This is a genomic window from Anoxybacillus sp. ST70 (assembly GCF_019553625.1).
In the GTDB taxonomy this organism is placed as follows: Bacteria; Bacillota; Bacilli; order Bacillales; family Anoxybacillaceae; genus Anoxybacillus; species Anoxybacillus gonensis.
Window position 1 is genome coordinate 1 of record NZ_JAHZOF010000008.1, and the last position, 57,671, is coordinate 57,671.

Below are 57,671 nucleotides of genomic sequence, written 5' to 3' on the forward strand. Positions count from 1 at the left end.
CCGTCCGCCGCTAACGATCCAAAAGCAAGCTTTTGAATCGTCCGCTCGACTTGCATGTATTAGGCACGCCGCCAGCGTTCGTCCTGAGCCAGGATCAAACTCTCCATAGAAAAGTTATCCTTAGCTTCTGTACGCTTTTCGCTTCGTTCAGTTTTCAAGGAACATCTTGTCGTTTTTGAAGCGACTTTTTCATGTTATCATATCATGTTTTTCGATGTCAACATTTTTTATTTTTAACCGTCGCTACACCTCAGCAGCGACGATTAAAAATATATCACGAACATTTTTAAACGTCAACACCTTTTCTTTATTTTTTTTCGACCATGTAATGTCTATGAAACACACCTTGTCCTTTTGTTACAATTTTTTCAACAGAAAGTATATGTTTTTCAACTAGAAATTCAAGCAAAATAGTTAAATCAACGCCGTATACTGCCAACTCTTGTTCATTGAGCAAATCCGCCATAGACCATGACGTTTCTTTTTTCTCAAGCACGTGTATAAGATGACTTGCTCCTTGTTTCAACTTCGAGTGGATAAAAAAATCACTTGCTAAAAATAACAATTGCAATCGTTTATCAAGCGGTTCTTCACTTCCAACTAACTCAGCATATAGTTTATGAACTTGTGGCTCAATATGTTTTACTTGGTTCCATACAGTTACTTCAGGATAAAAACCATTTTCGATAATAGATAGACGAGCTAAATGATGAAGTGCATGTAATACGTGATTGTACGCATCAAGCCATTGATCTTTTTCAAAAAAACTTCGTCCTTCTATGTATCGACGTACTAACTTAGCAAATTCTATTCCCATCTTTACTTTTCTTTCTTCTATCGGAAACTGCAATAAACGTTGCCGCCATTGTTCGATATATTCATTCCGATCAAATAACACTTTCCCATTTAACAACCAATTCATCACTTTTCGATTTGAACCGAGCAGCACCCATTCTTTCACTTGACGTTCATCTACAATGTGCAAAGATGCACTCTTTTCTTCGAACGCATAATGTTTGATAAAAATCGGTTCTTCCCCTTCTCGAACGATAACAAATAAAACGACATCAAACAAATCCGTCTCCGGAGAGTAATCCGACCCTTTTTCAATCATTAAAATTCCAAGCGTTTGCGGATGACTAGCTCGCTCTTGGTAAATCGGACGCAACACATCTTCCATAAACCGATTCCTCCACTTTTCAACATTGTTTGACCGTATTCGACAATTTCAAAAAAACTCCTGCTTATCATTTAAAACTTATGTTATAGTTATGCGTAGGAGGAGATAAATGTGGGTGTGAAATATTCAAGCAAGATCAACAAAATTCGTACGTTTGCGTTAAGTTTAATTTTTATCGGATTTTTCGTGATGTATGCAGGTATATTTTTCCGCACATCACCTATTGTTATGACGTTATTTATGATTTTAGGATTGTTGTTTATTATCGCAAGTACAGTCGTCTATTTTTGGATCGGAATGTTGTCAACAAAAACGGTACAAGTCGTCTGTCCTTCATGCAATAAAGTAACAAAAATGCTAGGACGAGTCGATGTATGTATGTACTGCAACGAACCGCTTACACTCGATCCAACCCTTGAAGGAAAAGAATTTGATGAAAAATATAATCGAAAAACAAGAAACAAAAAAAGCTGATAGCCACGTCGCTACCAGCTTTTTTAATGATGCCCTTTTTGACAGTCCGGACACGTTCCATAAATCTCCATCCGATGATGACTAACTTTAAATCCTGTCACATGCGCCGCTAAATCTTCGACTTCATCTAAGCCTGGGTAATGAAAATCAACAATTTTTCCACACGTTTCGCAAATCACATGATAATGATGTGTCGTAACAAAATCAAAACGACTTGACGCATCACCGTACGTTAGTTCTTTGACAAGACCGACTTCTTTAAACACACGCAAATTGTTATACACAGTTGCGACACTCATATTTGGAAATTTTCCTTCCAAAGCTTTATAAATTTCATCCGCTGTTGGATGGGACATGGACTGAATCAAATATTCGAGTATCGCATGACGTTGCGGTGTAATACGGACGCCGGTTTCTTTTAACGTGTGAAGCGCTTCTTTTAATTGGTGTGCGTGCGTCACCGTCATGCACCTCACTTTCATTTATAAAAATTATAATTATTACTTTATAATTTTTATAAATAGTGTACAAAAAAATGAAACCGTTTGTCAATTGTATTTTTAGGTAAGAAAAAAAGGCGACTCTTGAAGAATCGCCGCATACATATTTGAGGAGGTGTGTGCTCTACTATATCGTACGCAACGATCCTTTTATTTGTTTGAGCCAATCGCCTCTTTTAAAGCGTTCAACACTTCTTCGACATGCCCATTTACTTTTACTTTTCTCCACTCTTTCACGATTTGACCGTTTGGATCGATTAAAAACGTCGAACGCTCAATCCCCATATACTCTTTCCCAAAATTTTTCTTTAACTTCCATACGTCATACGCCTTCGCTGCGTCTTGTTTTTCATCAGCAAGCAGCAAAAACGGCAAGCGATGTTTTTCAATAAATTTTTTATGCCGAACAATCGAATCAGGGCTAATACCGATTACAACCGCCCCGAGTTCCTCAAATACTTCATGATGATCGCGAAAATCACAAGCTTCTGTCGTACATCCTGGCGTCATATCTTTTGGATAAAAATACAATACGACATACTTCCCACGAAATTGCGACAATGTCACGTTTTCCCCATTGCTTGCTGGCAATGTAAAGTCAGGCGCTTCCATATTTCCCCTCCTACCTTCTTTCTACATCCATTACTGTTCGAACAACAAAAGCGGCAGGTAGCGCATAGCCGAGCAACGCTTCGACCATCGCAATCCACCGGCCGATTCCAATCGGCACAATATCCCCATAGCCGACCGAAAGCAATGTGACTGCACTAAAATATAGGCTTGTTTCGACATATTGCAAAAAGTTAGAGGTCTCTATATTCTTCCCATTTTCCATCATAACAACATGTCCATTTATATGCAAAATCGTATATACAAGCGCAAAGCCAATCATCGTCGTTGAATACACAAATAAAATGGCAATAAAGTTTTTTATCGAAATGACAGAACGCTTCGTCTGCCAAAATGAGAAAAAGCTCATACATATGATAAAAACAATAACCCCAATCCATACATACGTCACAACATCCCCTCCTGTCCTCATATATACGAGAGGATGTTTAAATTAATTCCCCGCACCGCGATAACGTTTGACGCCCGCATTCCATAACAGCACCGACAACGTAAAACAAACAATCCCCATCACCGGCGTCAAAAACGAGTACGTATACCATTCCGTTTTACGTAAAAAATACGCTGACGGATATACACCAACAAACGCAAACGGCAAAATCCATGTTAAAACGTAGCGAATAACACGATTGTAAATATCGACAGGGTATCTTCCGTAATTCCCGATGTTGTACATCATCGGCATAATCGAACTGCGTGCGTCAGACCAAAAACTAATGCTTGCTAACGAAATAAAAATACCTGCATAAACGAACGTTCCCCCTAAAACGAACAACACAAATAAAATGACATCATACCAATGAAACGATAAATGTAATCTTGATGCGGCATAACCCATAACAACTAAACCAGTAATTCCTCCAAGAAGCGACTCTAATTCCATTCGTTCAAGCACAATTTGGAACAAACTATGCACAGGGCGGGTTAATACACGGTCCATTTCCCCGCGCACAATATATCTTTCGTTAAAATCCCAAATATTAAAAAACGCAGCAAACAAAGCAAACGGTACTAAAAAGAAGCCATAAATAAAAATAATTTCATCGCGCGTCCATCCATTTAATAATTGCGTATGTCCAAATACAACGAGGATAAAAATTAAATTCACACCTTGAAACATTAAATCAGACAAAAACTCAACAAACAAATCGGTACGATATTGCAACTTTGTTTTTACATATTGACTCATATATTGAAAAAAAATCGATACATAAAACATATGTTCACCCCCCTTGAATGATGAGTTTTCGTTTGGCTGCTTTCCATAATACATAAATTGGCATGATTAATACGACACACCAAACCGCTTGAAACAACATCCCTTTCATCGCAGCATCTCCTGTAAAGCTTTCCGTAAAAATCATACTCGGAATGTAGCTGATCGCTTGAAAAGGCAAATAGTGCATCACATGTTGTGCCCATTCGGGATAAAAGCTAATGGGTAAAATAAGCCCTGAAAATAAATCAATAACAAATCGTTTGGCGCGAAGTAACCCTTCTCCATTTAACGTAAAAAACGTGACCATCCCAGCTATTAAATTGAGCTGAGAGTTAATAATAAAACTAAGCATTGTCGACAAAGCAAAATATCCCCACGTATGAACATTCGTTGTAAATTGGAGTGAAAAAACAAATGTGACAATGACCATGCCGGGAAGCGAAAAGAAAATGAGTCGGAAAATCCCTTCTCCAAGCCCTTGCATCGTTTTCATAATCAAATAGTTGTACGGGCGAATAAGTTCAATCGCCACTTTTCCTTCACGAATTTCCATCGCAATTTCACGATCAATGTTATTAAAATAAAACGCTCTTGCCATCCAAGCAATCGCGACATACGTCGTCATTTGTTCCACTGTCATTCCTTGAATAGATGACTGCCCTCCATAAATGGCAGACCATAAAAAATAATACGCGCCAATATTAATGCTATAAATAAAAATGCCGCTATAATAATTCGTGCGATAAGCTAACATCATTAAAAAACGCATACGAATCATCTCAATGTATTTACCCATGGTGAATCCCTTCTTCGTAAATGTTGCGAATAATTTCTTCCGTCGATACTTCGCGAATATGAATATCTTTTAATTCATAGGAGGAAACGACTTTTCCAATGACATGCGCCATATCTGCGGCACGAACATGCGCCACCCAACTATATCGGTCCTCTCCTTGTTCCCATGCCGTATCAACGAGCAGCATAAGCTCTTCTTTTGAGACGATATCGCGAAATTGAAAATGAATTTGCTTTCCTTCTCCCCAATTTTGCTTCAAATGTTGCAATGATCCGTCGTAAATGATTTTTCCTTCGTCAAGCATAATGACGCGTTCACAAAGCGCTTCAATATCTGTCATATCGTGCGTCGTTAATAAAATCGTCGTATTGTATTTTTCATTAATTTCTTTTAAAAATTGACGAATTTTTAACTTGACAAGCACATCTAAACCGATCGTCGGCTCATCTAAAAATAAAAGTGGCGGATTATGAATGAGCGCAGCTGCTAATTCACAGCGCATTCGCTGACCGAGCGATAACTTGCGCACAGGCTTATCAAGCAACGGACCAATATCTAACGTTTCAATCACGTGATCCATATGTTCGTTATAATCTTGGTCGGAGACACGATATACTTTTTTTAACAATCGAAATGACTCTTGCACGGCGATATCCCACCATAATTGTGATCGCTGTCCAAACACAACGCCGATCGTCTGCACGAAACGTTCCCGCTCTTTATGCGGATTCATCCCATTTACAACAACTCGTCCAGATGTCGGCGTTAAAATTCCTGTTAACATTTTTATTGTCGTTGATTTACCTGCCCCATTTTCTCCGATGTAGCCAACCATTTCCCCTTGTTTAACAGTAAACGAAATATCGTCGACAGCCCGAATCATTTTATAGTTTCTCGTAAATAAATCACGAAACGCCCCAGCTAACCCAGAACGGCTAGAGTACGACTTAAATTCTTTTCGTAGTTTTTCTACTTCAATCGCATACATGTTTCTCACCTCTCATGAAATCACTATTTAATAGTGTAACGAAAATGTTTAAACTCAACAAATGGTGTGCTCAAATAAATGTGATAAAATAAACACCATGAAAGAAATTTTACATAAAAGGAGGAGGCTTCGCGTGAATTTTACGAAGTCTGAACAATTATATCAAGAAGCGCTTGAACATATCGTCGGTGGTGTCAACAGCCCTTCTCGTTCATATAAAGCTGTCGGAGGCGGTGCACCCGTCGTAATGGAAAGAGCGCAAGGGGCATACTTTTGGGATGTAGACGGCAATAAATATATCGATTATTTAGCGGCGTACGGCCCTATTATTACCGGACATGCTCATCCACACATTACAAAAGCCATTCAACATGCGGCTGAAAATGGTGTTTTATACGGGACGCCAACACCGTATGAAATTACGTTCGCGAAAATGTTAAAAGAAGCGATCCCTTCCCTAGAAAAAGTACGTTTCGTCAATTCAGGAACAGAAGCTGTCATGACGACGATTCGTGTCGCACGCGCTTACACCGGTCGTGATAAAATTGTAAAATTTGCAGGTTGCTATCACGGGCATTCCGATCTCGTTCTTGTTGCGGCTGGTTCTGGCCCATCTACATTAGGTACACCTGACTCAGCAGGCGTACCAAAAAGCATCGCTCAAGAAGTCATTACTGTTCCTTTTAATGACGTAGAGGCTTTTAAACAAGCGATGGATCGTTGGGGAAGCGAAGTAGCTGCCGTTCTCGTTGAACCAATTGTCGGTAACTTCGGGATCGTTGAACCGAAACCAGGCTTTTTGCAAGCGATCAACGACATCGCTCACGCAGCTGGAGCCCTTGTCATTTATGATGAAGTCATCACTGCTTTCCGTTTTATGTATGGCGGTGCTCAAAACTTGCTTGGAATCGAACCAGACTTAACAGCACTTGGAAAAATTATCGGTGGTGGTTTACCAATCGGTGCATACGGCGGTAGAAAAGACATTATGGAACAAGTGGCTCCACTTGGTCCTGCTTACCAAGCAGGAACGATGGCGGGAAATCCTGCATCCATTTTAGCAGGTATTGCTTGTTTAGAAGTATTACAACAAGAAGGCGTATACGAACATCTCGACCACCTCGGTGCGATGTTAGAGGCTGGCATTTTAACACATGCGAAAACATACGATATTCCTATTACAATTAACCGCCTAAAAGGAGCGCTCACTGTATACTTCACGACAGAAAAAGTAGAAAACTATGAACAAGCGGAACGGACAGATGGGCAGATGTTCGCAAAGTTTTTCAAACTTATGCTTCATCAAGGCATTAATCTCGCCCCTTCGAAGTATGAAGCATGGTTTATTACATTAGCTCATACAGAAGAAGATATTGAATACACAATCGAAGCGGTAGGACGCGCATTTAAATCCTTAAAAAACGAATAAATATACAATTATAACGAGGTAGGAAATCCATTCCTCCCTCGTTTTTTATGCTCAAAGACAATGTAAACGCTTACATTTTTCGTGAACGTTTTGTTACATGAACTGAATATTATATCCAAAAATATGAATAAATAATTGATTTTCTTCTGCAAACATGCTAATATAGACTATAAAATTCAGAAAATTTTATTTCTTAAAAAAGTTTTGTGTGGGAGGTGGCGAAGGCGAGAAGCGAGCAACAAGCCGCTTACAAGCCGCATGCTATGAAACAACGGTGGAATCCAACTTCATTTCAACATTTTTATGAGCACGAACACGATGCGTGTGGAATTGTCGCTGCGGTTGAAAAACGACGCATTCCGACAAAGGAAAACATTACAACATGTATTAACGCCCTCGTCACAATGAATCATCGCGCCGGATTCATCAATGGTGAAGGAGATGGCGTCGGTATTCATATTGACATTCCGAAAGCGCTTTGGAAAGAAAAATTTGCTGCTGCCCATCTTGATCCTCAATTCGTCGACCGCGACGATTTTATTGTTGGCCATATATTTATTACGCGAACAACGAATGTCGAAGAGAAAAAAGCACGTATGCGTCAATTGTTTGATCAATTTCATCTCAATCTTATTTTTGAATCTGATCGCGTGACCTCTTCTTCAGCGCTCGGTCCAATCGCTTTACGCGAAGAACCTGTATTTTGGCAAGTAGCCCTTTTACCAAACAAAAATGAAACGTTATCTAAAATGTTATTTGAATTAACGATTGAAATAGAAAAAGATGAACATATTCATGTCGCCTCTCTTAGTAACCATCATGCCATTTACAAAGTGATGGGAGCTGGAGATATTTTACCAAAATATTATCACGACTTAGCGAGTCCACTTGTCGCATCTACGATGACGCTTGGCCATAATCGCTATTCAACAAATACACTATCCAACTTTTTCCGTGTACAACCGTTTAGCGTCTTAGGTCATAACGGTGAAATTAACACGATTGCTAAACTACGTGAAGAGGCAACAATGATCGGTGTTCCATTGACAAACGGCGGAAGCGATTCGCAAGACTTGAGCCGAACGATGGAAACACTGATTTATCGTGATGGCTATACGTTATTTGAAGCGATGGACTTTTTATTTCCGCCAATTGTAAATGAAATAAAAAACTATCCAGCACATTTACAAGATTTATATACTTACATTCGCGAAGCTTGGGGACATTTCGCCCAAGGCCCTGCAGGCATCATTTCTCGCCATGCAGACGAAGCAGTATTTAGCGTCGATGCGCTCGGATTGCGACCACTTTGGAAAATTGAAACAGAACACCGTTACGTATTTGCATCTGAGCCAGGCATTATTCCTGTATGCGAATATACGGGAGAACCAAAACCACTCGCGCCGGGAGAAAAAATCGGCTTAAAATGGCAAGCGGATGGAACAATTCGTATGTATGAATACGCAGATTATCAACAAGAAGTATACAATCGCATTCGAAATCGTTTAAACATCGAAAATATGCGCCAACGTCTCCAAACGCCAACGTTCAAAACGTATGTGCTTATGGCCCAACCAACAAAAGTGCATAACGGACAATATGCAGCATTCGGTTGGGATCGTGAACATATTCAATTGCTCGAACAAATGGCAGAAAAAGGCGCAGAGCCTATTCGCTCGCTCGGTCACGATGCTCCGCTTGCAGCAATCGATCCTGAACGAAAAAATATTGCTGATTTTATAAAAGAAAGTGTAGCTGTTGTGACAAACCCTGCCATTGACCGCGACCGTGAAACAGAACATTTTTCTACACGCGTTGTCGTCGGAAAACGACCAAGTATCGTCTCAAACGAGGAACGTCCTTACACAGTCGAGCTTCTTTCACCTATTTTAATCGAAGGAAAGCTCGGAAATGAATGTGCAGAAATGTTGCAGCAACCATCGTACGATCAACTCGTTCATACATTTGAAGAAAAACAATTGACATACTTTATATCAGCCACATTTTTTGAACATGAAACGATTCCAACGGCACTCGCCCGTTTAAGCGAAGAAGCATGCGCAGCTGCGGCAAACGGAAAAACATTGCTTGTCATTGACGATGCAAAAGCGCATCAAAATGGTCATTTATGGATCGATCCACTTCTTGTTATATCGGCGATCGATCAAGCGTTAACAAAAGCGCAATTGCGGAGAAACTGTTCGCTTCTTCTTCGTTCTGGAGCGATTCGTTCATTGCATGATTTCATCGTTGCATACGGACTTGGCGCAAACGTCATTAGCCCATATTTAATGTTTGCGACAGTTGCTGATTCGTCCACTCGACCAGCGATCCATTTGTTCCAAGCGTTAAATAAGGGGCTTGAAAAAGTCATTTCAACAATCGGTATTCACGAATTACGCGGATATAGCCGTCTCTTTTCATCGATCGGCTTGCATGAAGAAGTCGCAGCTGTATTAAATATTGTTAACTTTTTTGGTTCTGATTCGCTTGCCCAAAATTTTGAAGCATTAAAACAAGACGCTATCGCACGCGCAAATGATTTTGAAACAGAACAAGCAAAGTTGCGCAAAACATTTCACGTCTTTCCACGCATTTGGAAAGCGATTGGCGAGGTGGCACAAACAGGCTCATACGATCAATATCGCGAAAAATTGACGGAAATCGAAACAGAAACGCCAACAGCTATTCGTCATTTAACAGATTTAAAACAGGCCGACGTGCCAGCTAAAAAAGAACACGTGGACATTTCTGTCGGCGAACATAGCTTGCCTTTTGTTATCGCTTCGATGTCATTTGGTTCGCAAAACGAAATTGCGTTCCGCGCTTATGCAGAGGCAGCGAACCGTCTTAACATGATTAGCTTAAACGGTGAGGGTGGCGAAATTAAAGATATGCTCGGCAAATATCCGCGCACGCGCGGACAACAAGTCGCTTCTGGACGATTTGGCGTCAATGCTGAACTGCTTAACTCATCTAATTTACTAGAAATTAAAATCGGGCAAGGAGCAAAACCAGGTGAAGGTGGTCATTTGCCAGGGTCGAAAGTGACAGCTAAAATCGCTGAAGCTCGGAACGCAACGATCGGCTCTGATTTAATTTCACCGTCAAACAACCATGACATTTACTCCATTGAAGACTTAGCACAAATGATTGCTGAATTAAAAACAGCAAACGACCAAGCGAAAGTCGCTGTCAAAGTGCCAGTCGTCCCTAATATTGGAACGATTGCTGTCGGCATCGCAAAAGCTGGTGCGGACATTATTACGCTAAGCGGCTTCGACGGTGGAACGGGAGCAGCACGCATTCATGCCATTCAACACGTTGGCTTACCTGTAGAAATTGGCGTCAAAGCAGCGCACAACGCGCTCTTAGAAGCCGGATTGCGCCACCAAGTTGAAATTTGGGCAGATGGCGGCATCAAAAGCGCGATGGACGTGATCAAAGTGATGCTTCTCGGCGCCAACCGCGTTGGCTTCGGTACATTAGCGATGATTGCGATCGGATGTACAACATGTCGCGGTTGTCATTTAGATACATGCCATGTCGGAATCGCCACGCAAATTGAATCGGAAGCACAAGCGAAAGAACATGGTTTACGCCGTTTCGTTCCGAGACAATTCGAGCAAGCGGTACAAAACTTAGTTCGCTTCTTTACAGCATTTGGTGAAGAACTAAAAGCGCTCACCGCCTCGCTCGGCTATACGAACTTACAACAGCTTGTCGGTCGCTCTGACTTGCTTGAACAAACGCGCGGACGCGATCGGATGAATTTAGCGACGTTATTAAAACCATTAGAAATCGGTCAATGGTATCAAAAAGAAGTCGCGGCGACATCAGAAGAAGGAAAACTGGCCGTTGCAGCTGGGGCTGAATATTTAGATTATCATGTTGAAGACTTACATCGTTCACGCGAATTTTCAACTGTCACAGCTGAACAACGCGTGCTCGGCAGCCGCGTCGCATGCCATCGTGTGCGTGGTCGATTAGACGGATCTTATAAAAAGCTGCCAAACATATCTCTTCGTTATAAAGATGGATCTGTACCCGGCAATGGACTCGGTGCATATAACGTCACTGGCATTCATATTCACGTTGACGGTGGAACGCAAGACGGAACCGGAAAAACATCGCTTGGCGGCGGCATTTTCGTCTTTAAAGCGAAAGGAAAAGACGGAAAGTTTTACAACGGCTCAGTCGGAAAAGGATTTGGCTACGGAGCGCAAAAAGGATTGCTCATTGTGCAAGGAAACGCTGACGCACGCGCAGGCATTCGCTTATCAGGAGCGGATATGATTATCGGTGGTCAAGTGACAAAACCAATCCCTGAAGTTGAACACGGCAATATCGGTGTTCACGCAAACATTAAAGGATTTGCCTTTGAATATATGACAAACGGACGCGGACTCGTTCTCGGCGACCCAGGTCCATGGATTTGTGCAGGGATGACAGGCGGTGTCGTTTATTTACGTCACCAACCAGAAATGGGCTTAACGAAAGCAGCCCTTGAACGCCGAATCGCCAAAGGCGCAAACGTCTCGATTCAGCCACTAAACGAAAAAGGAAAAGCAGACGTCAAAGAACTACTTGGCACATATATTGATTTACTTATCGAACATGAACAGCATGAAGAAGCAGCAACACTTCAACCGTTGTTGCAACAACCAGAGCAACACTTTTTCCAAGTCATTCCGAAAAAAGAACAAGCCGATCCATCCGTATCGACGGAATAAACGTAAAAAGAACTGCCTCAAAAAAATGGGGCAGTTCTTTTAATTTTTTTCCTTTTATCTTGATATACTGATGAAAAACATGTATATTTGTTTGTTGTTCTAACAAGATGATGAAAAAGAAAGGAATTTGAGCGACGATGAGACTTGGAGCCCGCGTCTTTAAAACCGGGATTGCGATTACATTTGCATTAGTTTTAGCGAAACTGTTGCAGTTGCCTTCTCCTGTGTTTGCTGGTATTTCAGCTGTATTTGCGATGCAGCCAACGATTTACCGTTCATATTTATCTTTAATTGAACAAGTGCAAGCAAATGTCATTGGTGCGGTTTTCGCGATCGTTTTTACGCTTGTTTTCGGACACGATCCATTTATTATTGGACTAACCGCTATTTTAGTCATTGCGTTATTTCTTCGTCTTCGTTTAGAATCTTCTATTTCTGTTGCGCTTGTGACAGTTATTGCAATTATGGAATATACCGAAGAACACTTTATTGAATTTGCGCTTATTCGCTTTTCAACAATTATGTTAGGCGTGTTTGCAGCATTTATCGTTAATTTAGTATTTCTTCCGCCAAAGTATGAAAAGAAGCTATACACGAAAATTGTAGAATATACCGAACATATTTTGAAATGGATTCGCATGAATGTACGGCATGCATCTGAACATCATTTATTAAAAGAAGACATCGAAAAATTTAAAGAAAACATGATGAAACTAGACCAACTTTATTTGCTTTACAAAGAAGAACGGACATATTTTTGCAAGCATAAATATAGCAAATCACGTAAACTTGTGTTATATCGCCAAATGATTGTCGCAACAAATCGGGCGCTAGAAACGTTAAAATTGTTGCATCGTTTAGAAAACGAGCTAGCACATACATCTGCTGAACTTCAAGACGCCATAAAAAACGAACTCGACTGTTTGTTAAATTATCACGATCAAATATTGCTAAAGTTCATTGGGAAGGTAAAGTCTGATCCACAATCACAATTCGTTACAGAAGCGTGCTCTGGAAAAAAAGGATTAATCCACTCGTTTTTAAACCATTATGCTCAACAAAGCATTAAGCAAGAAAATTATCAACTGTTCCCACTTATCGGAGCGATTATTGAGTATAGCCATCAACTTGAACATTTAGACACGCTGATCGAAAGCTTCCATCATTACCATAAAGAAGAGCACGTCGTCCCCACCCCAGAGCAAGAATAAAAGATGTCCCGACATACCAACGGGACATCTTTTAGCTTTTCATACGCGGATCAAGCGCATCGCGCAATCCATCCCCCATTAAGTTAAATCCTAATACTGTTAACATGATGGCCAATCCCGGAAAAATCATCGTCCATGGTGCTTGCGTTAAATATGCTTTTGAATCAGCTAGCATTTTCCCCCATTCCGGGTTTGGTGGCTGTGCTCCTAATCCAAGAAATCCGAGTGCTGCCGCTTCAATAATAGCCGTTGCGATCGCAAGCGTGCCTTGAACAATAATAGGCGCCATACTATTCGGCAAAATGTGGTGGAATAAAATGCGCGCATCACTCATGCCAATTGCTTTCGCCGCTGTAATATACTCTTCCTGTTTAATGCTTAATACACGCGAACGAATGAGACGCCCGAAGTTCGGAATGTTAATGACCGCGATCGCAATGAGCGCATTTTTCAACGATGGTCCTAAAACCGCTACAATGCCAATCGCTAATAAAATGCTCGGAAATGCGAGCATAATGTCAAATATGCGTGAAATCACCGCATCAACCCATCGTCCATAGTATCCTGCGACAATCCCAAGCAAAGAGCCGATGACAACCGAACCTAACACAGAAAAAAATCCGACCCATAACGAAATGCGTGCTCCATAAACGACACGAGAAAAAATGTCTCGTCCAAAATCATCTGTTCCAAATATATGATCTTTCGATGGTGCTTGCAAACGCATGGATAGTTGTTGGTCGTTCATATCGTACGGAGCAATAAACGGTGCGAAAATGGCAAGCAAAATGAAAAATAGCACAATGCCACTTCCGATGAGTGCCATTTTATTTTTTCGAAAACGAATCCATCCTTCTTTCCATAACGATGTTGCTTTTTCTTCTTGTTGTACAACATTTCCCTCGTTTCGTGCCAGCTCAGCCAATGCGCTCCCCTCCTTTTAGTTATATTTAATTCGCGGATCAATTGCAGCATATAGAAGGTCAACAATTAAATTAATAAAAATAAAAATCATCGCAACAATTAAAATGCCTGATTGAATGACGGGATAATCGCGATAGCCAATCGCTTCATAAATGTACCGACCAATTCCCGGCCAACTGAAAATCGTTTCCGTTAAAATCGCCCCGCCAAGTAACAACCCCATTTGTAAACCGATGACTGTCAATACAGGAATGATCGCATTTTTTAACGAATGCTTGTACACAACCCAAAACATGCTTAATCCTTTCGCACGTGCCGTACGAATATAATCCGACTTCATCACTTCAAGCATGCTTGAACGAGTCATACGAGCAATAATAGCCATTGGAATTGTCGCTAAAGCGACACTCGGAAGCACTAAGTGTTGCAATGTTTGAAAAAACTGATCTGTATTTCCTTGAATTAACGTATCAATGACATATAAATGGGTAATCGGTTCAATTGGATTTCGTACATCTTCTCGTCCAGATGTCGGGAACCAATCTAAGTTAATCGCAAAAATCCATTGCTCCATCAACCCGAGCCAAAAAATAGGCATCGAAACCCCGATCAACGCTAAAACCATCGCAACATAATCAAACCAAGAGTTTTGAAACCATGCGCTAATAATACCTGCATTGACACCAATCACCACAGCAATGAACATCGCTGCAAGCGACAGTTCTAATGTCGCCGCTAAATACGGCCAAATTTCTTGTGAAACCGCAACCCCCGTGCGAATGGATTCCCCTAAATCCCCTTTTAATAATCCGCCAAGATATTTCATGTATTGAATGTACCACGGTTGGTCTAATCCGAGTTTATGCGTTAACGCCTCTACCGCTTCTTTCGTCGCCTTTTGTCCTAAAATGACTTGCGCAGGATTTCCCGGAATGGCACGAATCATAAAAAATACGACGAGCGACATGCCAAGCAAAACAGGAATGACCGTTAAAATGCGTTTGACTGTATATGAAAACATACGTTTCACTCCTTTCTGACATGATGGAAAGGGAGAGGATTCCCTCCCCTCCCTCAACACAAATGTTATTTAAACTGTACTTTTGTAAATTTATCCGTTCCAGTCGGATGCGGATTAAATCCATCAATGTTTGCCTTACCTGCTAATAACGGTGTTGAGTGTACGAGCGGAATCCATGGTGCGTCTTCTTTAATAATTTCTTGTGCTTTTTTGTACAATTCGTTTCGTTTGTTTTCATCGCTAACTGTTTGTGCTTCGATTAAAATGTTGTGTAACTCATCGTTTGCATAGTACGTGTAGTTGTTGCTGCCAATGCTATCTTTATCAAGCAACGCATATAAGAAGTTGTCTGCATCACCGTTATCGCCCGTCCAACCGAGCAAGAAGGCGTCTGCTTCTCCTTTTGCCACTTTATCTAAGTATGTCGCCCATTCATACGTAACGATTTTTGCTTTTACGCCAATTTTTGCGAAGCTTGCTTGTAACGCTTCGGCTACTTTTTGTCCATCTGGCATGTATGGACGTGGAACAGGCATCGCCCATAATTCCATTTCAAAGCCGTTTGGATAACCAGCTTCTGCAAGTAATTGTTTTGCTTTTTCTAAATCATACGGATAGTCTTGAATCGCGTCGTTGTAGCCAGGAATGCTTGGCGGTAATGGGTTTTTCGCCGGTTGTGCTTGACCTGCATAAAACGCATCAATAATCGCTTGTTTATCTACCGCATGATTCAACGCTTGACGAACGAGTTTATTGCCTAGTGGACCGCGTGTAACAGTTAATCCGACATAACCGACGTTCATCGAAGGACGTTTAAACACTTGGAAATCTTTATTTCCTTCTACTTGAGCTAAATCAGAAGGATTCAAATCTTCCATAATATCAATCTCGCCTTTTAACAACGCATTGAGGCGTGCAGAGTTGTCTGGAATCGATACGAAAATTAACTTATCAAGTTTTGGATGACCTTCTAACCAATATTCCTTATTTTTCTCAAGCACGATGCGTTCATTGCGCTTCCACTCTTTAAAGACAAATGGACCTGTTCCAACAGGATTTTCACCGAATTTGTCGCCATATTTTTTAATTGCTTCAGGGCTAGCGATCGCAAACGGTACCATCGCAAGATTTTTTAAGAATGGCGCTTGCGGACGTTTTAAAACGAACTGCACCGTATGTTCATCCAACGCTTTTACTTCTTTAATGACATGCCCTTCATCATTTTTGTATCCACCAAACATTGAGCCATAATAAGGGAACGTATCTGCATTCCCATTTGCCCAACGTTCAAAGTTAAATACAACAGCTTCTGCGTTAAAATCTGTTCCGTCATGGAATTTTACACCTTCACGAAGCTTGAACGTGTACGTTAAGCCATCGTCAGAAATCGTCCATTCTTTCGCTAATGCTGGTTGAATCGTTGTATCACCATCGTTATAGTCTAGAAGTGTGTCAAAAATGTTTTTTGTTACTTTAAACGATTCACCATCTGTCACTGTTGCTGGGTCTAACCCAACAGAGTCACCGCCGCGTCCATAGACGAGCGTCGTTTGCTTTTCAGCTTCTTCCGTTTTGCCTCCACCTGTTTGTTCCGACTTGCCGCAACCTGCAAGTGCAGTCGCTGCTACAAGAAGAAACATAAGCATGGTTAATAACCATTTTTTCTTCATTTCTTTTCCCCCTTAGTGAATAATATATATTTCATCACCTAGCCATCTTTATGTATAAAGATGGCAGGCGACGTAATGCCCATTTCCAACTTCTTTCCATTCTGGTTTTATCGTTTTACAAATATCCATACATGCTTGACATCGTGTATGAAAAGCGCAACCTGTTGGTGGATTTGATGGACTCGGTAAATCCCCGGTAAGCAGTTGCTTTTCTTTTTTATATTCCGGATCTGGAATCGGAACAGCTTCAAGCAACGCTTTTGTGTACGGATGTTTCGGATGGCGATATAGCTCTTCGCTGCTAGCGAGTTCAACCATTCGTCCTAAATACATGACGCCAACACGATCGCTAATATGACGCACGACACCAAGGTCGTGAGCGATAAAAATATATGTCAAACCAAACTCTTTTTGTAAATCTTCTAGTAAGTTGAGCACTTGTGCCTGAATGGACACATCTAGTGCTGAAACGGGCTCATCCGCGATAATGAGCTTCGGTTTCGTCATCAATGCGCGAGCGATACCGATACGTTGTCGTTGTCCTCCGCTAAATTGATGGGGATAACGTTTCGCATGATAGCTACTTAATCCAACAACTTCTAACATCTCCCGCACCTTTTTTCGTCGCTCTTCCTTTGACCCAATTCCATGGACGATCAGCGGTTCTTCTAAAATTTTTTCTACTGTATGGCGCGGATTGAGCGATGCAAACGGGTCTTGAAAAATCATTTGCATATCGCGACGCACTTTTCTTAATTGTTGGGGCGATAGTTTTGTCACTTCTTCCTTTTCAAATAAAATAGATCCTTCCGTTGGCTCAATAAGCCGCATAAGCATACGCCCCGTCGTCGATTTTCCGCAGCCGCTCTCCCCGACAATGCCTAGCGTTTCTCCTCTGTACACAACGAACGATAAATCATCGACCGCTTTCACTTGACCAATTTGTTTATTAAATAAACCTGCCGTAATCGGAAAATATTTTTTTAACCCTTTAACTTGTAGTAACGGTTCGTTCATGGATGACGTTTTCCTCCTTTGTATACAAAAAACAACGCGCGCGATGGCCTTGTTCTACTTCGTATAAATCAGGATTTTGGGAAAAGCACCGCTCAAATGCTTGCTCGCATCTTTCCGCAAAACGACAACCTTGTTTAATCGAGCCCGGCTTCGGTACGCTTCCTGGAATAGAATATAAACGTGCTTTCCTTTCCCGAATATCTGGAACAGAACGAATAAGTCCAATCGTATATGGATGTTTTGGATTTCGAAAAATCGTTTGAACATCCCCTTCTTCAATGATTTTTCCCGCATACATAACAACGACGCGATGACACATTTCAGCGACGACTCCTAAATCGTGTGTGATCATCATAATCGCTGTGCCGAATTGTTCGTTTAACTGTTTCATCAAATGTAAAATTTGTGCCTGAATCGTCACGTCTAAAGCAGTCGTTGGCTCGTCTGCAATTAATAAAGATGGATTGCATACCATCGCCATCGCAATCATCACGCGCTGCCGCATGCCTCCTGATAGCTGATGCGGATATTCATCAATGATCTCCTCAGCACGAGGTAAACCGACAAGTTTAAGCATATCAATGGCTCGCTTTCGCGCTTCTAATTTGCTTATTTTTTCATGAATACGAATCGCTTCAATCATTTGGTTACCGATCGTAAAAAGCGGATTTAACGACGTCATCGGCTCTTGGAAAATCATCGCTATTTCATTCCCGCGTATTTCTTTCATCCTTTTTTCCGATGCTAGCACAATATTTTCATGTTTAAACCATATTTCTCCATCTGTAATTTTTCCGATTCCTTTTGGCAACAATCCCATAATAGAGAGCGATGTAACACTTTTTCCACAGCCCGATTCACCGACAACGCCTAAAATTTCGCCTTTATTTATGTAAAAGTCTACGCCATCAACCGCAGGAACTTCCCCTTCGTCTGTGAAAAAGCATGTTTTTAAGCTTTTTACTCGTAAAATCGCTTCATCTCCCACGGAAGCCACTCCTTCTATATACAGAAAATTTATATTTTTAAAATAATTTTTATGTTACGTTTCAAATTATTACACGAATATTAAAAAAATACAATACAAAAATTCAAAAAATTTAATCATTGTTTATAAAAAATAAAAAACAACGGCCATTAGTAAGTAACCGTTGTTTTTTTGTTCATGTATGTATCATTTTCACTTTCTACACATAATAAACTTTTTATACCAATGTTCAACTACTTCAGGGGCAAACGGTCCCTTTTTCTCTTTAATCCATTGAATTAATTTTTGAACATTATTTTTTAAAACTTTATCAATAATTTCAGGGTAGTTCATTTGTTCGCGATGGCGCTCATATTCATCGCGATCTAATATGTCGTATTGACCGTTCGGAAATACTTTAATATCTAAGTCATAATCGATATATTTTAGCGCTTCTCCATCCCAAACGTAAGGCGAGCTAATGTTGCAATAGTAATACACCCCTTCAGCACGAATCATCGCAATAATGTTAAACCAATGTTTTGCATAAAAAAAACAAATGGCCGGCTCACGCGTCACCCACGTTCTCCCATCTGCTTCCGTCACAAGTGTACGATCGTTGCCGCCAATCACTTCTTCTTCGCTTCCTTTTAACACAACGGTTTCTTTCCATGCACGATGGATATGGCCGTCATGTTTATAACTATGAATTTGAATGATCGCCCCTGTTTGTGGATATTCCATACACATTCCCTACTTTCATTCGACGCTTTTTCCTCTATTATACCGTTAATAAGCAATGAAGAAAAAGAGCATCGGACGAAAACCGATGCCCTTTGCCCGTTATTGATTTTTCTTTGCTTCTGCTTTCGCGTTTTGTTGTTTCACATGTTGAACATCTGTTTCAGTTGAAAACTCTGTTCCGTACTGACCAGCATTTTGCTGTTTCACATGTTGAATGTTTGTTCCTGCAATCGTTTTGTTTGGCTTCATCATTCTCACCTCCACGCTCATTACTTTGTACCGTCTATTTAAAAAATATCCGTATGAATAATTTTTTGTTTCACTTTCTACACTACATAAAGAGGTGAAAACGATGTATATTGGACGCGATTTAACGGCCTTACAAATGATTCCTAAACAGCAATGGAAAGATAGCGAGTTAGCGTTTTTTCATCATGCTCTTCAACAAGTCACTCCGTATTTAAACGTTGAGGGACAAACAATGCATCGTGAGATTGTGGAAGAAATTGAAGCAAGAGGCAGTTTACAGCGAAACGAAGCGACATATACGAATGGAACGCGCGTATTTTACGAGTAAAGGCGTTTGCCTTTACTCGTACGCTTGCCATATTTTTTGATATATAACTGGGAATGCATATTGCTTAAGCTCATCGATTGTCACCCATTTATTCGTTTCATCTCCCATTTGTAATTCCAGCGCGTTCCCTTTATATGCTTCAATATGCCATACAACATGGGAAAAGACGTGCTCAAATGAACCGATTCGCTCTAGCGAACGAATGACGACATGATATCGTTCACTTATTTCTTTTACAAATGCTTCATCGTTTCGTGTTGGAGCATGTTCATCATTTGGGAATTGCCATAAATTTGCCAACAACCCACGAGGCGGGCGTTTTTGAATGAGTATATTTCCCTTTTCATTCATAAGCACAATGGCACGAAAAGAAACACGTTTCGGTGCTTTCCCTTTTGTTTTTACAGGTAGCTCAGTTTCTACCCCTTCTGCAAACGCCCGACAATGACGCTGAACAGGACATAGAAAGCAACTCGGATTTTTCGGCGTGCAAACGAGCGCACCAAGTTCCATTAACGCTTGATTAAAATCAGACGGATTGTCGTGTGAAATAATTTTGGAAACAATGTTTTCAAACTTTTTTCGTGTACTTCCTTTCGCAATATCATCTGTTATATAAAAAATACGCGACAATACTCGCATAACATTTCCATCTACCGCAGGTTCAGGAATGCCGTAAGCGATGCTTAACACCGCTCCTGTCGTATACGGCCCAACACCTTTTAATGAAGAAAACTGCTCTTTGGACGCAGGTACACATCCTCCGTACTTTTCTTTCACTTCTTTTACCGCTTCATGCAAATGACGAATACGCGAGTAATAGCCGAGCCCTTCCCACGCCTTTAACACTTCTTCTTCTTCCGCCTCAGCCAACGCGTCTAAAGTCGGGAACTTTTCGATAAACTGATAAAAGTAAGGAATGACTGTATCGACTCGCGTTTGTTGAAGCATCACTTCAGATACCCATATTTTGTAAGGATCTTTATCTTTTCGCCAAGGCAAATCACGTTGCTCTGTTTGAAACCAATGAATTAAATCATGTTGAAACTGCTCAATATGAAAATGAGCCAATATTTGTTGTACATTTTCTTTCACGTTCATTCCTCCAAGGTGGTAAACTAAAAGTAAGTTCAGTCGGAAAAAAGGAGGCCTTTTATTTGGATACAGGTACACACGTTTTAATGGGGTTTGCATTAGGTGGATTAGCTACATTTGATCCAACGATCGCTAACGATCCAACGCTCGCGCATGCCGTGCTTATCGGCACGCTCGTCGGCTCACAAGCACCTGATATTGACACCGTGTTTAAACTAAAAAATAACGCGAAATATATTCGCAATCATCGTGGCATGACGCATTCGATCCCCGCTTTGTTCATTTGGACGTTGCTCATTAGTGTCACTCTCTTTTATATATATGACACGTCGTTTTTTCATGTAGCCCTTTGGACATTTATCGCCGTCAGTGTACACGTGTTTGTCGATATTTTCAATTCATATGGCACGCAAGCGTTGCGTCCTTTTTCAAAAAAATGGGTTGCGCTCGGTATCATTAACACGTTCGATCCGTTTATTTTTATTGTTCACTTAGCTGGCGTCGTCTTATGGTTGAACGGACAACATGCGGGGTATACGTTTCTAGCTGTATATGTCGTGCTCATTGGTTACTATATCATTCGTTTTCGTCAACAACAAGCAATAAAACGCAAGTTGAAACAAATGTTTCCGGATGTTGAACAAGTCATTACCGTTCCGACAATAAAATGGAACGAATGGCATTTGGCTGTGACGACATCAAACCATTTTTACGTTGCGCGCGCGCAAAATGGGACAATTGCTGTACTTGACATATTCGAAAAATGTCCGATTCCAGACATCCCAATCATTGAAAAAGCAAAACAAGATGAAAATTTAGCTGCATTTTTATCTTTTTCCCCCGTATATCGTTGGGAAATTCATGAATATAACGATCATTATGAAGTGCGTTTCATCGACTTGCGTTACCGAAGCAAAAATTATTATCCGTTTGTAGCCGTCGTCCAACTCGATCTCGACCTAAACATTGTTAGCTCATATACAGGATGGATTTTTAGCGAAAAGAAATTGCGCAAAAAATTAGAACTGATTCCAAGCTAAAGCAACCATGCTCGTTCATAAATAGACGTTTATTAACGAATACTATACGTGTGCTCAAAAAGCACGAAATGAACGGCTGGGGGGACTAACATTGAGCAATAAAGAACGAGGCTTTCCGAATCAAAACAATGAAAAATTAGAAGGCGAGCCACGCGCAAAAGCAGAGTACGCATCAAAACGTGCGAACGGCACGATTAATACGCACCCTCAAGAACGAATGCACGCGTCCAATAAACGAGGCGACATCGAGGAGGAATAAAATGGGTAAACATTGGCGTAAAAAATTTTATGATAACCGCTATTCTGATCCGTTCCCGCAACCATGGGCAAACCCGAAACACGCCCACGCTCAAGTAAATGGCGAAACACAGCAATCACAAAGTTTAATGATTTTACATTCCGAAGTAAGTAAAAGGAAAATTTAATGGAAAAAGAGGTTGACGGACGTGTCAACCTCTTTTCTTTAGCAATGAAATGGGCAACGCCACTTCGGTGTGCGGATCATTTAAACGATACCCCCATGCGAATACGCCGTTTATATATTGAAGTTTAAATAACGACTGCGCATCTCCTTCAATTTCGTAAAATTCCCCAGGTTGAAAGTCATCGGGATTTAATAAGTATGCTTTAGCCATGGCAATTTTCCGCTCATATACCGCGTATTCGTTCACCATTCCCATTTGTTCTGCTTTTCGTGCTTTTTCAGTTAATGTGGCGATCTCTTGTTTTAATTCCCATTCGTTCATTTCACTATATCGTTTTTGATCCATTCTCCCCACTCCACTTTATGACAACTTCATTTTCATCGTATCATAAAGTGAAGCTAAAATACATAGATCAAGAGGAGGCTAAATATTCCAGTCATCAATACGTAATAAAGCATTGGAATGAGTGTCATACGAATGATCGTTCCTTCTTTCCCAGCAAGACCAACAACGGAAGCTGCCGCAACAACGTTTAATACACAAACCATGTTGCCCGCATTCGCCCCTAACATTTGTCCAGCGATGACGATATGATGCGGCACTTGAATTTGATCAGCAATGCTAAATTGGAATAAAGAAAACATCATATTACTAAACGTGGCACTACCGGAAATAAACGAACCGAGCGAACCGATTAAAGGAGCAACGAGCGGCCAAGCAGCCCCCACTCCCCCTGCGACGAGCGATGCTAACTCAATTGGCATACTAGCAAGCCCTGCATCGTTTACACTAGAGTTAATAAAAATGCGCACCATCGGCACAGCTGTTCCGAGCGCAATGGCACTACCGATCAACGTATATGCGGACTCTTTCATCGTCGCCACGACATCTTCCCGTTTCATTTTATGCATAAAAACGGTGATGAGAATGACGACAAGGAAAATCGTCCCTGGCAAATATAACGGTTCAATTGATGTGCTAATGTTCGTTCCTAAAATGTTGTTAAACTGTATTTTCACAGAACGTAACCATGCTTTTAACGGCAAGTTTTGTAACCTTGTCAACACTAAAATAAGCGCAACAAGAATATACGGCATCCATGCAAGTAAAAGAGGCATTTCACTTTTTTGTACGTTCGCCACATGTTGTACTTCATCTGTTTTCTTAAAATCCCATGGCTCTTTCGGCAATAAAAATCCTTTTTTCGCCGCTGGGACAACGATCGCTAAACCAATTAACCCACCGATCATGGACGGGAACTCTGGTCCGAGAAAAGAAGCAACGAGAAATGCTGGAAGTGTAAAGCTAAGCCCCGCAAATAAAGCAAACTTCCAAATTTCAAATCCTTCTTTCCACGAACGATTTTCTCCAAAAAAACGCGTTAAAATAAGCACTAAAATAAGCGGAATGAACGTACCGATTACAATGTCAAATGACACTGCTTGTTTTGCGAGCGTTTGAAGGAACGAAGATAAATCGGCTGTGCCGATCACTTGTTGCACTTGTTCAGCAACGGAATTTCCTTCACGAAGCCCTTGATCTACCCCGACAATAATCGGTGTTCCGACTGCACCGAACGAAACAGGACTACTATCTGCGACAAGGGCAACGACAACCGCAGCAAGTGGCGGAAACCCTAAAGCAACAAGAAGTGGAGCCCCGATGGCTGCAGGCGTTCCAAATCCTGCTGCCCCTTCAATAAACGCACCAAACAACCAGGCGATAATAATGACTTGCACACGTCGGTCGCGCGTAATGCCTAAAAATCCGCTTCGAATCGTATCCATCGCTCCACTTTTCGTCAACGTATTTAACAACAAAATCGCACCGAAAATAATCCATAAAATTGAAATGGCTACAATTACCCCTTCAATCGTTGCAGCTGCCACTTGAATGCCGGGCATTTTCCAAACAAATAACGATAACATAACAGTAATAAGAAAACTAATCGGCATCGCTTTTGCCGCTGGTAAACGCAATAAAACGAGAAAAAGAAAGACAGCTAATACTGGTGTAGAAGCTGTAATCACTTGTAAAAAGCTCATATTGTTCCCCTTTCTTTGTTGTAATATAATGACATAAGACATTATACCATATGTTTGTGCATATATTCACAATTACATTTGACTACTTCTTGACAACTACTTAATGTATACGTTTTCCATATTGTTGTGAATATATGACGTGCGAAAGGATGAAAGTAATGGAAAGTATCATTATCACAGGGGCTGGAACGGGTCTCGGAAAAGAACTTGCCCTTTTATATGCACAACGAGGGTACGAAATCATTTTAGTCGGGAGAAGAAAGGAGCCACTACAATCTGTCCAACGACAAATTGAATCTTTTGGAGGGAAGGCAGTTGCTTTTTCGCTTGATATTACAAATAATGAACAAGTGCATAAAGCAGCGGAAATGCTTTGTCAGAAGCATAACGTAACGATGCTCATTAACAATGCAGGCGTCGGCTATTTCGGACCGCTTGAACAAATGACGGAACAACATATTCATGAAATGATCGACATTAACGTCAAAGGCACAATATATATGACAAAAGCGTTTCTTCCGTATTTTAAGACGTTGCCAGAAGCAAATATGATGAACATTATTTCGACAGCTGGGTTGCGTGGCAAAGTCAACGAAAGTGTGTACGTTGCAAGTAAATTCGCCGTACGCGGATTTAGCGAAAGTCTTGTGAAGGAGCTTGCAGAAACGAATGTTGCCGTCACCGCTGTATATATGGGTGGGATGAACACGCCGTTTTGGGACGATTGTAACCATATTCAAGATCGCTCTCGTCTTCGCTCCCCAAAACAAGTAGCCGAAACGATCGTAAATGAATATAAACGCCAACCAGAAATCATCGTTGAATAGGAGGAATTAATCCTCCTTTTTCTTTTCCAAAAATTTCTCAATTAACGAAATCGGAAACCCTTTTCGGTACAGTGCTTGTTTCATTTTTTGTTCGTACGTATAGCGGTCATATGTTTCATAGCGACGATGTGCTTTTTCTCCATGATATACGAGCGCTTCCCATTGTTCTTCATCGTTTAAAGTGATCTGTTGCTTTACCCTCTCAATGATATGAACAGGAAAACCTTTCATATGCAACAGTTGCGCTATATACGCTTTTTGTTCTTGATATGATCGTCTTTTTGATTGTTTATTTACTTTTTCAACCCACTTCATCGCTTTATCCTGTTGCATCTCTTCCGTATAACGCTCCATCGCTTTCGCAATCGTATCTTCACATATTCCTTTATCTATCAGTTCTTTATAAATGACATAAGGTCCTTTCATCGTCGTATTTACTTGCGTTTGCACGTACGCATGTGCAAATTGTTCATCGTCGATATATCGCTCATTTTGTAGCTTCCCCATTACTCGTTCAATCGCCCCACGATCTACCCCTTTTTTTTCTAAATAATCCGTAACTTCTTGTTTCGAACGCATACGGTAAGCTAAAAAACGAAGCGCCATCTTATATGCTTGTGTTTCGTCATCTTTTTTTATCATTTCCATCCATTGCTTTTCTGTTACTGTCATTCCTTTTTTCAGCCGATACTCAATCAATACGTCTTGATCCACAGAAACGAGTTGTTTCTCTCCATCTTCTTTGACAAGATGAACGTAAAAACGTTCAGCATTTTTCTTATCCACCTCAATTTTTTCAATTCGCATCGTTAAACACACCTTTTCTTTCTTTTTCTTTTTAAAAAACGCATAATATAAGGAAAGGAGGGAAAATAATGAATATTTTAATTGCTGGAGGAACCGGATTTGTCGGTAAAGCATTGACGACATATTTTACACAAAATGGCCATCATATGTATATATTAACGCGAAACGCTCAAAAGCGGGAGAGCGATCCGTATGTTCATTATATACAATGGCTAACGGTAAATCCTATCGAGCAATTACCTTCGATCGATATTGTCATTAATTTAGCTGGTGAATCGATTAATAGCGGACGATGGAACGAAGCGAGAAAGCGAGCCATTGTAGAAAGTCGATTACAAGCAACAAACGCGATATATGACCTTATCACCAATATGAAACAAAAGCCGAGCGTTGTCATTCAAGCGAGCGCTATTGGCATTTATGGCACGTCGCTTGATCAGACGTTTACAGAGCGAAATGAAACGACAGGAACAGACTTTTTAGCTCAAACCGTCAAACGATGGGAAGAAGCTGGACGGCGCATGGAAGCGCTCGGCGTACGAACCGTGTTTATGCGTTTTGGCATTATTTTAGGAGGAGACGGTGGGGCCCTTCCTCGCATCGTTCTTCCTTACAAATGGTTCATTGGAGGAACGATTGGACAAGGTAATCAGTGGATGTCATGGGTTCATATGGACGATGTCATTGGCGCAATTGATTTTTCGATTCGACATAAAAACATATCGGGTCCGATTAACGTCACTGCTCCACATCCTGTAACGATGGAAAAGTTCGGGAAAGCAGTCGCAAACGTATTACAACGTCCACATTGGCTCCCAGTTCCATCCTTCGTTCTAAAAGTGTTGTTAGGGGAAATGAGCATACTTCTGCTAGAAGGACAGCGCGTAATCCCAGAAAAACTTCTTCAAGCAGGATATCATTTTTCATTTCCCACTATTGATCAAGCGCTAGCGAACATACTAAAATCGTGACGAATACACTATACGAAAAAGAAATAAAGGAGCTTCTTGGCATGAAAAGCATATTGCTTAAATATGGGATCGTATATCCAATCACCTCCCCTCCAATGAAGGGAGCAGATGTACGTATTGAGAATGGAAAAATCACAGATATTGGTTATGACCTTCCTGTTCATGACGGAACAGAAGTGATCGATGTATCAGGAAAATATGTTTTCCCTGGTTTCATTGATGTGCATACACATCTCGGTTTGTATGATGAAGGAACTGGATGGGCAGGTAACGATGCAAATGAAACAATTGAAACGATGACTCCTCATGTGCGTGCCATTGATAGCGTATATCCGCTCGATCCCGGCTTTCGAGATGCGATCGAACACGGCATTACGACGGTTCATATTATGCCTGGAAGCGCGAATGTCATCGGGGGAACGACGGCAGTCATTAAGACGTATGGGAAAAACGTCGAAAACATGATTATTAAACAGCCAGCTGGGTTAAAAATCGCACTCGGTGAAAATCCGAAACGAATGCATAGTCAAGGGAATAAAGAGTCGCTCACGCGCATGGGCATTATGGGAATGCTTCGCGAAACGTTTTACAACGCAAAATATAGCGATTGGCCGCACGATTTTCGCACAATCCCGATCATTCAAGCATTAAATCGTGAAATTCCGATTCGTGTTCACGCCCATCGCGCCGATGATATTTTGTCCGCTATTCGCCTAGCGGATGAGTTTGGGCTTGATTTACGGATCGAACATTGTACAGAAGGACATTTAATCGCTGAGGAGCTACAAGGACGAAACTTGCAAGTTTCCGTCGGACCAACATTGACACGCCGATCCAAAGTAGAACTTAAAAATAAAAGTTGGAAAACGTACAAAATTTTATGTGATGCAGGTGTTCACGTCTCTATTACTACAGACCACCCGTACACGCCAATTCAATATTTACACATTTGTGCTGCAATTGCTGTTCGTGAAGGACTTGATGAACAAAAAGCGCTCGAAGGAATTACAATTTTACCAGCACGTAATTTAGGAGTAGACGACCGTGTCGGCAGTTTAGAGGTTGGAAAAGATGCCGATATTGTCGTTTGGAATTATCATCCGTTTCATTATATTGCAACCCCTATATTTACAATGATTAATGGGGAAATAATATACAAAAAAAATTAATAAAAAAACTATTTATTTTTTACACCGTTTCAAGTATGATATAAAAGGTTATATGCGAAATATACGTTCAAAACTATATATCGATGCGACAGTAAGGGAAGGCAAATGGTGCGCCACCAGCCATGCGCTGGTTCTAGTGGGTTCGATTCCCACCCCGAAATTTTTTGATTTGCATAAATTAAAAAATTTCGAGGGTGGCTCGTTCCCTATGGTCGACTGCCCTCGTGAATGGAGGGAGATTCGATGTTAAAAAAACGCGAACTACAAGATTGTCAAGCGTTATACGAGCTTATGGTGCACCCAGACGTCTTCCCTTTCGTGCGCCATAAAGCATATTCATACGAGGAGTTTTTGTTTATAACGAAGCAAACGATTGAAGCCGAAGAACGCGGTGAACTCATTTCGCGCACCATTTTAGATGAGTGGGGCAATCCGATTGGAACGATTAACTTATTTGACATTGAAGATGGCGCTGGTTTTTTAGGCACATGGCTTGGCAAGCCGTATCATGGAAAAGGGTACAATCAAATAGCTAAAGACGCCTTCTTTAATGAACTGTTTTACGAACGTTCCATCAACACGATCTTCATGCGCATTCGCAAAGTCAACGTCCGCTCCACAAAAGCCGCTGAAAAACTTCCTTATGTCACCCTTGCTAATGAAACGAGAAAGCAATTATGGGAAGCAATAAACCAAGGCGAAGATATATATAACTTATATGAAATTTCAAAGGACAACTATACGTTGTATGCGATGCGCCAACAAAGACTTGACGATGAACAACAAAGAAAAGAAGCGTAACCTGTTCTGCACGAACAGGTTTTTTTATTTGGATAATTTTTTATTTTTCTGTTCATAATGTTAACGTGACATTTTTATAAAAGTGAGGGATACATATGTCTGACAAAAAGAAACGTGAGAAAACAAAAAGTACGCTCTCTAGCGCACAAGAAGTGACATACGCCCGCGATTTTAAACGCGCAGACCAAGCCGGTGGATTTACCGACAAACATGCTCGTCATTAACAACATTCGCCATTCATTTTTTCCATTGTTCATCACATGCTACTAGTGAGATGAGCAATAAGGAGGGATGGAAGTGCCAAAACCGATCAAACCAGACGGACATGATGTCAAGTTTTCTGCAGAACTTGCCGATCATGAGGATTTAGAAGCACAAGCACGCGCTGAAGCAGCTAACATTCGCCAAAGCCAAAAAGAAAAAAATCATCGGTAAAAGGAAAGGTGTCCCAACATCATGACGGGACACCTTTGTTGATCCACATGTGCATTTTAATAGTGACATATTCTTGTTATAATACAAACAGAGAGGGAGAAACGATATGGGAAAAGAAAAAGGAAAAAACATTTTGCTTATCGTACTTATTACAACGTTAGTGATGTCTTTCTTACTATTTTTTCTCGGTTATTACCGTATAGGTTTTGCAATCGGTGCAATTTTCATGATTTTGTCGCTTTCCGTTGGACAATGGTATTCATTAAAAAGCAAAGAGGAACTATATCGCTCCACATATAAAGATCGTCACCGATAACATACTCTCGCTTCCCCTTATAATCAAGAGACTTCTTTATACTTTAAACGTTGCGACAGCATTGCGTAATTGCTCCGCCATTTCAGCTAAAGATGTAGCGGCAGATGTCACTTCTTCACTTGAAGCAAGCTGCTCTTCAGAAGAAGCAGAAATTTCGGCCGTCCGTTCAACAAACCGTTTCGCAATAGACGATACTTCATCCATTGAAGCATGCACTTGATGAACGCCTGCTGACATTTGCTCTGAAATCGCTGATAGTTCTTGGATTTGTGCATTCACTTGTTCAATGGAACGCAAAATTTGCCCAAAGAACGTTCCTGTCTGCTCCACTAATTTTGTTCCTTGTTTCACTTCTTCCGTTCCTTTGCCGACAATTTGCACAACATAACCGGTGTTTTGTTGAATCATCTCAATTAATTGCGCAATTTGATTTGCCGATTCGCGAGATTGCTCTGCGAGTTTACGCACTTCATCCGCCACAACCGCAAATCCTTTTCCGTGTTCTCCGGCACGTGCCGCTTCAATCGCTGCGTTAAGTGCTAATAAATTCGTTTGTTCAGCAATGCCGACGATGACGTCAACAATTTTTCCAATTTGGGCCGACTTCTCATCTAACTCTTTAATAACTACATTTGTTTCGTTTGTTGATTCGTTAATCGTATTCATTTGCGTCACAACTTGTTGTAAATATTGCTGGCCAACAGTAGCTTGTTTTGTCGTTTCTGTTGCGGAGTTCGCCACGACGGTTGCTGTTTGAGCCATTCGCTCAATTCCTGCCGCCATTTCACCGATCGCTTGCGAACTCTCCTCCGCATGTTTTCCTTGCATTTCTGCTCCTTGGGCTACTTCTTGAATCGCTGTCGTCACCTCTTCTGTCGCTGCGCTTGCCTGTTCAGCACTTGCCATCAACTCTTGGGCGGAAGCAGACACATGCTCAGTCGCTGTGCTTACTTGTTGAATAAGCTGTTTTAAATTGTGAACCATTTGGTTAAACGATTTTGCTAATTTACCAATTTCATCACGATTTGCTACATGAATATCATCAACTGACAAATCGCCGTGTGCAATTTTTTCGGCATGTTCAGAAATTTGTTGAACAGGTCTTGAAATTTTTTCGCTCATATATAAAGCTAAGGCCATACTAACAAGAAAAGAGATACCGATTGTAATAAGCGTCGTATACTTCATGTCTTTCGCTTGTTCAGACAACGTTTCACTCATTTGCTGCAAATGCTTCACTTGCGTCGCACGCGCTTGTTCTCCTGCCTCTGTCACTTCAACCGTAATCGCATTTCCTCGCTCTTTCATAATCCGTGAAATTTCATCCATTTGACCTTGCTTTTTAAACTCTATCGCTTGTTTCGCAATGTCGCGATACTCTTGCTCTGCTTTTACTAGACGATCAACCTCTTGTTTTGCCTCATTTTCTAGTTGTAATGATGCAATCATCTCTTGGTTATCTGTAAACTCGCTCGCTGCTTGCTCAAATGCGGTTAAGCTTTCCGGCTTTCCATTAATTAAATACCCCCGCACAGCAATTTGTTCGCGTAACATCGCATTTTGCATATTTGTCACGAGCGTAATTCGTTCAAATCCTTTGTTCATCGCTTCTGAATATTGTTGATCAATTGTCTCTAGCCGATTATATGTAAGCATACTTACAACAATAAACAACAATAATACCGAAAGAAACGTCGCCACTAATTTTTTTCTGACTGTTACCTTCATGCTGTCTTCATCCTCCTATGTTAATAAAAATAAAAGCTGCCTAAAAAACAAATACATAGGCAGCTATCGTTCGACAGTAAAACCTTCTTATCATTTCCTTATAAGAAGGGCAACTGGCTGGCATATCTATACAATAGACGTAGCCCCTATAGCTTTGCGCCCTACCCTTTCGAGTAGTTTGCCGATTATTCAATTTTTGACATTTTTATCTTAACACAACAACTAGGAAAAAGGAAGTAGTGATTTGTGATCAAAAGGGTAACATTTTACTTCGTCAAGATAACAAATAAAAATTTACCTTTTTATCTAAAAAACTTTTACATTTTTTCGAACAGTTTGTTTATGATATTTTTAACAAATTTAATACATGTTACATTAAATATGCATAGACCAAAAAATCCCTTTTCACTCAGAAGGAGGATTATAATTATGAAAGCTGCAGTTGTGGAACAATTTAAAGAACCATTAAAAATTAAAGAAGTAGAAAAACCAACAATTTCATATGGAGAGGTGCTAGTGCGCATTAAAGCGTGTGGAGTATGTCATACAGACTTGCATGCCGCACATGGCGACTGGCCTGTAAAGCCAAAACTACCGCTCATTCCTGGACATGAAGGCGTTGGTGTCATCGAAGAAGTCGGACCAGGGGTGACGCACTTAAAAGTCGGAGATCGCGTCGGTATCCCTTGGCTTTATTCCGCCTGCGGCCATTGTGATTATTGCTTAAGCGGACAAGAAACATTATGTGAGCATCAACAAAACGCTGGATATTCGGTTGACGGTGGTTACGCTGAATATTGTCGTGCTGCAGCTGATTATGTCGTGAAAATTCCTGATAACTTATCATTTGAAGAAGCTGCTCCAATCTTTTGCGCTGGCGTAACAACATATAAAGCTTTAAAAGTAACAGGTGCAAAACCTGGTGAGTGGGTAGCAATTTACGGTATTGGCGGCCTCGGACACGTCGCTGTTCAATATGCAAAGGCGATGGGGCTAAACGTCGTTGCTGTCGATTTAGGCGATGAAAAACTTGAGTTAGCTAAACAGTTGGGAGCTGATCTTGTCGTCAATCCAAAACATGAAGACGCCGCGCAATGGATGAAAGAAAAAGTTGGTGGCGTGCATGCAGCTGTCGTCACTGCTGTTTCGAAAGCAGCATTCGAATCAGCCTATAAAGCAATTCGTCGCGGCGGCGCTTGCGTACTTGTCGGATTACCGCCAGAAGAAATGCCTGTACCAATTTTTGATACCGTTTTAAATGGAGTAAGAATTATCGGTTCAATCGTTGGTACGCGTAAAGACTTGCAAGAAGCGCTTCAATTTGCGGCAGAAGGAAAAGTAAAAACAATTGTCGAAGTTCAACCGCTTGAAAACATTAACGATGTATTCGATCGTATGTTAAAAGGACAAATTAACGGTCGCGTTGTGTTAAAAGTAGATTAAGGAAGGCGTCCTGAAGGCGCCTTCTTATTTAATTTCAACTAAAATGAGTAGAGCTATTTCTTCGTCGTATTAATCCGAAACGGAACGTAAAGTGGACAAAATCTCATAAATGCCGTAGCGATAAGAACAATTCCTAAAATGCCGACATATTTTATATTTCCCTCAAGAAAAAATAATCCTAATAGTGCAATACCTAATATGAAGCGAATCATACGATCGACGGAACCAACATTTGCTTTCATCTTTTTTCCTCCCCTCTTCTCATCTCTCTTTAATCATAGAAGAAAAAAAGGAAACGTTCTGTGATAAAGTCACATTGTTGCAAATTTGTCACACAATCTTTCTTTGTCTACAATTTTTACTTTTCCACGCGCCAGTTGAACGTATCCGTCACGCTCAAGTTGCTTTAATATTCGGCTGACGACTTCGCGTGCCGTTCCAAGTTCCACAGCAATATGTTCATGCGTCATCTCGATCATGTTTGTCTTGCTGTTGTCGCATCGTGTAAGCAAAAACTCGATTAAACGCTTATCCATTTTTTCAAATACGATGTGCTCAATCATTTGCATCATCGTCATAAAACGATTCATCATCATGTCATAAACGAACGTTTGTAGTTCAACATTTGTTGTCATCATCTTCGCAAACGTATGTTTCGGGACAATTAGTGCTTCCACATCTTCTTCCACAATCGCCGTCGCAGGAAAAGGTGAATGTGACAACAAACTGGAAATAGTCAATACACATGACTCTCCACGACAAACGCGATATAAATTTACTTCCTTCCCATTCTCCCCTATTTTTGCAACCCGAATGACACCAGAGACGATAAAAGCGACATGCTCACACATATCCCCTTCTCGAAAAACAACCGTTCCTTTTGAAAGCTTTATCTTTATGTATACGTTGTCGTGCAAAAACGGAAACAATCTTTCTCCCCCTTTCTTTCCTTATATTACAACGTAACAACATCCCTTTCCAATAAGAAAAGGGACGTTTTCTATGTTGTATATTAGTCATCGTCAAACAATTGAACGAACGTTTTTCAATCCGCTCGCATATGCCAAACATCTCGCAGGATTTTAAAAAGCTCAAGTGACCCTTGAGCTTTTCTACGTCCCACAAAATGTTTTATACGGGCGGTCAGACGGTGCTGGAGGCTTGGCATATTGTTCTTGTTCTTTCGTGTACGCATACGGATGTTTCAACACGTCAAGTAGTCGCTCCATGACCGTATCATCCCCATGCTCAGCCGCTGCCGCAAGCGCTTCTTCCACGCGATAGTTGCGCGGAATAATCGCCGGATTGTGTTGTCGCATCCGTTCGTACACTTCATCTTTCGTCATATCTTGACGGGCCATTCTTTGTTGCCAACGTGTATGCCAGTCGCGAAACTCTTGTTCGCAAAACTCCCATTCATTTATCGTCAACGCGCGAAACGTATTCGTATAATCGGCGCGATATGTGTACATAAGATGCAGCAACTCCCCGATAAGCTTTTTATCTTCCTCTTCTTCCGTCCAAAGCCCAAGTTTTGCGCGCATCCCTTGCAGCCAATACGTTTCATATAGCGTTGGAAATTGTGCGATTACTTTTTGCGCAAGCTCGATTGCTTTTTCTTCTTCGTCATGTAAAAGCGGCAAAAGGCTTTCTGCAAAGCGGGCGATGTTCCACCCAGCAATGTACGGCTGATTTCCATACGCATACCGCCCTTGCGTGTCAATGGAACTAAATACTGTCGTCGGATCGTACACGTCCATAAACGCACACGGTCCATAATCAATCGTTTCTCCGCTAACCGTCATATTATCCGTGTTCATCACTCCATGAATAAATCCGACTAATTGCCATTTCGCAACAAGCGCCGCCTGCTTTTTCATCACTTCTTCAAGGAAAAAAAGATAGCGGTTTGGCGCATGTTCACCGTTCGGATAATGTCGCTTTATCGCATAATCCGCTAACGCCTGTAACTCCTCTTTTGATAAAAAACGCGCCGCATATTGAAACGTTCCAACACGTAAATGGCTCGCTGCCACACGCGTCAAAATCGCCCCTGGAAGTTCCTTGTCACGGATGACGACTTCCCCTGTCGTCACGACCGCTAAACTTCTTGTCGTCGGAATACGAAGGGCATGCATCGCCTCGCTAATGATATACTCACGAAGCATCGGTCCAAGCGCCGCACGTCCATCTCCCCCGCGCGAATACGGCGTCCGCCCCGACCCTTTCAGTTGAATATCAACCCGCTCTCCGTTTGGCGTCACATGCTCGCCAAGTAAAATGGCGCGCCCATCGCCAAGCATATTAAAATGGCCAAACTGATGCCCGGCATACGCCTGCGCTAACGGCTCGGCCCCTTCCGGAATACTGTTTCCTGCAAACACCGCCACTCCTTCTTCGCCCGCTAACGCCTCCGCACATAACCCAAGCTCATCCGCAAGCGAACGATTAAGCACAACAAGCGCTGGATCACTGACAGGCGTCGGACGTATTTTCGTAAAAAATCGCTCGGGTAAACGAGCATAGCTATTGTCAAAATTCCAGTTGGCGTTCAATATATTTCCCTCCTTTCAACTTTATCATATACTTTTCTCGACGACACAAACATCATTCCTGCTTTAAAAAGCAGAATACTCCCCTTCCATTTTCAACATAATAATGGAATATCTACATATATCATGGTAAAATTTTATAAAACATTCGTTAGGTGGTTTTATTTATGGATAAAAGTTTTTTCGAGGAACTACAACTTCTTGCTAAACAATATCCTGATGCAAGCGTTATACAGCGTCTATCACCGAAAGATTATATTGAAGTTCTCGTTCTTCATTCCGCCAAACAACTCGCTCATAAGTTAAAAACTTTGGCTGAAGAAAACCGTTTTGATGAAATCATTCAATTAACTCAACACATTTCTACATTAGTATCAAATAACAACGATTCTTTTTCTTTGCCGCTCTCTATGATTACATACACATATGGACAACGAGAAATACCAATTATAGAGGACTTTTTCTTATCTAGATTACACTTACTATATAATGACAAACATACAATGAAAAACTTTTTCAAAACATTAAAATATGAAATGCTGACAGCTGATTCCGTTGATTTGATGGTTAGCTTCATTCGGATGTCAGGACTACAATTATTGATTCGTCCATTACTTATGCTTGAAAAAGAACGTATTCCTGTACGCATTATCACATCGACCTATCTAGGCATTACAGAACCAAAAGCGCTTGAAAAACTAATGCAATTTTCTAACGTACAAGTAAAAATAATCGATACGCAACAACAGTCTTTTCATACGAAAGCGTACATGTTCCATCGACGTTCAGGATTAAATACAGTAATCATAGGCTCATCAAACATTTCACACTCGGCCCTTATTAACGGACATGAGCTAAATGTAAAGCTGCCGGATACAAGCTTTTTACCCATTTATGAGCATACAAAGCAAATGTTTGGGAAAATATGGGATCATACAGATACGATTTCTCTTGATCACGCCTTCATTCAAAAATATAAACAACAAACAATGAGAGAAGAAAACAAACCTTTAGCTGCTGAGTCGAAAGAAGAATATATCGTTACATCAAGTGTGAAACCGAATGATATGCAGAAAAAAGCATTAAAAAACCTTGAACACACAAGAAAAAGTGGTAATACAAAAGGAGTCATTATCGCTGCTACTGGAACTGGAAAAACGTATTTAGCAGCTTTTGACGTAAAAGCATATAATCCAAAAAAGCTTTTATTTATCGCTCATCGTGAAGAATTGCTAGACAAGGCAATTGAAACGTTCAAACATGTACTAGGTAACGATCATCTATTCGGGAAAATTACAGGGACAGTGAAACAATTCCATAAACCGTATTTATTTAGCACCGTTCAATCGCTATCTAAAGATGAAACGTTGCAACATTTTGAGCAACATGAATTTGACTATATCATTATCGATGAATTTCATCATGCCGAAGCACCTACATATCAAAAAGTGATTCGTTATTTCCAACCAAAATTTTTACTCGGCTTAACAGCAACACCAGAAAGAATGGATGGAAGAGACGTTTTAGCGATTTGTGACCATAATGTCGTATATGAAATACGCTTACGAGAAGCGTTAGAAGCACAGTTGCTCGCACCATTTCACTACTTTGGCATTTCAGATCGTACAGTAGACTATAGTCAAATTCCATTAAAAAATGGCATGTTTGATGAAGCATCGCTTGTGAAAGCTTTAAAAACAAATGAACGAACAGATTTTATTATCGAAATGATTCGTACATATGGTTACGATGGTGATCGTATCATTGGGCTTGCGTTTTGCGTAAATATTGAACATGCAAAATATATGAGCGAACAATTTAATAAACGCGGATATTGCACAACATACTTAACTGGTGAACATAGCGTTGAATATCGCGAACAGGTCATTAAAAAACTAGAAAATCCTAACGATCCGCTTGAACTAATCTTTACCGTAAATATTTTTAACGAAGGAATTGATATCCCAAGTCTAAATCTTTTATTATTTTTAAGACCTACCGAGTCATCAACCGTATTTATTCAACAATTAGGGAGGGGATTAAGAAAAGTAACCGGAAAAGAATTTGTAACGATTTTAGACTTTGTAGGAAATTATCAAAAATCGTTTATGATTCCGCTCTCTCTAGCTGGACAACTGAACGACAAAGCGTTTGATAAAGATTCTCTTCGTGTTGCAATTACACATGAATTTGCCGATCTACCAGGCGGCGCATATGTCGATTTAGATCCTGTGACACAAAGAGAAATTTTAGATCGCATTGACTCCATTAAAATGAACTCGACAGATATGTTAAAAATGCTATATCAACAATTTAAAAATGAGCTTGGGCGCTCACCAGAAATATTAGATTTTTTATATTACGAGCAATCGCCAAGCTTAACGTTTTTCATATATAAGTATCGTTCATGGGTCAAAACAAAAGAAAAAATGAATGATATAAACGAGCTTGACCAAATGATTTTACACCACCCATTGATGTGTGAGTGCGTTGAACGGCTAGAAAATCAACTTCCGATCAAATGGCCCTACGATTTTGCTGTGTTGCAATTAGCTTTTTTACAAAAAGTTGTGTCTTGTGAAGATGTCGTAAAGCAACTTTCGAAAAAATTTGCTGTAGATGTGCCATTAGAAAAACACGAAAAAATGATTATGCAATCGATGGACCGCCTATCATTGCCGTATAAAAAACAAAAATGGGCGTTTGGACAACGAAATGGGCGCCAATTTATATTGAATGACGACATTCTTGCGTTAACAGAAAACCAACAGTTTTTCAATTACATGAAAGACCGTATAGATTACGGACTTATTGAATTTAGGAGAACGTATCGTCCTGAAAGATTTTTATCTAAAGGGGAAAAGCTTACTCTTTATCAAAACTATACGAGAAACGATTTAATTTTCTTATTTGAAGCAGGGGTAAAAGAAGGATCGTGGCGAGAAGGAGTAAGTAAAGTTAGAAATCATTATTTACTGTTCGTCAATTTAAATAAATCGGAAAGAGTGAAAGAACATTTACATTATAAAGATTATTTTCTCGACCAAAAACATTTTCATTGGCAAAGCCAAAATCAAACGTCTCATCGCTCTTCTGTCGGACAAAATTTTATTCGTCATAAAGAACTTGGAATTCATATTCACCTATTTGTGCGAAAGTTTGAAGACATGCACGGAATGACATTGCCATTCACTTATCTCGGCGAAGTCGATTATGTATCAAGCTACGGAGATAAGCCGATGAGCATCACATGGCGCCTACATCATCCCGTGCCGGAAGATTTATATATTGACTTTATTCGCTAATAAAACGTCTACAGTCGGAATATCTGCGGGTGCCCATTCAAGAGATTTTAAGTCTTGGAGTGGCACCCATCTTAATTCAGCATGTTCTTTCGCTTTCGGTTCTCCCTCAATAATTGTTGCTTTATATGTCAGTAAATTGACAATAACTTGAGGATATTCGTAATGCACTTCTTCAATTTTTTCATGCACTTGAATCGTACATCCTAATTCCTCATGAATTTCTCTGACTAATGTTTCTTCTTCCTTCTCCCCTTTTTCAACTTTTCCACCCGGAAATTCCCAAAGGTTAGGGAGTGACATCGTATTCGACCGAAGTGCACACAACACGCGATTTTGATTGTCGAATATAACTGCCCCTACGACACGAACTGTTTTTTTCATGAACGTTTCCCCTCTATCTTCATTATTTTGCGAATACTTTCATTCTACAAAAAAGCCGTCCTTTTTTCTACGCCCGTACGAATGCATAAAAAGACGCCCTATGAGCGCCTTTCTACTTCCTCACCAACTTCGCTACACTTTCGACATGCGCAGTGTGTGGGAAAAGGTCAAACGGTTGAATGTATTCGACACGGTATTGTTTCGCAAGCGTGCCGATGTCGCGGGCGAGGCTAGATGGGTTACAGGAAACGTACACGACTGTTTTTGGTTTCACTTGTAACATCGTTTTTAATAAAGCGTTGTCGCAACCCGTTCGCGGTGGGTCGACGACGATAACGTCCGGTTTCCATCCTTCTTTCACCCATTTTGGCAACAGCACTTCCGCTTTTCCGACCGCATATGTGACGTTTGTGAAGCCGTGACGTTCGGCATTTTGGCGCGCATCGTCAATCGCTTCGGGGATCGTATCCATACCGCGCACTTCTTTTGCCTCGCGAGCGAGCCAAAGCCCGATTGTGCCGACGCCGCAATATGCGTCGACGACGCGTTCGTTTTTCGTTAGTGCTGCTGCTTTTTTTACTTCGTCATATAGCTTGATCGTTTGAATCGGATTAAGCTGGAAAAAGGCGCGAGCCGATAGCTCAAAAGATAAGTCGCCGAGCACTTCTTGAATGTACGGTTCACCTGCGAGAACGATCGTTTCCTCGCCAAAAATAAGCGACGTTTTTTGACCGTTCACGTTTTGGGCGATCGATTTTACTTCCGGCAGGCGACGTTTTACTTCCGCTACAAATAGCTGTTTGCGCGGCAGTTCTTTCGTCGCTGTCACGATGACAAGCTGTACATCGCCAGTGTAAAATCCGACTCGGGCGACAATCGTGCGCACAACACCCGTTTTCTTTCGTTCGTGATAAACCGGAATGCGCAAATCTTGTAAAATCGCTTTCACGACCGTTGTGACGCGGTTTGTGGCATCATGTTGAATCAAGCAGCGGTCAATATCAATCAGTTCGTGCGAGTTCATGCTGTAAAGTCCAGCGATGACACGCCCTTTTTTCACTCCGACTTGAAATTGGCTTTTATTGCGATAATGCCACGGGTCTTCCATTCCGATCGTCGGACGAATATGAAGTGCTTCTATATTTAATCGGCTATGGCGTTCCAGTGCTTGAATGACGATATCGCGTTTTGCCTCTAATTGCGCGTGATAGTCAAGATGTTGCAGTTGGCATCCACCGCACCGTTCATATACTGGACAAGGCGGCTTCACACGATGAGGGGAGCGTTTTCGTATGCGCACCATTTTTCCTTCTGTATACGTTGGGTACACATTCGTCGCTTGAACGACGACTTCTTCTCCCGGAAGCGCTCCTGGAACGAACACGACTTGTTTTTTAAAATAACCGACTCCTTCCCCGTTAATGCCGAGCCGTTTAATTGTTAGTGGAAATTGTTGTCCTTGCTGTAGCATGATTCTCTCTCCTATTCAATACTTCTCCATAAATAAAATGTTGCGTAGCTTGCATACGGTTCCCACATTTGTCGAAACGCTTCCATTTCTTTTGCTGTTGGGCGATGATCAAGCTGAAACCATCGTTCAATCGCCCGCTGCAAACCAACATCTCCTTTCGGAAACACATTTGGACGACCTAAACCAAACAGTAAAAAGTTTTGCACTGTCCACGGACCGATGCCGCGTATAGAAAGAAGCTGTTTCGCCACCTCTTCATCGGAAAGCGAATGCATCTCTTCTAAACGCAACTTCCCTTCTACAATAAGACGCGAAATATCAACAATATATTGTGCTTTTCGCTCGCTTAAAGATAAAGCGCGCAACTCATCATATGAAGCATTGGCGACGCGCTCAGGCCGCGGATAAATGTATACATCCCCGAGACGCTCACCAAATGTATGGACAAAACGTTCCGTTAGCCGATAAGCGACTTTCATATGAATTTGTTGGTGGATGATGCATTTGATTAAGCAAAAATATAAATCAAATTCTAATACAATCGGTGTTCCTTCGTGAGCGATAAACAAGTCGCGTAAATTGGTTTGCATAAAATGGTCGTGGATAGGGGCAAGTGACCTGTCCCAATGAAAAATGCGCGAAATGCGCGCGATTGCCTCCTCTTTATGCTGTTCGTTATCACACGACACAACAAACGATGGGTTCTCTTTTGTTCCGGTGCTTTTCACGTACACGACAACGGGTGTGTCTTTTACATACAACGGAACAGCGATTTCGTTATGTTGCATGCGTACAAGCGGATCGCGTGCTAGCCGTTCACATACACGTGTAAAATCGTACGGGGTCATCAACATTCACCTCTTTCCCCCATTGTATCAAAACAAATCCCTTTGCACATCGTCAAAGGGAAAAAAGCCAAGAAGGGACATTCATTTTTTCAAGCATGAAATCGTCTAAGCTTTTAAAAACATATCCTTCTTTTCGCAAATCGTCAATGATTTTACCGAGCGCATCGGCATTGTCTTTAGACACTGTATGCAACAATATAATGGCACCGGGATGAATTTGTTTCATCACGTTGTTGTAAGCGTATTCCCATCCTTTTTGATCGTGAATGTGCCAATCGACGAACGCTAATGACCAAAAGACGTGGTAATAGCCGAGTTCGCGTGCAACCGCAAGCGTACGTTCATCAAAAATACCGCGCGGAGGGCGGATGTATCGCATATGTTTTTGCCCCGTCAACAACTCTGTTTTTTTCCTAACCATTTCAAGCTCTTCGCGCAATTTTTCATCGCTAACGGTCGTTAAATCAGGATGATGCCATGAATGGTTGCCGACAATATGCCCTTCGTTCACCATCCGTTTCACTAGATCCGGAGCAGATTGTAAATAATGGCCGGTCACAAAAAACGTAGCGGGAACTCTTTTTTGTTTGAGCACGTCTAAAATTTGTCCGGTATAGCCATTTTCGTACCCGTTATCGAACGTTAAATAAATATATTTTTTTGCTGGATTACCTAAATAAAACGCATCGTATTTGGCGAGTAGTTCATCTAACTGTTTTCCTGCAGAAGGAGGGAGATGATTTTCGCTTCGCTTAAATCCCCATGACATCGCCTCTCCTTGACTGAGCGGCAAACATAAAAAGAAGAGAAAGAAGATGATCGTTTTTTTCACTGCTTGCACCTCCATATTCATTTCAATGATAGGTTGTGCAAAAAGAAGCATAAAAAATCCGCCTAGCCTAGGCTAGACGGATTTCCATTAAAATACACGTTCTTTAAATTGAGCTAATTTTTCGAGTGACGATTTTTCGATATCTTCATGCAAGCTATTTCCGTGTGAATCCATCGTGACGACAGCTGTAAAATCTTTCACACGTAAATGCCACATCGCTTCTGGAATTCCAAATTCTAAAAAGTCGACGCCTTCTACTGATTGAATACATTCCGCATAATATTGCGCTGCACCACCAATGGCATTTAAATACACGCCCCCATGTTCTTTTAACGCGGCGAGCGTTTTCGCCCCCATTCCACCTTTTCCGATGACAGCACGAATGCCAAATTTTTTCATAATTTCTCCTTGATACGGCTCTTCACGAATGCTTGTCGTCGGACCAGCTGCTTTGACGTGCCATTTGCCGTTTTCATCTTTTAACATAACCGGTCCACAATGATAAATGATTTGACCGTTTAAATCGACAGGAGCATCATGATCCATTAAATGTTTATGAATCGCATCGCGGCCTGTATAAATCATGCCGTTAATGCGAACGACATCGCCTACTTTTAGCGAGCGAATTTGCTCTTCTGTAATTGGCGCTTCAAGCACAACTTCACGCGCTTCGCCTGTCATTTCGGTTTCTTCTTGTTTTAAATCGACATCTTCTCCTTCTTGATACAACCATTCTTGAATGTCGCCTGTGTGTGGGTCAATGATGACGCCTAAACGGCGAAACGCCCAGCAATTGTATGCGACAGAAACGAAAAAGCTGGCTGGAATGCGGTGCATGACGCCAATTTTACAGCCAAGAAGCGTCGTCTCTCCGCCAAATCCCATCGTGCCGATGCCGAGTTTATTGGCAGCTTCCATAATGTATTCTTCTAGTTTGCGCAAATCTTCGTTCGGATTGACATCGTCAACAGGACGAAATAGTTGTTCTTTTGCTAAGTCGTACCCCGCAGAACGATCGCCGCCGATCCCAACGCCAATAAATCCTGCGCTACAGCCTTGTCCTTGCGCTTGGTATACCGCATGTAAAATACATTTACGAATGCCATCTAAATCGCGGCCTGCGCGACCAAGTCCTTCTAACTCGCACGGCAAGCTATATTGAATGTTTTTATTTTCACAGCCGCCACCTTTTAAAATTAAACGAACGTCAATGTAATCTTTTTCCCATTGTTCAAATTTCATGACAGGCAGCCCGATCCCTAAATTGTCGCCGCTATTTTCACCTGTTAATGAATCGACCGAGTTTGGACGCAGTTTCCCGTCTTTCGTTGCTTGAGCGATCGCTCGGCGAATGGCCTCTTTCATTTCAATTTGATTGACCCCAACCGGCACTTTAATTTTAAATGTCGGCAAACCTGTATCTTGGCAAATCGGTGATACGTTTTCATCGGCCATTTGAATGTTTTGCACGATCGTAGCAAGCGACATCGCTGCTCTCGTTCCTGCGTTTTCACGCAGTTTTGCTTTTGCAATGGCACGTCGTACATCTTTTGGCAACTTCGTTGACGTTTCAACAATTAGCTTGTACATACTTTCTTGAAACTTTTCCATCACCATGTCCCTTCCCCTTTGTTCAATATGTAACAATTTTTCGAATTCTCCACTTGTATTATACCTCGTTTGTGAACATGAAAAAAAGTCGCTTAGCGACTTTTTTCCCAATCTTTTTTAAACCGCTCGTATTTCATCTCTAAATCATCAATCATTTGAATAAGGCGGTCAATATCTTCTAATTCAGCCGTTTCAGGATCGAGCGCTTCGAGCACTTCAAGAAACATATTTAAGCGCGTTTTTAAATATGTTAGTTGTAGATTTTGATCTGATACTGCGTTGCCCAACATCGTCACCTCGCTTTTTCTTTATCGTACACGATCGAAACATCATTGACAATCATTCCATTTCGTTTGCATAATTATCGTTAGTCCTATTTTAAAATAAAAGGAGCTTGGTTATGGAAACATTGTTGCGTCAAGCGATTACTCCGACATTTGATCCTTGGGAAGCATATATGGATGTTGAACAGTACGGAAGCATGCAGTTGACGAATATCGAATTTACAACAACAACTCTTTGCAATATGCGTTGCGAACATTGTGCCGTCGGTTATACGTTACGAACGAAAGATCCTGAGGCGCTACCACTCGATCTTCTTCTTCGCCGTCTTGATGAAATTCCACATTTGCGTTCGTTAAGCATTACAGGCGGTGAGCCGATGCTTTCGATGAAATCCGTCGAACAATACGTCGTGCCGCTGCTAAAATATGCACACGAACGCGGAGTGCGCACACAAATAAACTCTAACTTAACTCTTGATTTAGAACGGTACGAAAAAATTATTCCTTACTTAGACGTTTTACATATTTCGCATAACTGGGGCACGATTGATGATTTCATTGAAGGCGGATTTGCGATGATGGATAAAAAGCCAACCGTCGCGCAACGCGAGCGCTACTTTATACGCATGATTGAAAATGCACGTGCCATTTCAAACATGGGGGTCATCGTTTCAGCTGAAACGATGTTAAATAAACGGACGCGTCCACATATAGAAACGATTCATCGCCAAATTGTAAACGAAATGGGTTGTAAACGTCATGAAGTACATCCGATGTATCCAAGCGACTTTGCTAGCAGTTTAGAAACATTAACGTTAGATGAACTGCGTGAGACGATTCATCATTTACTTGATATACGAGACGAGAACGTATGGATGTTGTTTGGTACGTTGCCTTTTTATCCATGCAGCGACAACGAAGAAGATTTAGCGCTATTAAAACGTTTATACGAAAGTAAAAATGTAACGGTACGAAACGACCCTGATGGACGTTCACGTTTAAATGTAAACATTTTTACAGGCGACATTATTGTCACTGATTTTGGTGATGAACCGACACTTGGCAACATTCAAACCGACTCGCTTCTTTCTGCTTATGACAAATGGATGGCATCTGACTTAGCCAAATCGTTGAACTGCCATTGCCCTGCGGTAAAATGTTTAGGGCCAAATGTGCTTGTAAAAAACCGTTATTATCCGAATGTCGATTTTACAACAAGAAAAGCAAAAATCGAACGGTAAGATGAAAAAGCTTGTCGGGGCGCTCGACAAGCTTTTTTCATCATCTCGGAACGTCGCTTGCGACAAATGCGAATGATAGGCGGTCTTGTACAGGAATCCAAGCGCCAATTCCTTGCGACGTCACGTTTTTAACGACAATGCTCTTTTTCTTTCCTTTTAAGACGATATATACTTCACCGTACGTCACTTTTCCTTTTTCGTTCACCGCAGGGGCGTAGGCGTATAAATATCCTAACTTTTTCGGCGGGACGTTATATGCTTGTTCTTTTTTCGTCCCGATGCCAATCCACGTACTAAACGAGAGCGGCAAGTTTGTCTTTTTCATTGCTGTTAGTAACATCATTTTTTTTACGTCTTCTTCATTTGGGATGCTCGCGGTTAGCCCCCCGCGTACTTGTTTTTGCATCTCTTGTCGATATGTCAGTCGCGCTGCTGTTTTCCCACCGCGATTGTCAATGAAGTTTGTATTCACTTTTTGATACTCCCAATTCGTCGATGTTTCCGTCGATTCATAATTCAATGGCCATTGTCCTAAATAAATCGTTGCTTCATAACCGATCGCAAACGGCGTGCTTGAAATCGACGATTCGTTTAAAAGACGAATTAATTCCGGATTTTCAATTTTCACATTCGCCGACTGAAGCAGTTGTTTCGCTAACTCACTCGGTTGCAAATACGGCAAATTTTGCGTCGGATTCGGATACGTATTTTCTTTTGAAATGTCGATAACCGATGGCGGGAACTTGACAGTTGCTTCGCTAACCGTTGGAATACAGAAGAAAATGAATATGATGCTTAAAGCAAACCATCTTTTCATGCGGAAACTCCTTTCTTTTTACATCGTTCATCGTTATTTTTTTCAAAAGTCGACAATTTATCCTCTCCATAAAAAAAATCCGCCAGCGATAACTGACGGATTACAGTAAATAAAATCCAATTCCCATAATCATATACGCCCCGAGCAGTGTCGCCCCCTCGAACCAATTCGTATCTCCATCGTTGGAAAGAACGATTGTTAATAAGACAGCTGTCACCATCGCCACAAGCTCTGGAAGCGTAAAAACGAGCGCCATGTGCGTCGGAAATAAGAGGGAAACGAGCACTAATACAGGTGCAACAAACATCGCAATTTGCAGCGTCGAGCCGATCGCAATTTCAACAGCAACATTCATTTTATTTTTATATGCCATAATGATGGCGGAAGCATGTTCTGCAGCGTTTCCGACAATGGCAACAATAATGACCCCGATGAATAGTTCACTCCATCCAAATGAATGAGCGACGACTTCAAACGTATGAACTAAACTTTCGGATACGTAAGCAACTGCGACGGTGGCAAGGGCTAAAATGAGCATCGCTTTTCCTTTTGACCATTCTGGCTCCTCATGTTCTTCCACATCTTCTTTATGTTGATATACACCGCGATGAGTAACAAGTTTAAAATATAACGCAGCTAAATAAAGGGCGATCATAATCATCGAAATACCGATACTTAATGATAACGTTTTTTGTTCATTCATCGTCATCGAAAATACTTCTGGAATGACAAAAGCAACTAAAATAGCAAATGTTAGTAAGCCTGAATTATGACGCGCATCATATACGTTAAATGATTGCCGTTTATATTTCAAACCACCAACAAAAAACGATAAACCTGCTACAAGCAATAAGTTGCCAAGCACGGAACCCGTTAACGACGCCAACACAACACTCACTAAGCCAGCTTTCAACGCAAAAATGGATATAATCAATTCGACGGCATTGCCAAATGTCGCATTCAAAAGTCCACCGATGCGAGGACCTGCCACGATTGCCAAACTTTCTGTCGCTCGTCCCATATAGCTAGCGAGCGCAATAATTGTGACACAATAAACGACAAACATCGGGGTTGCAGGCCAATGAAGTAAGCTTCCTGCAACAGAAAGTGGAACACCGATGACCGTTAACAAAAAAAAGATGCGTTCCATCAAATCGTCTCCTTTTCATTTATGGCATATCAACCATATTTTACACAAATCTACTCCCATTTTCATCCGTCTTTTTCGTTGCTTCTTCTCGTGAAACGCTTTAATATCGAACATAGTGAATATATTACAGGAGGGAATTATGCGACAACGTCATTTTTTTATTTTAGTTAGCATCGTCATGATTTCAGGTCTCTCTCAAGGACTATTGTTGCCGCTTATTTCTATCATTTTTGAACAAAATGGTGTTCATTCATCGCTTAGCGGCATACATGCGACAGCGATGTACATCGGCGTTCTTGTCGTGTCACCTTTTTTAGAACGTCCGCTTCGTCGCTACGGCTTTAAACGTTTAATTATGACCGGTGGAGCGATCGTAATCGTTTCTTTGACGATTTTTCCGATCTCATCTTCGTTATTGTTTTGGTTTATGCTTCGGCTATTCATCGGAATTGGGGATCACATCCTTCATTTCGGTTCGCAAACATGGATTACATACGCTTCTCCTACTCATCGGCGCGGTCGCAACATTTCTCTATATGGTTTATCGTTTGGCGTCGGCTTTATGATCGGACCGCTTCTCGTTCCGCTCGTTCACATACATGAAGAGTTGCCGTTTATCGTTTCATCTTTGCTCAGCTTATGTGGCTGGATATTATTATTTTTCTTGCCACATACATATCCAGAAACGGAAGAAGCAGAAAAAGTTGGAGCGACACGCTTTTTTCACGCTTGGAAGCAAGCATGGCCAGCTTTGTTGTTGCCATTCGGCTACGGCTTTTTAGAAGCTTCACTTCATAGCATGTTTCCTATTTATGCGCTAAGAAACGAGTTAAGCGTTGAGACAGTTGCGATGATGCTTCCTGCGTTTGCCCTTGGCGGCATCGCTTTTCAACTTCCGCTCGGAACGTTAAGCGATCGCTTTTCACGAAAAACGATGATTATTATTTCATTAGCCGTAGGTGCCTTTTGTTTTGCTATAGCGACATGGTTTTCTTCTCCTGTGCAACTAACAACAACATTTTTCGTTGCTGGTATGTTTGTCGGTTCGCTTTTTTCACTCGGTATGGCGTATATGGCGGACTTGTTGCCAACGTCGCTTCTTCCTGTCGGCAACATTTTATGCGGTATGCTATATAGTATTGGGAGCATATGCGGTCCTGCAATCGGCGGCATTGTATTACAACAGCAAGAGGGATTATTTTTCTTCTCCATGAGCTCTCTTTTGCTTCTTTTACTATTTGCCCAGCGCCCGTTCACAAAATTTTCGAAATATTTTTCTAAAAAAACAAGAAAAAAACGTTGACGCTTTTTAACCCTCTGTTATATAATACAATTAAACAAAATAAACTGTTTTAAAACAGAGGGGAGAGCGATCATGATGAGTAGAGAAGAAAGAAAAAATATGATTGAGTTTATTACAAAATTGCGTGGATTTAATCAAGAGCAACTTGTTTACATGACGGATGCAGAAATCGAACATATTTACAACCAAACATATTATCATCACGAAGAAATTGCAGAATAAGAGGGATGTGCAACACATCCCTCTTCTCTTTAATGGTATCCGTTTTGTCCGTTTGCGCTACTGCTCGTTTTATGTTTCGGACGGCTTTTTCCTTTTTGTTTTGTCCCGCCATCTTTTTTCGTTTTTTTCGTCACGTATAGTCCCCCTTCATAACGACGTTCACTTGTAATATGGTTTCGGCGAGGCTTTTTTATAAGAGGGAATAACTACCGTATGCGCATGTTTCCTTCTCGTTTACAACAAAAGATAGCGTTTAACTCTCCACCTAATACAATCATCATACCGGACAAATAAAACCAAACCATTAACGCAATAATGCCACCTAGACTACCGTACATCGCCGAATAGTTACCGAACTGATTCACATAATACGAAAAAGCAAGAGAGACAACCATCCAACCGACTGTGGCAAATAGCGAACCGCCCCATACGTCACGAAAACGAACATATTTGCTCGGCGCAAAAACGTATAGCACAGAAAAAACAAAAAATAAAATGATAAAACTAACAAACCAACGAATCGTTTCCCATATGCGTAAAAATACATCGGAAAGCCCAAAAGCTGAAAAAAGGAATGTACCGATCATTTTTCCGAATACAGGAAAAACAAGCGCCACAATAATGACGAAAATCATGGCAAATGTAAACAAAATGGAAACCCCACGTGCAACAAAAAAAGAGCGCGTTTCTTTTACATCATATGCACGATTTAAGGCGCGAATAATGGCTGACATCCCGTTCGATGCAGCCCATACGGTTGCAAGTACGCTGAACGATAACCATTTTCCGCTTTGTAATTCCATGAGCTGCTTAATGTTTGTTTCAATTAAATGTACCGTTTCGCTCGGAGCATATTGACTTAAAAAGGCGATTACATCTTCATGCGGAATGGGCAAATACGATAAAAACGTCAGCAAAAACAGCAAAAACGGGAATAGCGAAAGCAAAAAGAAATATGCCAACTCAGCCGATAAATCGAACACTTCATCTTCATCGAACCGTTTCATGAGCTCTCGGACGACGGAAAAACTAATAATCATCTTTCATCACCTTGCTCCTTATGTCGAGCGTTTGCGAATCAGTTCCCCAATCCACTCCATCACTTGCGGCGTTGTTTCTTTTACTTCACTTAGTTTATTCACAATAAACTGCAAATCATTCACCATTTCATCGACATGTTGTCTCGTTTGCTGTACGGTCTCTTTTATTCTTTCCACATCATCCATCCATTCACGACACGCTTCTTTTACCACTTGACGCGCTTTTTTATTCGTCAACAACAGAGCGATCCCAGCGAATGCCAACCATTTCCCCTTTCCCATCGCCTGTTCCTCCTTACAATGAATGATCTCTTTTCACGCGCTCTAATATATGTTTACACCCTTCTTCGACTAATTCGTACACTTCTTCAAAATTTCCTGTAAAGTACGGGTCTGGAACATCGTCTACGCGACGGTTTGGCACAAAGTCCATAAAGCGAGCAATCACCGCACGACAATCATCGCCGACAAGACGGCGAAGATGAGCGATATTATCGCTATCCATGCCAATAATATAATCAAATGTATGAAAGTCTTCTTTTGTAACTTGTCGTGCTTTCAATCCTGTAAAATCAATTTGTTTTTCTGTTAAAATGCGCTGTGTGCCATGATGAGGTGGTTTACCGATATGCCAGTTTCCCGTTCCTGCTGAATCAACAGAAATGACGTGATCAAGTCCTTCTTGCTTCACAAGATGTCGAAATACCGCCTCCGCCATCGGAGAACGACAAATGTTTCCTAAACAAACAAATAACACACGAATCATTTTATTTCACCTCTCAAAGTAGAATGAATAGTTAAACAATGATACAATGAACACAATCATGTATGAAAGGATGACAATTGTGCGTTTATCAGTTGAACAAATGATTGAGCAAATCAAAGAAAAATTAAAAGTATTAAATTTTGATGCAATTAAACCAGATCATTTCGATGAGCAACTATATGATGAATTAAAAGATATATACGATATGGTGATGAAAAAGCCATCGTTTAGCCCGAGCGAAATGCAAGCGATCGCTGAAGAGCTCGGAAATTTACGCAAAAAATTATAAAATCGCCTGTCCAACGATTAGAAGCGACGGATGATCCGCGAGTGCAATTTCTTCATGTGTATCCGTGTACCGTACGTACGGACGTTGCATATGTTCAACAATTTTTGTAACGATTGCGTTTCTTCCGTCGCTCATTTTGACCATTGTTCCCGGCAAATAGGCAGGAATCGTGTCAACAAAAAGCCGCACAAGCTGCTGGCTATACCGAATACCGCTTCGCGCCATAATAATCTCAAGCGCTTCGTGTGGCGGCACAAATTCAGTGGAAATTAAATTTTCGTATTCATTGGCAATAGCGCAAATTTGGGCGTACAAATGAATATCCGTTTCTTTTAATCCGCGCGGCGTACCTGAGCCGTCTGCATGTTCGTGATGTTGATACGCCATATGTGCACATAATAAACTAAGTTCCCGCTCTTTTCGTAAATATTCAAATCCCTTTACGGTATGATGCGCTTCTCCTTCAATTTCTTTTCCGATGTCATGAAACAACGAACCAAGCGCGACATCGCGCAACTGTAAATCGTTCAAATGTAGCTTCTTCCCTAATTGCAATGACAATAATGCGACATTCACAGCATGAGCGTAAGGCTGTGCTTCCATTTCAAGCGATGTCGCCGGAATGACCGCTAACACTTTTCTTTTTTTCACTTCATCAACGAGCTTTACCGCTAGTTTAAACAACGAACGAAGCGGCAATTGTTCCCGCTTTCGTACTGCATCAAACGATTGTTGAACAACTTCAATCGCATCCATCCATGATGGCATATCGAGCAACTCTTCTAAAGTAATGCCTTCAGACACCGAATCTTCAACAAATACGTAGCGAATATCCATTTGTTTCAAACGTTCTACATATTTAGGATGAATTTTTCTTCCTGCTGCTAACAATACACGACGATGGCGATCATAAATCGGACGTGCCAATTCCATCGTTCGCTCATCGTATTCTTCTAATAAAATGAGCCGCAAACATATTCCACTCCCTTCAACATCTCCCATACAAACAGTATAATCATGTTTTTTTTCGTTTGCCATGACGTTTTTTAAAAAATAAATTCCGATAGAAAAACTAGGATTGACATATGAACGAATTGTGTTAAAATTTAAAACAATCAAACAGAAAGGGCGACGAATACGAAAGGGAGATGAGATATGATTACGTATGAAACGTGGGATGACGTTCAAAAACCAACTTTTCCAATCGATAATAATGAAAAAGGAGCATTACATGTGCTTTCATGGGCGTATGCCCATTATGGCGACGATCTTTTGTATGCGTGCAGCTTTGGCATTGAAGGCATCGTGCTCATTGATCTCATTTCTCAAGTGAAGGATGATGCTCACATTGTGTTTCTCGATACACATTTACATTTTCCTGAAACATACGAAACGATTGAACGAGTCAAACGAGCATACCCGCGCTTGCGCATTCATTTGCAAACACCGTCTGTATCACTTGCAGAACAAGAGAAACAATTCGGTGCAGAACTTTGGAAAAGAGACCCGAACAAATGCTGTGAACTAAGAAAAATTATTCCGCTACGAGAAGCGATGACAGGAAAAAAAGCGTGGATTTCAGGACTGCGCCGTGAACAATCGTCAACACGACAACATGTTGAATTTATTAATCGCGATAAAAAGTTTCAAAACATTAAAGTTTGTCCGCTCATTTACTGGACGTGGAAAGACGTATGGCGCTATGTGCATCGCCATAACCTCTCTTACAATCCGCTTCATGACCGCGGATATCCGAGCATCGGTTGTGCACCGTGTACAGCCCCTGCTTATACAGAAGAAGATTTACGTTCTGGTCGATGGGCTGGGCTAGGAAAAACAGAATGCGGCTTGCACGAATCATAAAGGGGGGAGTGATTTGGTCATCGTTGCTTTTATGATTGCTTTTTTCTTTGCGATGAACATTGGGGGAAGCGGAGCCGCCGCGACCATGGGAGCTGCTTACGGTTCTGGCACATTGCCAAATAAACGAATCGCTTTACTCATATGCGCCATCGCCATTTTCCTCGGCAGTTTAAGCGGAGGAGAAGTTGTGAAAACGATCGGCTCTGGCCTCGTTCCTCCATCCATTTTACAAACAGAGCTTGTTGTCATCGTCTTAGCAGCGGCAACGATTTCGTTATTTGCGGCCAACGTGCTCGGCATTCCGCTATCGACAAGCGAAATTACAGTCGGGGCGGTCGTTGGGGCAGGTATTGCGTATCAAAGCGTATATGTGAGCAAGCTCATATGGATTGTATCGTTTTGGCTCATTACACCGCTTGCTGCGTTTTCTTTCGCTTTTTTCATTAGCAAATGGCTAAAAGGAAAAACCGTCAAACAAAACAAATGGATCGGCTTTTTGCTTATTATTGCTGGATTTTTCGAGGCGTTTTCAGCCGGAATGAACAATGTAGCCAACGCGGTCGGTCCTCTCGTTGGAGCAGGTTTACTATCCGTCCAACACGGGATCATTTTCGGCGGGTTATTCGTTGCCCTTGGAGCGCTTTTGCTCGGTAGCCGCGTATTAGAAACGAACGGAAAAAAAATTACGACGTTCTCTCAGATGGAAGGATGCGTTATTTCAGGAATCGGAGCAACGCTCGTCATCGTTTCATCTCTTTTTGGTCTTCCCGTTCCACTGACACAAATTACGACATCAGCCATTATCGGCATCGGCACAACAAAAAGCGGCTTTTCCATTTGGCAAAAGCAAATTGTCATTCAAGTGCTAAAAGTGTGGGTTGTCTCGCCTATTTTTGCATTAGCTGTTTCATATAGTTTAATTAAATTATTGCTTCATAGCGACGTCTATACAGCTATTGCGATTGTGAGCGTTTGTTTCGCCACACTTGGAACGATTAGCTTAAAAAAAACGATCACAGAGGAACGCCGCTCGTTTCACGAACATGGTGGCGGCATTTAAACCTAGTTATTTTATAAGAATAATAAGTTTAGGGGGTATTGAACATGAAACAAATCGTATTAAGTAAAGCGGAGTTAAGTGACCTTGAATTACTGGCCATCGGCGGATATGAACCGCTCACTGGCTTTTTAGGAAAAGATGATTATGAGTCGGTTGTCGAAACGATGCGGCTTACAAACGGAGCGGTATGGAGCATCCCCATTACGCTTGCAGTAACAGAACAACAAGCGAAACAACTATCGCTCGGAGAAGAAGTCGAACTCGTGTATGACCGAACGGTGTACGGCACCATGGAAGTGCAACATATATATCGCCCAGACAAGCGAAAAGAAGCGCATCTTGTATACCAAACAGAAGACGCGGCACACCCTGGCGTAAAAAAATTATTTGAAAAACCGGATATATATATCGGTGGACCTGTGAAGCTTGTGCGTCAAACAGATAAAGGAATTTTTTCGCCATTCTTTTTTACACCAAAAGAAACAAAGCAACGGTTTGCGGAACTTGGCTGGAAAACAGTCGTCGGGTTTCAAACGCGCAATCCCGTTCATCGCGCCCATGAATACATTCAAAAATGTGCACTTGAAATCGTCGACGGTCTTTATTTAAATCCGCTCGTTGGCGAAACGAAAGAAGATGACATTCCTGCAGACATTCGTTTAAAAAGCTATCAAGTATTACTTGAACATTATTATCCAAAAGATCGCGTCTTTCTCGGTGTATTTACAGCTGCAATGCGCTATGCAGGTCCACGTGAAGCCATTTTTCATGCGCTCGTACGTAAAAATTTTGGTTGCACCCACTTTATCGTCGGCCGTGACCATGCGGGAGTTGGCAATTATTATGGCACGTATGATGCTCAAAAAATTTTCTTGCAGTTTACAAACGAAGAGCTAGGCATTACCCCTCTCTTTTTCGAACATAGCTTTTACTGCACAAAATGTGAAGCGATGGCGTCAACGAAAACGTGCCCGCACGATGCAACCGCTCATGTCGTTCTGTCTGGAACAAAAGTACGGGAAATGTTGCGCGCTGGTGAAATGCCACCAAGCACATTCAGTCGCCCAGAAGTTGTGCGCGTGCTGATGGATGGTTTACAAACAGTCGGAGGTGGCCGTTCATGAATATCGTTTGGCATCAAGAAAGTGTAACAAAAGAAGATCGACGAAAAAAAAATAAACACCATAGCTTCGTTCTTTGGTTTACAGGGTTGTCAGGGTCTGGGAAGTCCACATTAGCTAACGCGGTCGCGAAAACATTATTTGAACAAAACATTCAATGTTACGTGCTTGATGGCGATAACGTGCGTCACGGCTTAAATAGCGATTTAGGTTTTTCTGCCGAAGATCGTACAGAAAACATTCGCCGCATTGGTGAAGTAGCAAAATTGTTCGTAGACAGTGGACAAATCGTGCTGACTGCCTTTATTTCTCCGTTTCGTCAAGACCGTCAACTCGTTCGCAGCAAGCTCGAGCAAGATGAATTTATCGAAATTTATGTTCATTGTCCGCTTGAAACATGTGAGCAACGCGATCCAAAAGGACTGTATAAAAAAGCACGAAATGGAGAAATTCGCGACTTTACCGGCATTGATTCACCATATGAGCCACCGCTTTCGCCAGAACTTGTCGTCGATACGGATCAATATTCAATTGAACAATGCGTTCAACAAATCATTTCCTATCTAAAAAATAAACAGTGGATTTAGGAGGAGACAATGGGGAAAGTATATTTAGTCGGCGCTGGTCCTGGGGATCCTGAGCTCATTACAGTAAAAGGATTAAAATGTATTCAACAAGCAGATGTGATTTTATACGACCGCCTCATTAACGAACAGCTACTGTCGTACGCCAAGCGCGATGCTGATTTGATTTATTGCGGAAAGTTACCAAATTACCATACAATGAAACAAGAGACAATTAATCATTTTTTAGTGAAGCATGCGAAAAAAGGGAAATTTGTCACGAGATTAAAAGGCGGCGATCCTTTTCTATTCGGACGTGGTGGTGAAGAAGCGCAAGCACTTATGAAACATCGCATTCCGTTTGAAATCGTTCCCGGAGTGACATCTGGCATTGCCGTTCCAGCATATGCAGGCATTCCTGTCACTCATCGCGATTTTAGCGGAAGCGTTGCATTTATCACAGGTCATCGCCGACTCGATGCAACGGATGCGGTACAATGGGAACATTTAGCAAAAGGAGTTGATACGCTCGTCATTTATATGGGCGTGAAACATCTCCCTTTCATTTGTAAACAATTACAGTTGTACGGCAGATATCCACAAACTCCTGTTGCCGTCATCCAATGGGGAACGCTTCCCGAACAAAAAACGATCGTAGCGACGTTACATACGATTGTAGAAGCGGTAAAAAAACAATCCATCTCGAACCCGAGCATCATTATTGTCGGGGAAGTCGTTCGCCTACATGAACAACTGCAATGGTTTGAAACAATGTTAGAAGAAAAAATTGCACATGGAATGAGGTAGGCGTATGCAAGCTGTTTTATATATTTGTCACGGAAGTCGTTCCATAGAAGGACAAAAAGAGGCGGTCGCTTTCGTCGAACGCCTCTCTTCTTCCATTTCAATCCCCATTCAACATATATGCTTTTTAGAATTATGTGAACCGAATATTGTCACAGGGGTGGAACGTTGCGTTCATGATGGAGCAACTGCCATTTTAGCCATTCCGCTTTTACTATTGTCGGCTAACCACGCAAAACGCGACATTCCATATGAATTAGAACAAGCAAAAAAGATGTTTCCCGCTGTCACGATGACGTATGGAAAAACTTTCGGCGTACAACGTCTTATCGTTTCCGCCATATCGAATACACTCGAACCTGCTGATGCGATCGTGCTCGTTGGCCGTGGAAGCAGCGATATAGACGCGCAAGCTGATTTCAAACAAATTGCTCATCTATTGCAACAAGAAACAAACATCCCCGTCTATCCGTGTTATTTAGCAGCTGCTTCTCCGTCTTTTTCTGACGTTGTCACTTCGCTTGCCAAAACAGCGAAGCACAGACGAGTGGCCGTTGTGCCATACATTTTATTTTTCGGACAGCTGCTTAACTATATTCATGAAACGCTTCAAGCACAACAAACGAGCGACGTATCGTTTACATTATATCCTCCGATTCGGACGTATGACGTATTAGATCGTCTCGTTGAACAACAAGTCAAAGAATGGAGGTAGGGCATATGTTTCCTCTTTTCATACGAATGGCAGGGAAAAAAGTGGTCATTGCCGGTGGCGGACAAATTGCGTATCGCCGCCTCCTCCCTCTTCTTGATGAAGGGGCTTGCATTACCGTCATTAGCCCAAAAGCGATCGACGCCATTGTTCATTTAGCCGAACAAAAGCGAATTACGTGGCATGCACGTTCAATTGAACCGAGCGACTATGCCGATGCTTTTTTCATTATTGCCGCAACAAATGATCCAAAC

General features: G+C 41.3%; 61 protein-coding genes, 1 rRNA gene, 1 pseudogene and 1 riboswitch (1 of these 64 running past the window's edge). Of the genes and pseudogenes, 28 read left to right on the forward strand and 35 right to left on the reverse strand.

The features are described from left to right. Positions 1-110, reverse strand: a 16S ribosomal RNA gene (locus K1I43_RS11020); the annotation flags it as partial. Positions 111-307: 197 nt separating this feature from the next. Then, positions 308-1,180, reverse strand: a complete 873-nt coding sequence (locus K1I43_RS11025) for a nucleotidyltransferase-like protein (protein ID WP_019418544.1) — start codon at positions 1,178-1,180, stop codon at positions 308-310. A 111-nt stretch (positions 1,181-1,291) separates the two neighbouring features. Here K1I43_RS11025 and K1I43_RS11030 point away from each other — a divergent pair, with 111 nt between their 5' ends. Further along, positions 1,292-1,654, forward strand: a complete 363-nt coding sequence (locus K1I43_RS11030; protein ID WP_009360872.1) for a YgzB family protein — start codon at positions 1,292-1,294, stop codon at positions 1,652-1,654. A gap of 23 nt (positions 1,655-1,677) precedes the next feature. Here K1I43_RS11030 and perR read toward each other — a convergent pair whose 3' ends face one another. The 6 genes from perR to K1I43_RS11060 form a co-directional block, all read right to left on the reverse strand. Next, positions 1,678-2,121 (reverse strand): peroxide-responsive transcriptional repressor PerR, encoded by a 444-nt coding sequence (gene perR / locus K1I43_RS11035; protein WP_026011847.1) that lies wholly within the window; start codon positions 2,119-2,121, stop codon positions 1,678-1,680. 183 nt (positions 2,122-2,304) lie between these two features. After that, positions 2,305-2,766 carry a thioredoxin-dependent thiol peroxidase gene (bcp, locus tag K1I43_RS11040; protein WP_019418546.1) on the reverse strand — a complete coding sequence of 154 codons (462 nt, stop codon included), beginning with the start codon at positions 2,764-2,766 and terminating at the stop codon, positions 2,305-2,307. 10 nt (positions 2,767-2,776) lie between these two features. Further along, entirely contained in the window at positions 2,777-3,175 is a 399-nt protein-coding gene (locus tag K1I43_RS11045; protein ID WP_019418547.1) for a potassium channel family protein, read from the reverse strand. 42 nt (positions 3,176-3,217) lie between these two features. Continuing rightward, positions 3,218-4,003, reverse strand: a complete 786-nt coding sequence (locus K1I43_RS11050) for an ABC transporter permease (protein ID WP_009360868.1) — start codon at positions 4,001-4,003, stop codon at positions 3,218-3,220. 4 nt (positions 4,004-4,007) lie between these two features. Beyond that, the gene (locus K1I43_RS11055) at positions 4,008-4,799 is read right to left on the reverse strand and encodes an ABC transporter permease (RefSeq protein ID WP_009360867.1); all 792 of its coding nucleotides are present in this window, start codon (positions 4,797-4,799) and stop codon (positions 4,008-4,010) included. Continuing rightward, a complete protein-coding gene (locus K1I43_RS11060) occupies positions 4,792-5,787 on the reverse strand; it encodes an ABC transporter ATP-binding protein (RefSeq protein ID WP_009360866.1) in 996 nt (331 codons plus the stop codon). The genes K1I43_RS11055 and K1I43_RS11060 overlap by 8 nt, the downstream gene beginning before the upstream one ends. A gap of 133 nt (positions 5,788-5,920) precedes the next feature. Here K1I43_RS11060 and K1I43_RS11065 point away from each other — a divergent pair, with 133 nt between their 5' ends. From K1I43_RS11065 to K1I43_RS11075, 3 genes are all read left to right on the forward strand, one after another. Next, positions 5,921-7,216, forward strand: a complete 1,296-nt coding sequence (locus K1I43_RS11065) for a glutamate-1-semialdehyde 2,1-aminomutase (protein WP_009360865.1) — start codon at positions 5,921-5,923, stop codon at positions 7,214-7,216. A 263-nt stretch (positions 7,217-7,479) separates the two neighbouring features. Then, positions 7,480-11,949, forward strand: a complete 4,470-nt coding sequence (locus K1I43_RS11070) for a glutamate synthase-related protein (protein ID WP_026011848.1) — start codon at positions 7,480-7,482, stop codon at positions 11,947-11,949. A 137-nt stretch (positions 11,950-12,086) separates the two neighbouring features. Next, a complete protein-coding gene (locus K1I43_RS11075) occupies positions 12,087-13,160 on the forward strand; it encodes an FUSC family protein (RefSeq protein WP_019418551.1) in 1,074 nt (357 codons plus the stop codon). 31 nt (positions 13,161-13,191) lie between these two features. On the opposite strand, the gene nikC is transcribed toward K1I43_RS11075, so the two are convergent. The 7 genes from nikC to K1I43_RS11110 all read right to left on the reverse strand — a co-directional run bounded on the left by nikC (position 13,192) and on the right by K1I43_RS11110 (position 19,755). Then, complete coding sequence (nikC, locus tag K1I43_RS11080) at positions 13,192-14,085, reverse strand: nickel transporter permease (RefSeq protein WP_019418552.1); 894 nt, start codon at positions 14,083-14,085, stop codon at positions 13,192-13,194. A gap of 15 nt (positions 14,086-14,100) precedes the next feature. Beyond that, positions 14,101-15,105, reverse strand: coding sequence for an ABC transporter permease (locus tag K1I43_RS11085; protein WP_009360861.1), 1,005 nt, complete (start codon positions 15,103-15,105; stop codon positions 14,101-14,103). Between the two features lie 65 nt (positions 15,106-15,170). After that, complete coding sequence (locus K1I43_RS11090; RefSeq protein WP_019418554.1) at positions 15,171-16,775, reverse strand: ABC transporter substrate-binding protein; 1,605 nt, start codon at positions 16,773-16,775, stop codon at positions 15,171-15,173. A gap of 48 nt (positions 16,776-16,823) precedes the next feature. Further along, a complete protein-coding gene (locus K1I43_RS11095) occupies positions 16,824-17,792 on the reverse strand; it encodes an ABC transporter ATP-binding protein (RefSeq protein ID WP_019418555.1) in 969 nt (322 codons plus the stop codon). Beyond that, on the reverse strand, positions 17,767-18,780 hold the full coding sequence (locus tag K1I43_RS11100) for an ABC transporter ATP-binding protein (protein WP_026011849.1): 1,014 nt from the start codon (positions 18,778-18,780) through the stop codon (positions 17,767-17,769). The genes K1I43_RS11095 and K1I43_RS11100 overlap by 26 nt, the downstream gene beginning before the upstream one ends. A 192-nt stretch (positions 18,781-18,972) precedes the next feature. Beyond that, complete coding sequence (gene ntdP / locus K1I43_RS11105) at positions 18,973-19,503, reverse strand: nucleoside tri-diphosphate phosphatase (RefSeq protein WP_009360857.1); 531 nt, start codon at positions 19,501-19,503, stop codon at positions 18,973-18,975. Between the two features lie 99 nt (positions 19,504-19,602). Continuing rightward, on the reverse strand, positions 19,603-19,755 hold the full coding sequence (locus K1I43_RS11110; RefSeq protein ID WP_009360856.1) for a gamma-type small acid-soluble spore protein: 153 nt from the start codon (positions 19,753-19,755) through the stop codon (positions 19,603-19,605). Positions 19,756-19,855: 100 nt separating this feature from the next. Here K1I43_RS11110 and K1I43_RS11115 point away from each other — a divergent pair, with 100 nt between their 5' ends. Further along, on the forward strand, positions 19,856-20,080 hold the full coding sequence (locus tag K1I43_RS11115; protein WP_026011850.1) for a hypothetical protein: 225 nt from the start codon (positions 19,856-19,858) through the stop codon (positions 20,078-20,080). A 12-nt stretch (positions 20,081-20,092) separates the two neighbouring features. On the opposite strand, the gene mutY is transcribed toward K1I43_RS11115, so the two are convergent. Beyond that, positions 20,093-21,181, reverse strand: a complete 1,089-nt coding sequence (gene mutY / locus K1I43_RS11120; protein ID WP_033383629.1) for an A/G-specific adenine glycosylase — start codon at positions 21,179-21,181, stop codon at positions 20,093-20,095. Between the two features lie 56 nt (positions 21,182-21,237). On the opposite strand from mutY, the gene K1I43_RS11125 reads away from it, so the two are divergent. The 3 genes from K1I43_RS11125 to K1I43_RS11135 all read left to right on the forward strand — a co-directional run bounded on the left by K1I43_RS11125 (position 21,238) and on the right by K1I43_RS11135 (position 22,640). Then, positions 21,238-22,215, forward strand: a complete 978-nt coding sequence (locus tag K1I43_RS11125; protein ID WP_019418560.1) for a metal-dependent hydrolase — start codon at positions 21,238-21,240, stop codon at positions 22,213-22,215. A gap of 91 nt (positions 22,216-22,306) precedes the next feature. Continuing rightward, positions 22,307-22,474 (forward strand): small, acid-soluble spore protein K, encoded by a 168-nt coding sequence (locus K1I43_RS11130; RefSeq protein WP_019418561.1) that lies wholly within the window; start codon positions 22,307-22,309, stop codon positions 22,472-22,474. A 1-nt stretch (position 22,475) separates the two neighbouring features. After that, positions 22,476-22,640, forward strand: a complete 165-nt coding sequence (locus tag K1I43_RS11135; protein ID WP_006322047.1) for a YpzG family protein — start codon at positions 22,476-22,478, stop codon at positions 22,638-22,640. 24 nt (positions 22,641-22,664) lie between these two features. Here K1I43_RS11135 and K1I43_RS11140 read toward each other — a convergent pair whose 3' ends face one another. After that, entirely contained in the window at positions 22,665-22,985 is a 321-nt protein-coding gene (locus K1I43_RS11140) for a YfhH family protein (protein WP_009360852.1), read from the reverse strand. Between the two features lie 53 nt (positions 22,986-23,038). After that, complete coding sequence (locus K1I43_RS11145; RefSeq protein ID WP_009360851.1) at positions 23,039-24,685, reverse strand: L-lactate permease; 1,647 nt, start codon at positions 24,683-24,685, stop codon at positions 23,039-23,041. A gap of 158 nt (positions 24,686-24,843) precedes the next feature. Here K1I43_RS11145 and K1I43_RS11150 point away from each other — a divergent pair, with 158 nt between their 5' ends. Further along, positions 24,844-25,512, forward strand: a complete 669-nt coding sequence (locus K1I43_RS11150) for an SDR family NAD(P)-dependent oxidoreductase (protein WP_026011852.1) — start codon at positions 24,844-24,846, stop codon at positions 25,510-25,512. A 6-nt stretch (positions 25,513-25,518) separates the two neighbouring features. On the opposite strand, the gene recX is transcribed toward K1I43_RS11150, so the two are convergent. Next, complete coding sequence (gene recX, locus K1I43_RS11155; RefSeq protein ID WP_019418565.1) at positions 25,519-26,319, reverse strand: recombination regulator RecX; 801 nt, start codon at positions 26,317-26,319, stop codon at positions 25,519-25,521. A 68-nt stretch (positions 26,320-26,387) separates the two neighbouring features. On the opposite strand from recX, the gene K1I43_RS11160 reads away from it, so the two are divergent. The 6 genes and pseudogenes from K1I43_RS11160 (at position 26,388) to K1I43_RS11185 (ending at position 30,011) form a co-directional block, all read left to right on the forward strand. Then, the gene (locus K1I43_RS11160) at positions 26,388-27,290 is read left to right on the forward strand and encodes a TIGR01777 family oxidoreductase (RefSeq protein ID WP_019418566.1); all 903 of its coding nucleotides are present in this window, start codon (positions 26,388-26,390) and stop codon (positions 27,288-27,290) included. Between the two features lie 41 nt (positions 27,291-27,331). Next, a complete protein-coding gene (locus K1I43_RS11165) occupies positions 27,332-28,459 on the forward strand; it encodes an amidohydrolase (RefSeq protein WP_009360847.1) in 1,128 nt (375 codons plus the stop codon). 243 nt (positions 28,460-28,702) lie between these two features. Further along, a complete protein-coding gene (locus tag K1I43_RS11170) occupies positions 28,703-29,260 on the forward strand; it encodes a GNAT family N-acetyltransferase (protein ID WP_026011853.1) in 558 nt (185 codons plus the stop codon). Positions 29,261-29,355: 95 nt separating this feature from the next. Continuing rightward, a complete protein-coding gene (locus tag K1I43_RS11175; RefSeq protein ID WP_009360845.1) occupies positions 29,356-29,484 on the forward strand; it encodes a YfhE family protein in 129 nt (42 codons plus the stop codon). 70 nt (positions 29,485-29,554) lie between these two features. Continuing rightward, positions 29,555-29,695: pseudogene (locus K1I43_RS11180) on the forward strand (YfhD family protein); the annotation flags it as partial. 106 nt (positions 29,696-29,801) lie between these two features. Next, positions 29,802-30,011, forward strand: coding sequence for a hypothetical protein (locus K1I43_RS11185; RefSeq protein WP_009360843.1), 210 nt, complete (start codon positions 29,802-29,804; stop codon positions 30,009-30,011). A gap of 36 nt (positions 30,012-30,047) precedes the next feature. Here K1I43_RS11185 and K1I43_RS11190 read toward each other — a convergent pair whose 3' ends face one another. Further along, positions 30,048-31,739 carry a methyl-accepting chemotaxis protein gene (locus K1I43_RS11190; RefSeq protein WP_019418569.1) on the reverse strand — a complete coding sequence of 564 codons (1,692 nt, stop codon included), beginning with the start codon at positions 31,737-31,739 and terminating at the stop codon, positions 30,048-30,050. 105 nt (positions 31,740-31,844) lie between these two features. Continuing rightward, positions 31,845-31,932, reverse strand: a riboswitch (cyclic di-GMP riboswitch). 236 nt (positions 31,933-32,168) lie between these two features. On the opposite strand from K1I43_RS11190, the gene adhP reads away from it, so the two are divergent. Then, complete coding sequence (adhP, locus tag K1I43_RS11195; RefSeq protein ID WP_026011854.1) at positions 32,169-33,182, forward strand: alcohol dehydrogenase AdhP; 1,014 nt, start codon at positions 32,169-32,171, stop codon at positions 33,180-33,182. A 53-nt stretch (positions 33,183-33,235) separates the two neighbouring features. On the opposite strand, the gene K1I43_RS11200 is transcribed toward adhP, so the two are convergent. From K1I43_RS11200 to K1I43_RS11210, 3 genes are all read right to left on the reverse strand, one after another. After that, positions 33,236-33,424 carry a YgaP family membrane protein gene (locus K1I43_RS11200; protein ID WP_019418571.1) on the reverse strand — a complete coding sequence of 63 codons (189 nt, stop codon included), beginning with the start codon at positions 33,422-33,424 and terminating at the stop codon, positions 33,236-33,238. Between the two features lie 69 nt (positions 33,425-33,493). Continuing rightward, entirely contained in the window at positions 33,494-34,111 is a 618-nt protein-coding gene (locus tag K1I43_RS11205; RefSeq protein WP_019418572.1) for a Crp/Fnr family transcriptional regulator, read from the reverse strand. A gap of 183 nt (positions 34,112-34,294) precedes the next feature. Beyond that, a complete protein-coding gene (locus K1I43_RS11210) occupies positions 34,295-35,737 on the reverse strand; it encodes a protein adenylyltransferase SelO (protein ID WP_019418573.1) in 1,443 nt (480 codons plus the stop codon). A 164-nt stretch (positions 35,738-35,901) separates the two neighbouring features. Between K1I43_RS11210 and K1I43_RS11215 the strand changes: the two genes are divergently transcribed. Further along, positions 35,902-39,039 (forward strand): DUF3427 domain-containing protein, encoded by a 3,138-nt coding sequence (locus K1I43_RS11215; protein ID WP_136260383.1) that lies wholly within the window; start codon positions 35,902-35,904, stop codon positions 39,037-39,039. Here the strand turns inward: K1I43_RS11215 and K1I43_RS11220 are convergent. The 6 genes from K1I43_RS11220 to K1I43_RS11245 form a co-directional block, all read right to left on the reverse strand. Continuing rightward, positions 39,016-39,420 (reverse strand): (deoxy)nucleoside triphosphate pyrophosphohydrolase, encoded by a 405-nt coding sequence (locus K1I43_RS11220; protein ID WP_026011856.1) that lies wholly within the window; start codon positions 39,418-39,420, stop codon positions 39,016-39,018. The two genes, K1I43_RS11215 and K1I43_RS11220, sit on opposite strands and share 24 nt — an antisense overlap. Before the next feature lie 112 nt (positions 39,421-39,532). Continuing rightward, positions 39,533-40,891 carry a 23S rRNA (uracil(1939)-C(5))-methyltransferase RlmD gene (gene rlmD, locus K1I43_RS11225; RefSeq protein WP_019418574.1) on the reverse strand — a complete coding sequence of 453 codons (1,359 nt, stop codon included), beginning with the start codon at positions 40,889-40,891 and terminating at the stop codon, positions 39,533-39,535. An 11-nt stretch (positions 40,892-40,902) separates the two neighbouring features. Continuing rightward, positions 40,903-41,739, reverse strand: coding sequence for a DNA-3-methyladenine glycosylase family protein (locus K1I43_RS11230; protein ID WP_019418575.1), 837 nt, complete (start codon positions 41,737-41,739; stop codon positions 40,903-40,905). A 52-nt stretch (positions 41,740-41,791) separates the two neighbouring features. Continuing rightward, positions 41,792-42,508 (reverse strand): delta-lactam-biosynthetic de-N-acetylase, encoded by a 717-nt coding sequence (pdaA, locus tag K1I43_RS11235; RefSeq protein WP_370628356.1) that lies wholly within the window; start codon positions 42,506-42,508, stop codon positions 41,792-41,794. Between the two features lie 150 nt (positions 42,509-42,658). Continuing rightward, the gene (locus K1I43_RS11240; protein WP_026011858.1) at positions 42,659-44,182 is read right to left on the reverse strand and encodes a fumarate hydratase; all 1,524 of its coding nucleotides are present in this window, start codon (positions 44,180-44,182) and stop codon (positions 42,659-42,661) included. A 92-nt stretch (positions 44,183-44,274) separates the two neighbouring features. Beyond that, a complete protein-coding gene (locus tag K1I43_RS11245; protein WP_026011859.1) occupies positions 44,275-44,469 on the reverse strand; it encodes an SE1561 family protein in 195 nt (64 codons plus the stop codon). A 113-nt stretch (positions 44,470-44,582) separates the two neighbouring features. Between K1I43_RS11245 and yfkAB the strand changes: the two genes are divergently transcribed. Then, on the forward strand, positions 44,583-45,707 hold the full coding sequence (gene yfkAB / locus K1I43_RS11250; RefSeq protein WP_009360832.1) for a radical SAM/CxCxxxxC motif protein YfkAB: 1,125 nt from the start codon (positions 44,583-44,585) through the stop codon (positions 45,705-45,707). Positions 45,708-45,747: 40 nt separating this feature from the next. On the opposite strand, the gene K1I43_RS11255 is transcribed toward yfkAB, so the two are convergent. After that, entirely contained in the window at positions 45,748-46,524 is a 777-nt protein-coding gene (locus K1I43_RS11255) for a YfkD famly protein (RefSeq protein ID WP_026011860.1), read from the reverse strand. A 100-nt stretch (positions 46,525-46,624) separates the two neighbouring features. Then, on the reverse strand, positions 46,625-47,674 hold the full coding sequence (gene cax, locus K1I43_RS11260; RefSeq protein ID WP_009360830.1) for a calcium/proton exchanger: 1,050 nt from the start codon (positions 47,672-47,674) through the stop codon (positions 46,625-46,627). Positions 47,675-47,813: 139 nt separating this feature from the next. On the opposite strand from cax, the gene K1I43_RS11265 reads away from it, so the two are divergent. Both K1I43_RS11265 and K1I43_RS11270 read left to right on the forward strand, forming a co-directional pair. Then, the gene (locus K1I43_RS11265) at positions 47,814-48,977 is read left to right on the forward strand and encodes an MFS transporter (protein WP_050982335.1); all 1,164 of its coding nucleotides are present in this window, start codon (positions 47,814-47,816) and stop codon (positions 48,975-48,977) included. A 75-nt stretch (positions 48,978-49,052) separates the two neighbouring features. Then, on the forward strand, positions 49,053-49,199 hold the full coding sequence (locus K1I43_RS11270; RefSeq protein ID WP_033383638.1) for a BH0509 family protein: 147 nt from the start codon (positions 49,053-49,055) through the stop codon (positions 49,197-49,199). Positions 49,200-49,405: 206 nt separating this feature from the next. Here the strand turns inward: K1I43_RS11270 and K1I43_RS11275 are convergent, their stop codons facing one another. From K1I43_RS11275 to K1I43_RS11285, 3 genes are read right to left on the reverse strand one after another with little or no spacing between them, the layout of a single operon-like run. Next, positions 49,406-50,239: a YihY/virulence factor BrkB family protein gene (locus K1I43_RS11275; RefSeq protein ID WP_019418579.1), complete on the reverse strand. Its 834-nt coding sequence runs from the start codon at positions 50,237-50,239 to the stop codon at positions 49,406-49,408. 18 nt (positions 50,240-50,257) lie between these two features. Further along, a complete protein-coding gene (locus tag K1I43_RS11280; protein ID WP_019418580.1) occupies positions 50,258-50,521 on the reverse strand; it encodes a hypothetical protein in 264 nt (87 codons plus the stop codon). Between the two features lie 13 nt (positions 50,522-50,534). After that, the gene (locus K1I43_RS11285) at positions 50,535-51,005 is read right to left on the reverse strand and encodes a low molecular weight protein-tyrosine-phosphatase (RefSeq protein WP_009360825.1); all 471 of its coding nucleotides are present in this window, start codon (positions 51,003-51,005) and stop codon (positions 50,535-50,537) included. Positions 51,006-51,075: 70 nt separating this feature from the next. Here K1I43_RS11285 and K1I43_RS11290 point away from each other — a divergent pair, with 70 nt between their 5' ends. Further along, complete coding sequence (locus K1I43_RS11290; RefSeq protein WP_019418581.1) at positions 51,076-51,294, forward strand: DUF1128 domain-containing protein; 219 nt, start codon at positions 51,076-51,078, stop codon at positions 51,292-51,294. Here K1I43_RS11290 and K1I43_RS11295 read toward each other — a convergent pair. Further along, positions 51,289-52,266 (reverse strand): HD-GYP domain-containing protein, encoded by a 978-nt coding sequence (locus K1I43_RS11295; protein ID WP_020424604.1) that lies wholly within the window; start codon positions 52,264-52,266, stop codon positions 51,289-51,291. The two genes, K1I43_RS11290 and K1I43_RS11295, sit on opposite strands and share 6 nt — an antisense overlap. 183 nt (positions 52,267-52,449) lie before the next feature. Here K1I43_RS11295 and K1I43_RS11300 point away from each other — a divergent pair, with 183 nt between their 5' ends. The 7 genes in view from K1I43_RS11300 to K1I43_RS11330 are tightly spaced (at most 44 nt apart) and all read left to right on the forward strand, a layout consistent with a single transcriptional unit that may run on beyond the window. Then, positions 52,450-53,157 carry a phosphoadenylyl-sulfate reductase gene (locus K1I43_RS11300; RefSeq protein WP_019418583.1) on the forward strand — a complete coding sequence of 236 codons (708 nt, stop codon included), beginning with the start codon at positions 52,450-52,452 and terminating at the stop codon, positions 53,155-53,157. 13 nt (positions 53,158-53,170) lie between these two features. Continuing rightward, positions 53,171-54,217, forward strand: a complete 1,047-nt coding sequence (locus K1I43_RS11305; RefSeq protein ID WP_019418584.1) for a sulfate permease — start codon at positions 53,171-53,173, stop codon at positions 54,215-54,217. A 44-nt stretch (positions 54,218-54,261) separates the two neighbouring features. After that, positions 54,262-55,341 carry a sulfate adenylyltransferase gene (sat, locus tag K1I43_RS11310; protein WP_019418585.1) on the forward strand — a complete coding sequence of 360 codons (1,080 nt, stop codon included), beginning with the start codon at positions 54,262-54,264 and terminating at the stop codon, positions 55,339-55,341. Then, positions 55,338-55,925: an adenylyl-sulfate kinase gene (gene cysC / locus K1I43_RS11315; protein WP_009360819.1), complete on the forward strand. Its 588-nt coding sequence runs from the start codon at positions 55,338-55,340 to the stop codon at positions 55,923-55,925. Before sat ends, cysC begins: the two co-directional genes overlap by 4 nt. Positions 55,926-55,934: 9 nt before the next feature. Continuing rightward, positions 55,935-56,708, forward strand: a complete 774-nt coding sequence (gene cobA, locus K1I43_RS11320) for a uroporphyrinogen-III C-methyltransferase (protein WP_019418586.1) — start codon at positions 55,935-55,937, stop codon at positions 56,706-56,708. 4 nt (positions 56,709-56,712) lie between these two features. Next, positions 56,713-57,420: a sirohydrochlorin chelatase gene (locus tag K1I43_RS11325; RefSeq protein ID WP_009360817.1), complete on the forward strand. Its 708-nt coding sequence runs from the start codon at positions 56,713-56,715 to the stop codon at positions 57,418-57,420. 5 nt (positions 57,421-57,425) lie between these two features. Next, on the forward strand, positions 57,426-57,671 hold the 5' end (the start) of the coding sequence (locus K1I43_RS11330; RefSeq protein ID WP_019418587.1) for an NAD(P)-dependent oxidoreductase. The gene runs 252 nt beyond the window's last position; 246 of the gene's 498 nt are visible here — the first part of the coding sequence; it begins with the start codon at positions 57,426-57,428; its stop codon lies off the right edge, out of view.

Coding starts and splice junctions, on each gene's coding strand:
- K1I43_RS11140 (WP_009360852.1), bottom strand. CDS start 22,985: ATGGATCAAAAACGATATAGTGAAATGAACGAATGGGAATTAAAACAA.
- K1I43_RS11150 (WP_026011852.1), top strand. CDS start 24,844: ATGGAAAGTATCATTATCACAGGGGCTGGAACGGGTCTCGGAAAAGAA.
- recX (WP_019418565.1), bottom strand. CDS start 26,319: ATGCGAATTGAAAAAATTGAGGTGGATAAGAAAAATGCTGAACGTTTT.
- K1I43_RS11255 (WP_026011860.1), bottom strand. CDS start 46,524: ATGAAAAGATGGTTTGCTTTAAGCATCATATTCATTTTCTTCTGTATT.
- K1I43_RS11095 (WP_019418555.1), bottom strand. CDS start 17,792: ATGAACGAACCGTTACTACAAGTTAAAGGGTTAAAAAAATATTTTCCG.
- K1I43_RS11200 (WP_019418571.1), bottom strand. CDS start 33,424: ATGAAAGCAAATGTTGGTTCCGTCGATCGTATGATTCGCTTCATATTA.
- K1I43_RS11220 (WP_026011856.1), bottom strand. CDS start 39,420: ATGAAAAAAACAGTTCGTGTCGTAGGGGCAGTTATATTCGACAATCAA.
- K1I43_RS11230 (WP_019418575.1), bottom strand. CDS start 41,739: ATGACCCCGTACGATTTTACACGTGTATGTGAACGGCTAGCACGCGAT.
- K1I43_RS11110 (WP_009360856.1), bottom strand. CDS start 19,755: ATGATGAAGCCAAACAAAACGATTGCAGGAACAAACATTCAACATGTG.
- sat (WP_019418585.1), top strand. CDS start 54,262: ATGAAACAAATCGTATTAAGTAAAGCGGAGTTAAGTGACCTTGAATTA.
- K1I43_RS11240 (WP_026011858.1), bottom strand. CDS start 44,182: ATGGAAAAGTTTCAAGAAAGTATGTACAAGCTAATTGTTGAAACGTCA.
- K1I43_RS11215 (WP_136260383.1), top strand. CDS start 35,902: ATGGATAAAAGTTTTTTCGAGGAACTACAACTTCTTGCTAAACAATAT.
- pdaA (WP_370628356.1), bottom strand. CDS start 42,508: ATGTCATGGGGATTTAAGCGAAGCGAAAATCATCTCCCTCCTTCTGCA.
- K1I43_RS11160 (WP_019418566.1), top strand. CDS start 26,388: ATGAATATTTTAATTGCTGGAGGAACCGGATTTGTCGGTAAAGCATTG.
- K1I43_RS11135 (WP_006322047.1), top strand. CDS start 22,476: ATGGGTAAACATTGGCGTAAAAAATTTTATGATAACCGCTATTCTGAT.
- K1I43_RS11070 (WP_026011848.1), top strand. CDS start 7,480: ATGAAACAACGGTGGAATCCAACTTCATTTCAACATTTTTATGAGCAC.
- K1I43_RS11285 (WP_009360825.1), bottom strand. CDS start 51,005: ATGATTCGTGTGTTATTTGTTTGTTTAGGAAACATTTGTCGTTCTCCG.
- K1I43_RS11325 (WP_009360817.1), top strand. CDS start 56,713: ATGCAAGCTGTTTTATATATTTGTCACGGAAGTCGTTCCATAGAAGGA.
- K1I43_RS11265 (WP_050982335.1), top strand. CDS start 47,814: ATGCGACAACGTCATTTTTTTATTTTAGTTAGCATCGTCATGATTTCA.
- adhP (WP_026011854.1), top strand. CDS start 32,169: ATGAAAGCTGCAGTTGTGGAACAATTTAAAGAACCATTAAAAATTAAA.
- K1I43_RS11270 (WP_033383638.1), top strand. CDS start 49,053: ATGAGTAGAGAAGAAAGAAAAAATATGATTGAGTTTATTACAAAATTG.
- cobA (WP_019418586.1), top strand. CDS start 55,935: ATGGGGAAAGTATATTTAGTCGGCGCTGGTCCTGGGGATCCTGAGCTC.
- mutY (WP_033383629.1), bottom strand. CDS start 21,181: ATGAACGTGAAAGAAAATGTACAACAAATATTGGCTCATTTTCATATT.
- K1I43_RS11185 (WP_009360843.1), top strand. CDS start 29,802: ATGGGAAAAGAAAAAGGAAAAAACATTTTGCTTATCGTACTTATTACA.
- yfkAB (WP_009360832.1), top strand. CDS start 44,583: ATGGAAACATTGTTGCGTCAAGCGATTACTCCGACATTTGATCCTTGG.
- K1I43_RS11170 (WP_026011853.1), top strand. CDS start 28,703: ATGTTAAAAAAACGCGAACTACAAGATTGTCAAGCGTTATACGAGCTT.
- K1I43_RS11050 (WP_009360868.1), bottom strand. CDS start 4,003: ATGTTTTATGTATCGATTTTTTTTCAATATATGAGTCAATATGTAAAA.
- K1I43_RS11175 (WP_009360845.1), top strand. CDS start 29,356: ATGTCTGACAAAAAGAAACGTGAGAAAACAAAAAGTACGCTCTCTAGC.
- K1I43_RS11145 (WP_009360851.1), bottom strand. CDS start 24,685: ATGAGCTTTTTACAAGTGATTACAGCTTCTACACCAGTATTAGCTGTC.
- K1I43_RS11280 (WP_019418580.1), bottom strand. CDS start 50,521: ATGGGAAAGGGGAAATGGTTGGCATTCGCTGGGATCGCTCTGTTGTTG.
- bcp (WP_019418546.1), bottom strand. CDS start 2,766: ATGGAAGCGCCTGACTTTACATTGCCAGCAAGCAATGGGGAAAACGTG.
- K1I43_RS11190 (WP_019418569.1), bottom strand. CDS start 31,739: ATGAAGGTAACAGTCAGAAAAAAATTAGTGGCGACGTTTCTTTCGGTA.
- K1I43_RS11085 (WP_009360861.1), bottom strand. CDS start 15,105: ATGTTTTCATATACAGTCAAACGCATTTTAACGGTCATTCCTGTTTTG.
- ntdP (WP_009360857.1), bottom strand. CDS start 19,503: ATGGAATATCCACAAACAGGGGCGATCATTCAAATTCATAGTTATAAA.
- rlmD (WP_019418574.1), bottom strand. CDS start 40,891: ATGCTACAGCAAGGACAACAATTTCCACTAACAATTAAACGGCTCGGC.
- K1I43_RS11290 (WP_019418581.1), top strand. CDS start 51,076: ATGACAATTGTGCGTTTATCAGTTGAACAAATGATTGAGCAAATCAAA.
- K1I43_RS11025 (WP_019418544.1), bottom strand. CDS start 1,180: ATGGAAGATGTGTTGCGTCCGATTTACCAAGAGCGAGCTAGTCATCCG.
- K1I43_RS11275 (WP_019418579.1), bottom strand. CDS start 50,239: ATGATTATTAGTTTTTCCGTCGTCCGAGAGCTCATGAAACGGTTCGAT.
- cax (WP_009360830.1), bottom strand. CDS start 47,674: ATGGAACGCATCTTTTTTTTGTTAACGGTCATCGGTGTTCCACTTTCT.
- K1I43_RS11165 (WP_009360847.1), top strand. CDS start 27,332: ATGAAAAGCATATTGCTTAAATATGGGATCGTATATCCAATCACCTCC.
- K1I43_RS11300 (WP_019418583.1), top strand. CDS start 52,450: ATGATTACGTATGAAACGTGGGATGACGTTCAAAAACCAACTTTTCCA.
- K1I43_RS11060 (WP_009360866.1), bottom strand. CDS start 5,787: ATGTATGCGATTGAAGTAGAAAAACTACGAAAAGAATTTAAGTCGTAC.
- perR (WP_026011847.1), bottom strand. CDS start 2,121: ATGACGGTGACGCACGCACACCAATTAAAAGAAGCGCTTCACACGTTA.
- K1I43_RS11075 (WP_019418551.1), top strand. CDS start 12,087: ATGAGACTTGGAGCCCGCGTCTTTAAAACCGGGATTGCGATTACATTT.
- K1I43_RS11090 (WP_019418554.1), bottom strand. CDS start 16,775: ATGAAGAAAAAATGGTTATTAACCATGCTTATGTTTCTTCTTGTAGCA.
- K1I43_RS11055 (WP_009360867.1), bottom strand. CDS start 4,799: ATGGGTAAATACATTGAGATGATTCGTATGCGTTTTTTAATGATGTTA.
- cysC (WP_009360819.1), top strand. CDS start 55,338: ATGAATATCGTTTGGCATCAAGAAAGTGTAACAAAAGAAGATCGACGA.
- K1I43_RS11115 (WP_026011850.1), top strand. CDS start 19,856: ATGTATATTGGACGCGATTTAACGGCCTTACAAATGATTCCTAAACAG.